The sequence below is a fragment of the Pseudonocardia sp. NPDC049154 genome (genome assembly GCF_040648315.1).
GTDB lineage: Bacteria > Actinomycetota > Actinomycetes > Mycobacteriales > Pseudonocardiaceae > Pseudonocardia.
The window spans coordinates 1-53691 of sequence record NZ_JBEZDN010000047.1; the positions used below are offsets into that span (position 1 = coordinate 1).

45 protein-coding genes and 4 pseudogenes are annotated in these 53691 nt (G+C 75.5%); 26 read left to right on the forward strand and 23 right to left on the reverse strand.

The genetic code is table 11. The features are described from left to right. Positions 1–263: 263 nt before the first annotated feature. Positions 264–1547 (reverse strand): annotated as a pseudogene (locus tag AB0B41_RS21885) (arginine deiminase). On the opposite strand from AB0B41_RS21885, the gene AB0B41_RS21890 reads away from it, so the two are divergent. The 3 genes from AB0B41_RS21890 to rocD all read left to right on the forward strand — a co-directional run bounded on the left by AB0B41_RS21890 (position 1537) and on the right by rocD (position 4222). Further along, positions 1537–2019, forward strand: coding sequence for an Lrp/AsnC family transcriptional regulator (locus AB0B41_RS21890; protein ID WP_358206091.1), 483 nt, complete (start codon positions 1537–1539; stop codon positions 2017–2019). The pseudogene AB0B41_RS21885 and the gene AB0B41_RS21890 overlap by 11 nt on opposite strands. A 137-nt stretch (positions 2020–2156) precedes the next feature. Then, positions 2157–2993, forward strand: a complete 837-nt coding sequence (gene ddaH, locus AB0B41_RS21895; RefSeq protein ID WP_358206094.1) for a dimethylargininase — start codon at positions 2157–2159, stop codon at positions 2991–2993. Between the two features lie 53 nt (positions 2994–3046). Beyond that, positions 3047–4222, forward strand: coding sequence for an ornithine--oxo-acid transaminase (rocD, locus tag AB0B41_RS21900; protein WP_358206181.1), 1176 nt, complete (start codon positions 3047–3049; stop codon positions 4220–4222). Here the strand turns inward: rocD and AB0B41_RS21905 are convergent. Then, a complete protein-coding gene (locus AB0B41_RS21905) occupies positions 4209–5324 on the reverse strand; it encodes a DNRLRE domain-containing protein (protein ID WP_358206096.1) in 1116 nt (371 codons plus the stop codon). The genes rocD and AB0B41_RS21905 overlap by 14 nt on opposite strands. Positions 5325–5459: 135 nt before the next feature. Continuing rightward, the gene (locus tag AB0B41_RS21910) at positions 5460–6155 is read right to left on the reverse strand and encodes a TetR/AcrR family transcriptional regulator (RefSeq protein WP_358206098.1); all 696 of its coding nucleotides are present in this window, start codon (positions 6153–6155) and stop codon (positions 5460–5462) included. A gap of 546 nt (positions 6156–6701) precedes the next feature. Between AB0B41_RS21910 and shbA the strand changes: the two are divergent. The 6 genes and pseudogenes from shbA to AB0B41_RS21940 form a co-directional block, all read left to right on the forward strand. Beyond that, a pseudogene (shbA, locus tag AB0B41_RS21915) lies at positions 6702–7226 on the forward strand (RNA polymerase sigma factor ShbA); the annotation flags it as partial. Between the two features lie 199 nt (positions 7227–7425). After that, entirely contained in the window at positions 7426–7827 is a 402-nt protein-coding gene (locus AB0B41_RS21920; RefSeq protein WP_358206100.1) for a DUF948 domain-containing protein, read from the forward strand. Next, the gene (locus AB0B41_RS21925; RefSeq protein WP_358206103.1) at positions 7824–8132 is read left to right on the forward strand and encodes a hypothetical protein; all 309 of its coding nucleotides are present in this window, start codon (positions 7824–7826) and stop codon (positions 8130–8132) included. The genes AB0B41_RS21920 and AB0B41_RS21925 overlap by 4 nt, the downstream gene beginning before the upstream one ends. A gap of 57 nt (positions 8133–8189) precedes the next feature. Beyond that, the gene (gene alaS, locus AB0B41_RS21930) at positions 8190–10850 is read left to right on the forward strand and encodes an alanine--tRNA ligase (protein ID WP_358206105.1); all 2661 of its coding nucleotides are present in this window, start codon (positions 8190–8192) and stop codon (positions 10848–10850) included. Positions 10851–10920: 70 nt separating this feature from the next. Next, complete coding sequence (gene ruvX / locus AB0B41_RS21935; RefSeq protein ID WP_358206106.1) at positions 10921–11334, forward strand: Holliday junction resolvase RuvX; 414 nt, start codon at positions 10921–10923, stop codon at positions 11332–11334. Between the two features lie 118 nt (positions 11335–11452). Further along, positions 11453–12652, forward strand: coding sequence for an endolytic transglycosylase MltG (locus AB0B41_RS21940; RefSeq protein WP_358206108.1), 1200 nt, complete (start codon positions 11453–11455; stop codon positions 12650–12652). Positions 12653–12659: 7 nt separating this feature from the next. Here the strand turns inward: AB0B41_RS21940 and AB0B41_RS21945 are convergent, their stop codons facing one another. Continuing rightward, positions 12660–13526, reverse strand: a complete 867-nt coding sequence (locus tag AB0B41_RS21945) for a fused MFS/spermidine synthase (RefSeq protein ID WP_358206110.1) — start codon at positions 13524–13526, stop codon at positions 12660–12662. Between the two features lie 199 nt (positions 13527–13725). Here AB0B41_RS21945 and AB0B41_RS21950 point away from each other — a divergent pair, with 199 nt between their 5' ends. The 5 genes from AB0B41_RS21950 (at position 13726) to aroQ (ending at position 18207) form a co-directional block, all read left to right on the forward strand. Beyond that, positions 13726–14589: a prepilin peptidase gene (locus tag AB0B41_RS21950; RefSeq protein ID WP_358206112.1), complete on the forward strand. Its 864-nt coding sequence runs from the start codon at positions 13726–13728 to the stop codon at positions 14587–14589. A 12-nt stretch (positions 14590–14601) separates the two neighbouring features. Next, positions 14602–15789: a chorismate synthase gene (gene aroC / locus AB0B41_RS21955; protein ID WP_358206115.1), complete on the forward strand. Its 1188-nt coding sequence runs from the start codon at positions 14602–14604 to the stop codon at positions 15787–15789. A 101-nt stretch (positions 15790–15890) separates the two neighbouring features. Next, positions 15891–16520 (forward strand): shikimate kinase, encoded by a 630-nt coding sequence (locus tag AB0B41_RS21960; protein WP_358206117.1) that lies wholly within the window; start codon positions 15891–15893, stop codon positions 16518–16520. Positions 16521–16597: 77 nt separating this feature from the next. Continuing rightward, the gene (aroB, locus tag AB0B41_RS21965; protein WP_358206119.1) at positions 16598–17782 is read left to right on the forward strand and encodes a 3-dehydroquinate synthase; all 1185 of its coding nucleotides are present in this window, start codon (positions 16598–16600) and stop codon (positions 17780–17782) included. Beyond that, positions 17779–18207, forward strand: coding sequence for a type II 3-dehydroquinate dehydratase (aroQ, locus tag AB0B41_RS21970; RefSeq protein ID WP_358206121.1), 429 nt, complete (start codon positions 17779–17781; stop codon positions 18205–18207). Before aroB ends, aroQ begins: the two co-directional genes overlap by 4 nt. Here aroQ and AB0B41_RS21975 read toward each other — a convergent pair. Then, positions 18204–18914: an MBL fold metallo-hydrolase gene (locus AB0B41_RS21975; protein ID WP_358206124.1), complete on the reverse strand. Its 711-nt coding sequence runs from the start codon at positions 18912–18914 to the stop codon at positions 18204–18206. The two genes, aroQ and AB0B41_RS21975, sit on opposite strands and share 4 nt — an antisense overlap. 24 nt (positions 18915–18938) lie before the next feature. Here AB0B41_RS21975 and AB0B41_RS21980 point away from each other — a divergent pair, with 24 nt between their 5' ends. The 3 genes from AB0B41_RS21980 to nusB all read left to right on the forward strand — a co-directional run bounded on the left by AB0B41_RS21980 (position 18939) and on the right by nusB (position 21285). Further along, positions 18939–20066 carry an aminopeptidase P family protein gene (locus AB0B41_RS21980; RefSeq protein ID WP_358206126.1) on the forward strand — a complete coding sequence of 376 codons (1128 nt, stop codon included), beginning with the start codon at positions 18939–18941 and terminating at the stop codon, positions 20064–20066. Between the two features lie 234 nt (positions 20067–20300). After that, positions 20301–20864, forward strand: coding sequence for an elongation factor P (gene efp / locus AB0B41_RS21985; protein ID WP_037044386.1), 564 nt, complete (start codon positions 20301–20303; stop codon positions 20862–20864). A 1-nt stretch (position 20865) separates the two neighbouring features. Beyond that, a complete protein-coding gene (gene nusB, locus AB0B41_RS21990) occupies positions 20866–21285 on the forward strand; it encodes a transcription antitermination factor NusB (RefSeq protein ID WP_037044388.1) in 420 nt (139 codons plus the stop codon). Between the two features lie 61 nt (positions 21286–21346). Here nusB and AB0B41_RS21995 read toward each other — a convergent pair whose 3' ends face one another. The 3 genes from AB0B41_RS21995 to AB0B41_RS22005 are packed head-to-tail and all read right to left on the reverse strand — an operon-like array spanning position 21347 to position 25417. Continuing rightward, entirely contained in the window at positions 21347–22072 is a 726-nt protein-coding gene (locus tag AB0B41_RS21995; RefSeq protein ID WP_358206129.1) for an SDR family NAD(P)-dependent oxidoreductase, read from the reverse strand. 16 nt (positions 22073–22088) lie between these two features. Then, positions 22089–23000 (reverse strand): DMT family transporter, encoded by a 912-nt coding sequence (locus tag AB0B41_RS22000; RefSeq protein ID WP_358206131.1) that lies wholly within the window; start codon positions 22998–23000, stop codon positions 22089–22091. Positions 23001–23044: 44 nt separating this feature from the next. Then, complete coding sequence (locus AB0B41_RS22005; protein WP_358206133.1) at positions 23045–25417, reverse strand: WS/DGAT domain-containing protein; 2373 nt, start codon at positions 25415–25417, stop codon at positions 23045–23047. 59 nt (positions 25418–25476) lie between these two features. On the opposite strand from AB0B41_RS22005, the gene AB0B41_RS22010 reads away from it, so the two are divergent. Beyond that, entirely contained in the window at positions 25477–26607 is a 1131-nt protein-coding gene (locus AB0B41_RS22010; protein ID WP_358206136.1) for a glycosyltransferase, read from the forward strand. Positions 26608–26615: 8 nt separating this feature from the next. Here the strand turns inward: AB0B41_RS22010 and AB0B41_RS22015 are convergent, their stop codons facing one another. The 8 genes from AB0B41_RS22015 to hpnC form a co-directional block, all read right to left on the reverse strand. Then, on the reverse strand, positions 26616–27275 hold the full coding sequence (locus AB0B41_RS22015; RefSeq protein ID WP_358206138.1) for a VC0807 family protein: 660 nt from the start codon (positions 27273–27275) through the stop codon (positions 26616–26618). Between the two features lie 178 nt (positions 27276–27453). Then, positions 27454–28458, reverse strand: a complete 1005-nt coding sequence (hpnH, locus tag AB0B41_RS22020) for an adenosyl-hopene transferase HpnH (protein ID WP_358206140.1) — start codon at positions 28456–28458, stop codon at positions 27454–27456. A 4-nt stretch (positions 28459–28462) separates the two neighbouring features. Next, positions 28463–29989, reverse strand: coding sequence for a 4-hydroxy-3-methylbut-2-enyl diphosphate reductase (ispH, locus tag AB0B41_RS22025; RefSeq protein WP_358206142.1), 1527 nt, complete (start codon positions 29987–29989; stop codon positions 28463–28465). After that, positions 29986–31896 carry a squalene--hopene cyclase gene (gene shc, locus AB0B41_RS22030; protein WP_358206145.1) on the reverse strand — a complete coding sequence of 637 codons (1911 nt, stop codon included), beginning with the start codon at positions 31894–31896 and terminating at the stop codon, positions 29986–29988. Before shc ends, ispH begins: the two co-directional genes overlap by 4 nt. 13 nt (positions 31897–31909) lie before the next feature. Further along, positions 31910–32959, reverse strand: a complete 1050-nt coding sequence (locus AB0B41_RS22035; protein WP_358206147.1) for a polyprenyl synthetase family protein — start codon at positions 32957–32959, stop codon at positions 31910–31912. Beyond that, the gene (gene hpnE, locus AB0B41_RS22040) at positions 32956–34356 is read right to left on the reverse strand and encodes a hydroxysqualene dehydroxylase HpnE (protein WP_358206150.1); all 1401 of its coding nucleotides are present in this window, start codon (positions 34354–34356) and stop codon (positions 32956–32958) included. Before hpnE ends, AB0B41_RS22035 begins: the two co-directional genes overlap by 4 nt. Next, complete coding sequence (locus AB0B41_RS22045; RefSeq protein WP_358206152.1) at positions 34353–35393, reverse strand: squalene/phytoene synthase family protein; 1041 nt, start codon at positions 35391–35393, stop codon at positions 34353–34355. Before AB0B41_RS22045 ends, hpnE begins: the two co-directional genes overlap by 4 nt. Next, the gene (gene hpnC, locus AB0B41_RS22050; protein WP_358206154.1) at positions 35390–36400 is read right to left on the reverse strand and encodes a squalene synthase HpnC; all 1011 of its coding nucleotides are present in this window, start codon (positions 36398–36400) and stop codon (positions 35390–35392) included. The genes AB0B41_RS22045 and hpnC overlap by 4 nt, the downstream gene beginning before the upstream one ends. Positions 36401–36532: 132 nt before the next feature. Between hpnC and AB0B41_RS22055 the strand changes: the two genes are divergently transcribed. Together AB0B41_RS22055 and AB0B41_RS22060 are read left to right on the forward strand one after the other, a co-directional pair. Next, positions 36533–37738, forward strand: a complete 1206-nt coding sequence (locus tag AB0B41_RS22055; RefSeq protein ID WP_358206183.1) for a helix-turn-helix domain-containing protein — start codon at positions 36533–36535, stop codon at positions 37736–37738. Between the two features lie 105 nt (positions 37739–37843). Beyond that, the gene (locus AB0B41_RS22060; RefSeq protein WP_358206157.1) at positions 37844–38476 is read left to right on the forward strand and encodes a hypothetical protein; all 633 of its coding nucleotides are present in this window, start codon (positions 37844–37846) and stop codon (positions 38474–38476) included. Between the two features lie 13 nt (positions 38477–38489). On the opposite strand, the gene AB0B41_RS22065 is transcribed toward AB0B41_RS22060, so the two are convergent. Genes AB0B41_RS22065 through galT form a run of 3 tightly spaced genes read right to left on the reverse strand, consistent with a single transcriptional unit; the run spans position 38490 to position 41052 of the window. Then, positions 38490–38858 (reverse strand): YchJ family metal-binding protein, encoded by a 369-nt coding sequence (locus AB0B41_RS22065; RefSeq protein ID WP_358206159.1) that lies wholly within the window; start codon positions 38856–38858, stop codon positions 38490–38492. Further along, positions 38855–39979: a galactokinase gene (galK, locus tag AB0B41_RS22070; RefSeq protein ID WP_358206161.1), complete on the reverse strand. Its 1125-nt coding sequence runs from the start codon at positions 39977–39979 to the stop codon at positions 38855–38857. The genes AB0B41_RS22065 and galK overlap by 4 nt, the downstream gene beginning before the upstream one ends. Next, on the reverse strand, positions 39976–41052 hold the full coding sequence (gene galT / locus AB0B41_RS22075; protein WP_358206186.1) for a galactose-1-phosphate uridylyltransferase: 1077 nt from the start codon (positions 41050–41052) through the stop codon (positions 39976–39978). The genes galK and galT overlap by 4 nt, the downstream gene beginning before the upstream one ends. A gap of 154 nt (positions 41053–41206) precedes the next feature. Between galT and AB0B41_RS22080 the strand changes: the two genes are divergently transcribed. Next, positions 41207–41923: a GNAT family N-acetyltransferase gene (locus tag AB0B41_RS22080; protein WP_358206163.1), complete on the forward strand. Its 717-nt coding sequence runs from the start codon at positions 41207–41209 to the stop codon at positions 41921–41923. Here the strand turns inward: AB0B41_RS22080 and AB0B41_RS22085 are convergent. Next, complete coding sequence (locus tag AB0B41_RS22085; RefSeq protein ID WP_358206165.1) at positions 41907–43130, reverse strand: ROK family transcriptional regulator; 1224 nt, start codon at positions 43128–43130, stop codon at positions 41907–41909. The genes AB0B41_RS22080 and AB0B41_RS22085 overlap by 17 nt on opposite strands. 148 nt (positions 43131–43278) lie before the next feature. Here AB0B41_RS22085 and nhaA point away from each other — a divergent pair, with 148 nt between their 5' ends. From nhaA to AB0B41_RS22100, 3 genes are all read left to right on the forward strand, one after another. Next, entirely contained in the window at positions 43279–44556 is a 1278-nt protein-coding gene (gene nhaA, locus AB0B41_RS22090) for a Na+/H+ antiporter NhaA (protein ID WP_358206167.1), read from the forward strand. 283 nt (positions 44557–44839) lie between these two features. Next, a complete protein-coding gene (locus tag AB0B41_RS22095) occupies positions 44840–46057 on the forward strand; it encodes an MFS transporter (RefSeq protein ID WP_358206169.1) in 1218 nt (405 codons plus the stop codon). A 218-nt stretch (positions 46058–46275) separates the two neighbouring features. Beyond that, complete coding sequence (locus tag AB0B41_RS22100) at positions 46276–49347, forward strand: AAA family ATPase (RefSeq protein ID WP_358206172.1); 3072 nt, start codon at positions 46276–46278, stop codon at positions 49345–49347. A gap of 15 nt (positions 49348–49362) precedes the next feature. Here the strand turns inward: AB0B41_RS22100 and AB0B41_RS22105 are convergent, their stop codons facing one another. Together AB0B41_RS22105 and AB0B41_RS22110 are read right to left on the reverse strand one after the other, a co-directional pair. Continuing rightward, positions 49363–50037, reverse strand: a complete 675-nt coding sequence (locus AB0B41_RS22105) for a sigma-70 family RNA polymerase sigma factor (RefSeq protein WP_358206174.1) — start codon at positions 50035–50037, stop codon at positions 49363–49365. Between the two features lie 202 nt (positions 50038–50239). Continuing rightward, positions 50240–50521, reverse strand: coding sequence for a hypothetical protein (locus AB0B41_RS22110; RefSeq protein WP_358206177.1), 282 nt, complete (start codon positions 50519–50521; stop codon positions 50240–50242). 225 nt (positions 50522–50746) lie between these two features. On the opposite strand from AB0B41_RS22110, the gene AB0B41_RS22115 reads away from it, so the two are divergent. Both AB0B41_RS22115 and AB0B41_RS22120 read left to right on the forward strand, forming a co-directional pair. After that, on the forward strand, positions 50747–52015 hold the full coding sequence (locus AB0B41_RS22115) for a metallophosphoesterase (protein WP_358206179.1): 1269 nt from the start codon (positions 50747–50749) through the stop codon (positions 52013–52015). 3 nt (positions 52016–52018) lie between these two features. Further along, positions 52019–52588 (forward strand): annotated as a pseudogene (locus tag AB0B41_RS22120) (AAA family ATPase); the annotation flags it as partial. Between the two features lie 868 nt (positions 52589–53456). Here the strand turns inward: AB0B41_RS22120 and AB0B41_RS22125 are convergent. Next, a pseudogene (locus tag AB0B41_RS22125) lies at positions 53457–53567 on the reverse strand (IS481 family transposase); the annotation flags it as partial. Positions 53568–53691 lie beyond the last annotated feature (124 nt).

Genomic DNA, 53691 nt, shown 5'->3' on the forward strand with positions numbered 1-53691 from the left:
CGGCGAGCGGCGCGGCCGCCTTCGGCTCCGGCGGCGAGGCCGCCGCCACCCCGGCGCCGGTCAGGGCCGCGGCGGCCGTGAGGACGAGGAGGGCGCGGAGCACGGTCCGGAATCCGGGGAGGCGCACCGCGGTGCGCTGTCCGTCGAGGGCGGCCACGCCGGGTCAACGAGGCCGGCGTTGCCTGCGGAGCGGCCGTCCACCCGCGCGTGCGTCACCCTTTCGACGTAGTTACACGCTGCGTATTCGATCCCCGGGCTGCTGATCACGCGGGGTCGCGCAGGACCGGGCAGCTCATGCACCGGGGCCCGCCGCGCCCGCGGCCGAGCTCGCCGCCGGGGACCTCGAGGACCTCGACGCCCAGGTTCCGCAGGTAGGTGTTGGTGGTGACGTTCCGCTCGTAGGTCACCACCACGCCGGGGGACACGGCGAGCAGGTTGCAGCCGTCGTCCTACTGCTCGCGCTCGGCGGAGTGCACGTCCTGCTCGGCGGTGAGCACGCGGATCGAGTCCAGCCCGAGCGCGGCGGCGACGGCGGCGTGCATGTCCTCCGGCGGGTGGTCGGTCATGACCATCTCCTTGTCGGAGTCGCCCGGCCGGACCGTGTACGAGGGCAGCATCCCGAGCCCTGCGTACTTCACGAACGTCCCGCGGTCGATCATCGTCAGGACGGTGTCGAGGTGCATCAGCGCCCGGCCGTGCGGCATCCGCAGCGCCACGATTCGGTCCACCTCGCCGCCCGCGAACAACGACCGGGCCAGCCGCTCGACGCCCGCCGGCCGGGTCCGCTCGCTCATCCCGACCAGCACCGCGCCGTCGCCCAGGACGAGGATGTCGCCGCCCTCGACGGTCGCGGGCCCGTTGACCGAGCCCGACGACCAGACGTCGAAGCCCGCCCCGGCGAACAACGGGTGCCAGCGGTAGACGGCCTCGTAGTGCACGGTCTCGCGGATCCGGGCCTGCTTGCGCATGCTGTTGATCGCGACGCCGCCGTGAATCCAGGCCGTGGTGTCCCGGGTGTAGAGGTGGTTCGGCAGCGGCTCCAGCACGAAGTCGTCCGGGCCGAGGATGTGGAAGGCGATCGACCGCGGCTCCTCGATCCGCTCCAGCACCTCGCGCTTGGTGATGCCGCCGATCATGTGCTCGGTCAGTGTGTCCACGTCCATGGCGTCGAACAGGTTGCGCAGGGCGTCGACGGCGAGCGGGCCGTACAGCCGGTCGTCGAAGATCCGGTCGAGCGCGTGGGCCTTGGCCTCGGGCAGCTCGAACGTCTCGCGCAGCAGCCGGTCGAACAGGTGGACCTCGACCCCGCGCCCGCGCAGCAGCGCGGCGAAGCCGTCGTGCTCCTCCTGGGCGCGCTGGACCCACAGGACGTCGTCGAACAGCAGCTGGTCCTTGTTGCCCGGGGTCAGCCGCTTGAGCTCGAGGCCGGGCCGGTGCAGCAGGACCTGCCGCAGCGTGCCGACCTCCGAGTCGACCCGGTAGACCCGGTCCGCGGTCCGGCCGGTGCCGGACCCGGCCGGGGAGTCCGTGGGGTGCATGAACGACATCGTGGCCGAAGATGGGTGCGTGCGCTGGGACCCGCTCGACGAGAAGATCGTGACGCTGCTCGTCGCGGACTCGCGCCGGAGCTTCGCGGAGCTGGGCGCGGAGGTCGGGCTGTCGGCGTCCGCGGTGAAACGGCGCGTGGACCGGCTGCGGGCCGACGGGGTGATCACCGCGTTCACCGTGCGCCTCGACCCGGCCGCCCTGGGCTGGACGGTCGAGGGCTACGTCGAGCTCTACTGCCGGCCGTCGACCCCGCCGGCGGCGATCCGCCGCGCCTGTGCCGGGCTGGCCGAGGTCGTCGACGCCAGCACGGTGTCCGGCGACGCCGACGCGCTGGTGCGCATCCTCGCCGCGGACATGCGGCACTTCGAGCAGGTGCTGGAGCAGATCGGGGCCGAGGGGTTCGTCGAGCGGACCAAGTCCGTGCTGGTGCTCTCGCCGCTGATCCGCAGGCCACCGCCGACCATGCACTGAAACGTCGTTGTCGCGGTCGATCGCGCAACGATCGCGCGCGGATGGGCAACGAACGCCGATTGTGGGCGTGACGCACGCCTCTTTACCGTTGCAGGGAGTCCCGAGGACGTGACTCCCGGCGCGTCGAGGGAGGCTCCATGACCAGCGTTCTCACCCGTCCCGACATCATCGCGGACCGCACGCCCACCCGGCGGCACTACGTCATGTGCCCGCCCACGCACTTCGCCGTCGAGTACGCGATCAACCCCTGGATGCGGCCCGGGACGCCGGTCGACCGCGACCTGGCCCTCGCGCAGTGGGACGCCCTGCGCCGCACCTACCTCGAGCTGGGCCACGAGGTGACCGTCGTGGAGCCCGAACCCGGGCTCCCGGACATGGTCTACGCGGCCAACGCCGCCACCGTCGTCGGCGGCCGGGTCTACGGCGCCCGTTTCCGGTACCCGCAGCGCGCCGCCGAGGCCGAGCTCTACCGCAAGGCGCTGGTCGAGGTCGGCGAGTACGTCGAGCCGGCGTTCGTCAACGAGGGCGAGGGGGACTTCCTCGTCGCCGGCGACGTCGTCCTGGCCGGCACCGGGTTCCGCACGGAGCCGCGGGCGCACGCCGAGGCGGCCCGGGTGCTGCGCCGCCCGGTGATCGGCCTGGAGCTGGTGGACCCCCGCTACTACCACCTCGACACCGCGCTCGCCGTGCTGTCCGGGCACGACGTCGCCTACCTACCCGAGGCCTTCTCGCCACGCTCCCGCGGAGTGCTGGCCGGCCGCTACCCCGACGCGGTGCTCGCCTCGCCGGTCGACGCGGCGGTCCTCGGGCTCAACGCCGTGTCGGACGGCCGGCACGTCGTCCTCCCCGCCGCGGCGGCCGGGCTGGCCGCCGCCCTGCGCGACCGCGGGTACGAGCCCGTGGGCGTCGACCTGTCCGAGCTGCTCAAGGGCGGCGGCGGACCCAAGTGCTGCACGTTGGAGGTGCGCGCATGACCCTTCTGGACCAGCCCACCGTGTCCCTCTCGGCGACCGCGCACCACGAGCGGATGCTCGCCGAGCACTCCGCCCACAACTACGCCCCGCTGCCGGTGGTGCTGTCCTCCGGCGAGGGCGCCTGGGTGACGGACGTCGAGGGCCGCCGCTACCTCGACTTCCTCGCCGGCTACTCCGCCCTGAACTTCGGCCACGGCAACCCGGTGCTGCGCGCCGCCGCTCACGCCCAGCTCGACCGGATGACGCTGACCAGCCGGGCCTTCGGCAACGACCAGCTCGGCCCGTTCTGCACCGAGCTCGCCGCGCTGCTGGGCAAGGACATGGTGCTGCCGATGAACACCGGCGCCGAGGCCGTCGAGTCCGGGCTGAAGGTCGCCCGCAAGTGGGGCTACGAGGTCAAGGGCGTGCCGGCCGACCGGGCGCGCGTGGTCGTGGCGGCCGGTGCCTTCCACGGCCGCACGATCTCGATCGTGTCCTTCTCCACCGACCCGGAGGCCCGCGGCGGGTTCGGGCCGTTCACCCCCGGGTTCGACGTCGTCCCGTACGGGGACGCCGATGCCCTGCGCGCCGCGATCACCCCGGAGACCGTGGCCGTGCTGCTGGAGCCGGTGCAGGGCGAGGCCGGGGTGATCGTCCCGCCGGACGGCTACCTGCGTGCGGTGCGGGAGATCTGCACCGACACCGGGGTGCTGTGGATCTCCGACGAGGTGCAGTCCGGCCTCGGCCGGACCGGGCACGTACTCGCGACCCGCGGCCTCGCCGGCGTGCAGGCGGACGTCTACCTGCTGGGCAAGGCGCTCGGCGGCGGCGTGGTGCCGGTGTCGGCCGTGGTGGCGGACGCGGACGTCCTGGGCGTGCTCAAGCCCGGCCAGCACGGCTCGACCTTCGGCGGGAACCCGCTGGCCTGCGCCGTCGGGCGGGCGGTGATCAGGATCCTGCGCGACGACGTGGTGCTCGCCCACACCCGCGCGCTCGGCGAGGTCCTGCAGGCGCGGCTGCGCGCGATGCCGGGCCTGACCGCGGTGCGCGGGGTGGGGCTGTGGGCCGGGATCGACGTCGACCCGGCGCTCGGCACCGGGCGCGAGCTCGGCGAGCGGCTCGCGCGGGCCGGGGTGCTCACCAAGGACACCCACGGCCCGACGCTGCGCCTCTCGCCGCCGCTCGTCGTCGAGGAGCAGGACCTGCACCTGGCCCTCGACGCCCTGGAGGGGGTCCTCAGCCGAGGGTGACGGTGAGGTGGGGGACGGTCGCCGTCTCCGCCGAGGCGAACCGCTTCCAGGACAGCGGGTCCGTCTCGTCGGCCGCCTTCAGCACCACGGTGCCGCTGGTGGCACCGGCGGCCACCCACTCCTTCACCAGCCCGGTCACGTCGACGCTGCTCCAGCCCGGCGCGCAGGCCGGGGCGTTGCCGCGGGTGTCGGTGCTGGTCGCCCGCAGGCGTTCGACCTGTGGCTGGGTCGCCCAGCGGAGCTTCGGCCCGACCGTCGTGCCCGCGGGGAGCGTCCAGACCTCCCAGGCGCGGGGGCGGCAGGACGCCGACCAGGTCTGGTAGAGGTCCAGGGTCGCCGAGCGGACCGTCGCCGCCTTCGCCCCGGCGAGGTCGAAGGTGAGGTAGCTGCGGGCGGCCTCCTTGCCGTCGTAGCTGCCGAGCCGCAGGTCCGGGTCGCCCGAGGTGTCGGTGTTCTTCACGGTCGTCTGCGTGGTCGTGTCGAAGGGGACGGGTGCCTCCGTGGTCACCGGAGCGGCCGCGACCACCCGGCTGACGGCGGACTCGGCCTCGGTGAGCGAGCCGGCCGCGTCGGGCACCGCCTCGGCGTTGCCGGTGAGCTTCAGGTCCGGGGCGGGGCCGGTCGGGGCGCCGTCCTTGCGGACCGAGGCGACGAAGCCGGCGCGGGTCGCCTCGACCTCGAGGTCGTAGCCGGGCCGGACCTGCCGGTAGACGGCCTTCGGGCCGTCGAGCTGCGGGGCGGGCAGCGGGGTCGGCCACACGACGGCCGCCGAGCCGCCCTCCGCGTACCGCACCGACGGGCCCGTCGGGGTCAGCGTGAGGTCGTGGGGTGCCGCGGCGGGCCGGACGACGCCGTCGGGTCCGGTCCGCAGGGTGAGGTCGACCGGCAGCCACTCGGCGCCGCGCTGCACCCGCACCGGGCCGGAGTAGAGGGTGACGGTCCGCGCGCCGTCGGACCGGACGGTGGACTCGGACGTTCCGCTGGTGGTGCTGCCGGCTTCGGTGCCGGGGCCGGCGGGGGCCGCGGCGGCGGGGGCGGCCGCGAGGACGGCGGCCGTGCCGAGGGACAGTGCGAGGGAGAGCAGGGTGGCGGTGCGGGACACCGCGCGACGTTCCATGATCGGTACAGGTACGACCCCGTGTGGGGTACGGCAAGGAACGCGCCCGCAGCGGGGACCGGATACACCCGTTCGGGACCGCTTGTCGTGTGCCGACGCCCGCCCGTCCCGTGGGAGCGTTCAGTGGCCGCTCGCGAACGGCCGCTCGTCCTCCGGGGTGTGGCAGAGCAGCTCCGGCTTGAGTGTCCCGAAGAGCACGGTGAGTAACAATTCGGCCGTCTGCTCCGGCGGCTCGTGGGGCCGGTTCACGGCGCGCATGAGGAGGGTGTTGACGATCAACCCGCTGATCTCCAGGGCCGGCGGGTACGGACGCAGCTCCCCCGAGGCCTGCCCGTCCTGCAGGAGGCCGAGGATCGCGTCCGGGACCGGCGCGAGGGTGCGCGGATCGCCCAGGTCGGCCGGGTCCGGGGGGCCGCCGACCCGGGTCGCGACGTAGTCCTGGACGGCGTACCAGAACGCGGCGGTGAGCCCGCGGTGCCGCCAGGTCGTCCTGGTCAGGGCGTTGACCTGGTCCCTCAGTGCGTCGAGCACCGGCCGTCCGGCCCTACGGTCCTGCTCCGCCTGCTGCACGAGAGTATGGACCAGTGGCCCGTAGACGGCGCCGATGAGTGCGTGTTTGCTCGGGAAGTGGTTGTAGGCGGTCGCCGGGCTCACGCCCGCGGTGGCCGCGATGTCCTCCATACGAGTGCGGTTCCATCCGCGGGTGCCGAAGTTGGCGTCGGCGGCGTCCAGCAGGGCGCGGCGGGTGCGGTCGCGCTTCGTTCGCGCGGCCCGAGCCCGGGCATCGCTCGAACGGCCGCTTCCGCCGGTGGTCACATTGACGGACCGTAGCCGAAACACGCCGAGTTGAGCTTGACTCCATTTCGAGGATCACCCAAGATGGTGACCACGTACTTGAATCTCGAACGGTCTCGTCGGGCAGGGCACGGCCCCGCGATCATCGGCCGGGAGGACGGTACGGGCACCGGCCCGTCGGGGGTCGCCTCGTGCGGCCGGGCGGGTGTCGCACGGTCGCTCCGTCCGGAGCACGCGGCCAGGGTCCGACGGGCACATCGGGCCCCGGCCGCTCACTACCGCGCACGGCGTGGAGGGGCGCTGTCCGGCCCCGGAGGTCGGGCACGCCCTCCTGCGTCGCAGGGGAGGGGAACCCATGCACGCCTTGATCCGTCCTGCCTCGGGAACGGTCCGATGACCGCCGCGGCAGCCTTCGACCCCCCGGATCCGTTCGGCGCCGCGTTCGCCGAGCCGGAGGGGCTCACCGTCGATCCCGGCCCGGCCCCCGTCGAGGTCCAGGGCCCGCAGCTCACCGTCGTCGCGGGGACGAAGGGGCGGCGCGCCCGGTCGGTCCCGGCACCCTCGGTCCTCGAGCAGTACGTGGCCGCCGCCGTCGAGGGCGACCCGCGGGCCCGCGAGCGGCTCCTCGAGGAGATCCGCCCGCTGGTGCTGCGGTACTGCCGCGCCCGGCTCGGCCGCCAGGAGACGGTCATCGGTTCGGCCGAGGACGTGGCGCAGGACGTCTGCGTCGCCGTGCTCGCCGCCCTGCCGACCTACACCGTCAAGGGCCTGTCCTTCCGCGCCTTCGTGTACGGCATCGCCGCGCACAAGGTCACCGACACCTTCCGGGCCATCGGCCGCAACCGCTCCGAGCCGGTCGCGGACGTCCCGGACACCGGCGTGGTGCTCGACGGGCCGGAGCACCTGGCCCTCACCGCCGAGCTCAACCATCGCCTGGGCGGGCTGCTCGGCGTGCTGACCGAGCGGCAGCGCGAGGTCCTCGTCCTCCGGGTGGTCGTCGGCCTCAGCGCCGAGGAGACCGCGCAGACCGTCGGCTCCACCCCCGGCGCCGTCCGCGTCACCCAGCACCGCGCGCTCGCGCGGCTGCGCCAGCTCGTCACCGGCGGCCTGGCCCGTGAGGTCGCCGAGGCGGTGGCGGCCGCCGTCGACGCCGACACGGACGAGGGTGCGGTCGACATCACCGGCTGATCCGGACGTGATCCGGACGTGGGGACCGGCGGCCGGGGGAGTAGCCTGACCGCCGATCTCCACGCTCGTGGCGATCGTTGTTCCAAGATCGCTGGAGGGGTCCGTGTCGGCTGGTCAGATCGCCGCGCTCATCGCGGCGATCGCGTTCGTGGTGCTCGTCGTGCTGCTCGCGATCCCGCTGTTGAAGCTCGGCCGGACGCTCGACGAGGCGACCGTCGCGATCCGCAAGGCCCACGAGGGCAGCGCCCCGCTGCTGGTCGACGCGCACACCACGCTGAACAGCGTGAACACCCAGCTCGAGCGGGTCGACGGGATCACGTCGAACGCCAAGACCGTCACCAGCAACGTGTCGGTGCTGACCTCGCTGTTCACCGCGACACTGGGCGGCCCGCTGGTGCGCGCCGCCGCCTTCTCCTACGGCCTCAACAAGGCCATCAAGGCTCGCCGCGCCGGCAAGGACGCGGGGGCGCACTCCCGTGGCCGCCGCCGGGGGAGGCAGAAGTGAAGCGGCTGTTCTGGATCGGCGTCGGCGCCGCCGCCGGCGCCTACGTGACCCGCCGGCTCACCGAGACCAGGCAGCGGCTCACCCCGCAGGGCATCGGCGCCGACCTGGCCGACGGGCTGCGCGAGCTCGGGGCCGGCCTCGGCGCCTTCGGTGCCGAGGTGCGCGCCGGGATGGCCACCCGCGAGCAGGAGCTCACCGACCTCGTCGAGCGGCGGACGGGCGGACACGTCCCGTCCTACAGTGAGGCCGTGGCCGAGGACGAGCCGGCCCGCCCTCGGGGGCGAGCGCGCGGGGCAGGGGCCTGAGCGGTCCCTGCCGCACCGCGCCGTCGTCCCACCCGTTTTCCGCGAGAGAGACACCCCGTGCAGACCCACGAGATCGTCCGCCGTTTCACCGAGCACTTCGTCAAGGCCGGGCACACCCCGGTGGCCAGCGCGTCGCTGATCCTCGACGACCCCAACCTGCTGTTCGTCAACGCCGGCATGGTGCAGTTCAAGCCGTACTTCCTGGGCGACGTCCCGGCGCCGTACCCGCGCGCCACGTCGATCCAGAAGTGCGTGCGCACCGGCGACATCGACGAGGTCGGCCGCACCACCCGGCACAACACGTTCTTCCAGATGGCCGGGAACTTCAGCTTCGGCGACTACTTCAAGGCCGGGGCGATCGAGCTGGCCTGGACCCTCGTGACCGGGGACCGCGACTCGGGCGGGTTCGGGTTCGACCCCGACCGCATCTGGGTCACCGTCTACCAGGACGACGACGAGGCCATCGCGCTCTGGAAGGAGATCGCCGGGCTGCCCGAGGAGCGGATCCAGCGCCGCGGCGGCAAGGACAACTACTGGGACATGGGCGTGCCCGGTCCCGGCGGCCCCTGCTCGGAGATCTACTACGACCGCGGCCCGGAGTACGGCCGCGAGGGCGGCCCCGAGGCCGACGAGGACCGGTACCTCGAGATCTGGAACCTCGTCTTCATGCAGGACGAACGCGGTGAGCTGAGCCCGAAGCTCGGTCACCCGCCGATCGGCACCCTGCCCAGCAAGAACATCGACACCGGCATGGGCGTCGAGCGGGTCGCGTACCTGCTGCAGGGCGTGGCCAACGTCTACGAGACCGACCTGGTCCGACCGGTGATCGCCCAGGCCGAGGCGCTGTCGGGTCGCAAGTACGGGGCGAACGCCGAGGACGACACCCGGTTCCGGGTCATCGCCGACCACGCCCGTTCCGGCGTGATGATCATCGGCGACGGCGTCACGCCGTCGAACGAGGGCCGTGGCTACGTGCTGCGCCGGCTGCTGCGCCGCATCGTGCGCTCGGCCCGGCTGCTCGGCGTGACCCAGCCGGTGCTGCGCGCCTTCGCCGAGGTGGTGCGGGACGAGATGTCGCCGACCTACCCCGAGCTGATCACGAACTTCGAGCGGATCTCGGCCGTCGTCGAGGCGGAGGAGGAGGCCTTCCTCTCCACGCTCACGGCGGGCTCGCGCATCTTCGACACCGCGGTGGCGGAGACGAAGAAGGCAGGCGGGCTCGTGCTGCCCGGCGACCGCGCCTTCCAGCTGCACGACACCTACGGCTTCCCGATCGACCTCACCCTGGAGATGGCCGCCGAGCAGGGGCTCGAGGTCGACCAGGACCGGTTCACCGCGCTCATGCAGGAGCAGCGCACCCGGGCCAAGGCCGACGCCGCCTCCCGCAAGGTCGGGCACGGCGACGCCTCGGTCTACCGCGCGGTGCTCGACAACCACGGCATCACGGAGTTCCTCGGCTACACCGACCTGGCCGCCGAGGGCACGATCGTCGGGCTGCTGGTCGACGGGCAGCCGGTGCCGGCCGCGTCCGAGGGCTCGGCGGTCGAGGTCGTCCTCGACCGCACGCCGTTCTACGCCGAGGCCGGTGGCCAGCAGGCCGACACGGGTGAGCTGCGGTCGGACTCGTTCACCATCCGGGTGGACGACGTGCAGTCGCCGGTCGCGGGCCTGCGGGTGCACCGCGGCGTCGTCACGAACGGCACGGCCACGGTCGACTCGCCGGTCGTCGCCGAGATCGACGTTGCCCGCCGTGCGTCGATCTCCCGCGCTCACACCGGTACCCACCTGGTGCACGCGGGCGTCCGCGGGGCGCTGGGCACCTCCGCCGCGCAGGCCGGGTCGCTCAACGCCCCGGGCCGGCTGCGGTTCGACTTCACCTCGCCGTCCGGCGCCGTCACGCCGACCCAGCTCGCCGAGGTCGAGGGCGAGATCAACGGGGTCCTGCAGCAGAACCGCGAGGTCGAGGCCTACGAGACGTCGATGGACGAGGCCAAGCGGCTCGGCGCGATGATGCTCTTCGGCGAGAAGTACGGCGACCGCGTCCGCGTGGTCGACATGGGCGACTACTCCCGCGAGCTCTGCGGTGGCACGCACGTCGGCCGGACCGGCGAGATCGGCCTGATCAAGGTGCTGTCCGAGGGCTCGATCGGCTCGGGCATCCGGCGCGTGGAGGCCCTCGTGGGGCTCGACGCGTTCGACCACATGTCCAAGGAGCACCTCCTCGTCAGCCAGCTGGCCGAGCAGCTCAAGGCCAAGCCGGAGGACCTGCCGGAGCGGATCAACGGGCTGGTCGAGCGGCTGCGGGACGCCGAGCGCGACCTGGAGAAGCACCGCGCCGAGGCCGTGCTGGCCTCCGCCGGCACCCTCGCCGAGCAGGCCGAGGACCTGGACGGGGTGTCCGTGGTGGCGGTCGAGGGCCCGGCCGGGCTGGCGGGCAACGACCTGCGCAACCTGGCCTCGGACGTCCGCGGGCGGCTCGGGTCGAAGCCGGGTGTCGTGGCGCTGTTCTCGACCGACGCCGGGAAGGTCGCGTTCGTCGTGGCCACCACGGCCGCGGCCCGGGACAAGGGCCTGGCCGCCGGCACGCTGATCCCGGCGTTCGCGCCGGCCGTCGGCGGGCGGGGCGGCGGCAAGCCGGACCTCGCCCAGGGCGGCGGGACGGACCCGTCGGGCGTCGCGGCCGCCATCCAGAAGCTGCGCGAGGCGGTCCGGGGTTGATCCCCGGTCCGTCCGCACGGTCCGCACGGTGAGGTCCGCACGGTGAGGTCGGCACGGTGAGGTCGGCACGGTGATCGAGCCGCGAGGGCGCCGGCTCGGCGTCGACGTGGGATCGGTGCGCGTCGGGGTCGCCCTGTGCGATCCCGACGGCCTGATCGCAACCCCGCTCGAGACGGTGCCGCGCGAGGGTGCCGCCCGGCGCGTGGCGGAGCTGGTCGAGGAGTACCTGGCCGTCGAGGTCGTGCTCGGGCTGCCCCGCACCCTCGCCGGCCGGGAGGGGCCCGCGGCCGAGGCCGCCCAGGCGTTCCGGGCCGAGCTGGAGGCCGTGCTCGCGGTGCCCGTCGTGCTGCACGACGAGCGGCTCACCACCGTCGTCGCGACCCAGCAGCTGCGGGGACGGGTCAAGGGGCGCAAGCAACGCGCGGTGATCGACCAGGCCGCCGCCGTCGCCATCCTCCAGGGGTACCTGGACACCCGACGGTGACCGTACGGCCCGGTCGGGCGTGCTCCGTGCCGGGCCGATGCGAGGACCCGTTACCCTCCGGAGCTGTGAACGGGACGCGCCGCAGCAGTCGGAACCGCCACCGGGCGGGCTGCGCGGCGTGAACCCACCCACCGGTCCCTTCCTGACCCGCCGCGCGGAGCTCGCGGCGCGGCGGGCGGAGCTGCGTGAGATCGCCCGCAAGCGCCGCCGGCGCGGCCTGTTCGTGCTGCTCGCGGCGCTGGTCCTGCTCGGCGTGGTGTTCGGCGGGGGTGCGTACCTGGTGGGGTCCACGTTCTTCACGGACGACTTCGACGGCGAGGGCCAGGGGGACGCCGTGGTCCGCGTCCTCGACGGCGACTCCACCCGGCAGATCGGCACGATGCTGGCCCGCCGCGGCGTCGTCGCCAGCCCGGAGGCCTTCACCGAGGCCGCGGCCGAGGAGAAGAAGGTCCTCGGGATCCAGCCCGGGTACTACCAGATGCGGCTGCAGATGTCGGGCGAGTCCGCGGTCGCGCTGATGATCGACCCGTCGTCGCGGGTGGGGCGGCTCGAGATCCGCGGCGGTACCCAGCTGGACGACACCCGCTCGCCGGACGGGACCGTCGCCCCCGGCGTGATCAGCCTGATCTCGCAGGCCAGCTGCGGCCGGATCGACGGCCAGCGGCGCTGCGTGAGCCCGGAGGAGCTGCGGCAGGTCATGGCCACCGCCGACCCGGCGTCGCTCGGGGTGCCGCAGTGGGCGGTCGAGGACGTCGCGCGGGCGGAGCCGAACCGGAAGTTCGAGGGCCTGATCGTGCCGGGTCTGTACGACGTCGCGCCCGGCACGTCGGCCGCGGACGTCTGGAAGTCCCTGTTCGCGGTGTCGGTCGCGCAGCTCGAGTCGAGCGGCCTCACCGCCGACGCCAGCCACGACGGGCTCGCCACCTACCAGCTCCTGGTGCTCGCCTCGCTGGCCGAGAAGGAGGCGATCACCCCGGACATGGGCAAGGTCGCCCGGGTGATCACGAACCGGCTCGACATCGACCAGCGGCTCGAGCTGGACTCCACGGTCAACTACCCGCTGGACCTGCAGGCCCTGCGCACCACCGCCGAGGCGCGGGGCACGGCGGGGCCGTACAACTCGTACCAGAACACGGGGCTGCCGCCGACGCCGATCGCGGCGCCGGGCAAGGACGCGATCGCCGCCGCGCTCGACCCCGAGGCGGGTCCGTGGACCTTCTTCGTGCGGTGCCAGAAGGACGGCACGTCCTGCTTCGCGACGTCGCTGGCCGAGCACCAGGCCAACGTCGGCGAGGCGATCCGGAACGGGGCGTTCTAGCCGGGCCTCACTGCCCGAAGAAGCCGGGCGGCGGGACCGGCGAGGGAGTGGTCGACCGGTCGTGCCGCACCGCGGCGCCCTTCGCCAGCGTCGCGACCGCCGGCCCGGCCAGCACCCGCGCGCGGAACGGATCGCCGGCGGCGCGCCGGGTCAGGTCGGCCACCGGCAGCGGCCGGTCGGCGGCGACCAGCACGAGGTTGCCGAAGCGCCGGCCGGACAGCAGGTCCGGCGCGGCGATCACCGCGAGCTCGGGGAACTGCGCGCCCACGGTCGCGATCTGGCCGCGGGCGAAGTCGAGCGTGCCGCCGTCGGCCACGTTCGCCACGTAGACCCCGTCCGGCGCGAGCACCCGCCGCACGTCGGCGACGAACTCGGCGGAGGTCAGGTGCGCGGGGGTGCGGGCGCCGGCGAAGACGTCGAGGACCAGCAGGTCCGCCGAGGCGGCCGGACGGGTGGCGAGGAGCGCGCGGGCGTCGCCGCTGACCACGTCGATGCCGGTGTCGTCGGCGGGCAGGCGGGCGGCGACCAGGTCGATCAGGGCCGCGTCGAGCTCGACGACGAGCTGCGGCGAACCCGGGCGGGTCGCGGCGACGTAGCGGGGGAGAGTCCAGGCGCCACCGCCGAGGTGGATCGCCCGCACGGGGGTCATGGGCGGCGCGATCGTGTCGACCACGTGCCCCATGCGCCGGACGTACTCGAACTCCAGGTGCTCGGGGTCGGCCAGGTCGACGTGGGACTGGGCCGTGCCGTCGACCAGCAGGGTCCAGGCCAGCGGGCGCTCGGGGTCGCCGACCAGCTCGGCCCGGCCGTGGTCGATCTCCGCCCGGACGACGGCGGGTGCGAGGGGCGGGTCGGGACGAGCGGGGTCGGGCACCCCACGATCCTTCCCCGCGCGCTCCGGCGCTGCACCGGCCGGTCGGGTGCCGAGCGGGGTGACGCGCACTACCAGGTGGGTGCGACAGGACGGGTCCGTCGTGGCTCGGTCGCGGCGGTTCGTCCACGGATCGGCAGGCCTGTGCACAGCTTCTCGCTCGGTCCGCCGCCGGTCGGAGGATCGGGCGAGCATCGGCGGCATGACGAGCGGAGTGACGACGACGGTCCTGTCGACGGCCGCGAGCGGGATCACCCCGGACGGTCTCCTGCCCGGTGGGACCGTCGTCGGGTGGGCGCTCCTGGGCTTCGGGCTCGGGATGCTGGCCGGGGCCGCCGGCCGAATGCTGCTGGCGCGGATGCGCCGCGGTACGCGGGTGCCGCCGCCCTGGCTGGAGGTGGCGGTCGGGGTGCCCTGGGCGGGCGTCGTCGGTGCGGCGGGAGCCGGGGTGCTGCCGTGGGCGTGGCTGCCGCTGCTCCTCGGCGCCGGGTGGCTCGCGGTGGTGGCGAGTGTGGTCGACGTGCGGCACCACCGCCTGCCCGACGCGCTCACCCTCCCGGCGCTGCCCGCCGCCCTGCTCCTCGCCGTGCCGGTGGGGCTCGCGGCCGTCGGACGCGCCGCGGCGGGCGCCGCCCTCCTCGCCGGCGCGTACCTGCTGGTCCACGCGGTGTCGCCCCGGTCGCTCGGCCTGGGCGACGTCAAGCTCGCGGCACCCGTCGGTGCCCTGTCCGCCGCCGCGTCGTGGCCGGCGCTGCTCCTCGGCTGTGCGCTCACGGCCGTCGTCAGCGTGGGCATGGCCGGATGCGTGGTGGCTCGGTCGGCCCGTCGCGCTCGTGGCGCCGGCGTCCTGCTCGACGGGCCGGGCGCGGGCTCGCCGGGCGTGGCGGCACGGCTCCGGTCCGACGGTGCGGCGGGCGCGACGTGGCGGAGGGGCCGGTCGATGCCGGGGCCTCCCGCGGAGCTGCCGCTCGGCCCGCCGATGCTCGGCTCGGCGTGGCTGGTGGTGTTCGTGGCGGCGCTGGTGGGCGGCACGAGCGGTGCCGTCGGGCCGATGGGCGGGGGGTGAGAGAATCGCGGCGTGCTGCGTTGGATCACCGCCGGGGAGTCGCACGGTCCCGCGCTGGTCGCCGTGCTGGAGGGCATGGTCGCCGGTGTCGAGATCACGACCAAGGAGCTGCAGGCCGAGCTCGGCCGCCGCAAGCTGGGCCACGGGCGCAGCCCGCGGATGGCGTTCGAGGCGGACGAGCTCGAGGTGATCGGCGGCCTCCGGCACGGCGTGACCCAGGGCGGCCCGGTGGCCGTCCGGATCGGCAACACCGAGTGGCCCAAGTGGGAGACGGTCATGGCGGCCGATCCCGTCGACCCGGAGCTCATCGCGAACCGGGCCCGCAACGCCCCGCTCACCCGGCCGCGGCCCGGGCACGCCGACCTCGCCGGCATGACGAAGTACGGCTTCGAGGAGGCCCGCCCCGTCCTCGAGCGCGCCAGCGCCCGCGAGACCGCCGCGAAGGTCGTGCTCGGAACGGTCGCCAAGGCCTTCCTCAAGCAGGCGTTCGGGGTCGACGTCGTGTCCCACGTCGTCGCCATCGGCGCCGTCGACGCCCCCGAGGACGACCCGGTGCCCGGGCCCGGCGACCTCGACCGCGTCGACGCCAGCCCGGTCCGCGCCCTCTCCGAGGCCACGGCCGAGCGGATGATGGCCGAGATCGACGCCGCGCACGAGGACGGCGACACCCTGGGCGGGGTCATCGAGGTGCTCGCCTACGGCATGCCGGTCGGCGTCGGCTCCTACGTCCAGTCGGACCGCCGGCTCGACGCCAAGCTCGCCGCCGCGCTGATGGGCATCCAGGCGATGAAGGGCGTGGAGATCGGCGACGGCTTCCGCACCGCGCACCGCCGCGGCTCCGCCGCGCACGACGAGATGATCCCGGGCGACCCGGTGAAGCGGCTGTCCAACCGCGCGGGCGGCATCGAGGGCGGCATGACCAACGGTGAGCCCGTCCGCGTGCGGGTGGCCATGAAGCCGATCTCGACGGTGCCGCGGGCGCTGCGCACGATCGACACCACCACCGGCGAGGAGGCGACCGCGATCCACCAGCGGTCCGACGCCTGCGCCGTCCCGCGTGCCGGCGTGGTCGCGGAGTCGATGGTGGCGCTGGTGCTGGCCGAGGCGGCGCTGGAGAAGTTCGGCGGCGACTCGCTGGCCGAGACCCGGCGTAACGCGGCGTCCTACCGGGAGGACGTGGCGCGCCGCTTCGCGCACTGAGCGCGGACCAAGCGGGGCTCCGAGCGGGCACCGACCACGGGGCGATGCCGCGCCTGCGGGCGGTCGGTGAACGCCGGGCGAACGGCGGATACGATCGCGCCGTGAGCGACGCGACGAGGCCGGTGCTGGTGCTGGTGGGTCCTCCCGGGGCGGGCAAGAGCACCGTGGGGCGGGTCCTCGGGCGCCGGCTGGCGGTGCCGTTCACGGACGTCGACACCGAGATCGAGGCGCGGGTCGGCACCACGATCGCGGAGATGTTCACCTCGCAGGGCGAGGAGGCCTTCCGTGCTGTGGAGCGCGAGGTCGTGGCCGAGCTGCTGGGCACGGACTGCGGTGTGCTCGCCCTCGGCGGGGGCTCGGTGCTGGCCGGGTCGACGCGCGCGCTCCTGGCCGCGCACCGGGTGGTCTATCTCAAGGTCGGGCTGGCCGACGGCATCCGCCGCACCGGCATGTCCACCGCGCGGCCGCTCCTGGCGGGTGTGAACCCGCGGGCGACCTTCCGCGCCCTGCTCGAGGCACGCGTCCCGTTGTACCAGGAGGTCGCCACGGTCGAGATCGACACCGTCAAGCGCAGCGCGAACCAGGTCGCGGCCGCGGTGCTCACGGCCCTGGACCTCGACGCCTCCGCGAGCCCCGCCCCGGCCTCGGGCCCGGGCGACCCCGACGATCAGATCACCCCGTCCGACGACGCCCCGCTCCCGGACCCCGTCTTCGGTCGCCCCGGCTCCTGACCGGTCACGGTCTCGGCGGGCGGACCGGGCGCGACGGGCCCGCAGGTCGCGGGAGCGGGGGCGGTTAGGGTCGTCCCATGACCCAGCCCGGCCCCTCGGAGACGAGCCCGCCCGCGGCGCCGTCCGCGGCGCCGTCCGCGGCGACAGCTGCGGCGACACCTGCGACGTCTGCGGCACAGGCGGACCCGCCCACCACGATCCGCGTCGCCGCGGAGCGCCCGTACGACGTGATCGTCGGGCGCGGGGTACGGGCCGGGCTGCCCGGGGTCGTGCGGGAGCTGGGGTCGCGGACCGCGCTGCTGGTGCACCAGCCCGCGCTGGCGGAGGCGGCGGAGGTGGTCCGGCAGGAGCTGGAGGACGCCGGCGTCGACGCCCACCGCGTCGAGGTGCCCGACGCCGAGGAGGGCAAGGCGCTCGCCGTCGCCGGCTTCTGCTGGGAGGTCTGCGGGCAGATCGGGCTCACGCGGCAGGACGTCGTGATCGGGTTCGGCGGGGGAGCGGCCACCGACCTGGCCGGCTTCGTGGCCGCGACCTGGATGCGCGGGGTGAAGGTCGTCCACGTGCCGACCACCCTGCTCGCGATGGTCGACGCGGCCGTCGGCGGCAAGACGGGCATCAACACCGCGGCCGGGAAGAACCTCGTCGGCGCCTTCTACGAGCCCTCCGCCGTGCTCGTGGACCTGGCGACGCTGGAGACGCTGCCCGAGCCGGAGCTGGTCGCGGGCATGGCGGAGGTGATCAAGGCCGGCTTCATCGCGGACCCGGTGATCCTCGACCTCGTCGAGCGGGACCCGAAGGCCGCGCTCGACCCGGCCGGCGAGGTGCTGCCGGAGCTGGTGCGGCGGTCGATCCAGGTGAAGGCCGACGTCGTGGGCGCGGACCTGCGCGAGTCCCACCTGCGGGAGATCCTCAACTACGGCCACACGCTGGGCCACGCCATCGAGCGCCGCGAGGACTACACCTGGCGGCACGGGGCGGCGGTGAGCGTCGGGCTGGTGTTCGCCGCCGAGCTCGCCCGCGCCGCCGGACGCCTCGACGACGCCACCACCGACCGGCACCGCGCGATCCTCACCTCGATCGGCCTGCCCACGACGTACGAGGCCGGCGTGCTGCCGGAGCTGGTCGAGACCATGAAGGGCGACAAGAAGTCCCGGGCCGGGATGCTGCGGTTCGTGGTGCTCGACGGCCTCGCGAAGCCCGGCCGGCTCGAGGGCCCCGCGCCGGAGCTGCTCGAGCAGGCCTATGCGACGGTGGGCGCATGACGCGCGTGCTGGTCCTCAACGGCCCCAACCTCAACCGGCTCGGCCTGCGCGAGCCGGGCATCTACGGCCACACGACCTACGCCGACCTGGTCGCGCTGTGCGAGAAGACCGGCACCGAGCTGGGGCTGGAGGTCGAGGTCCGGCAGACCAACACCGAGGGCGAGCTGATCGGCTGGCTGCACGAGGCCGCCGACGCCGGCACCCCGGTCGTCCTCAACCCCGCCGCGTGGACGCACACCAGCGTGGCGGTGCGGGACGCCTGCGCGATGCTCACCGGCGGCCTGATCGAGGTGCACATCAGCAACGTGCACACGCGCGAGGAGTTCCGGCACCACAGCTACATCAGCCCCGTCGCCACCGGCACCATCGTGGGCCTCGGCGTGCAGGGCTACGTGCTGGCCCTGCGCTACCTGGCGAGCCTCTAACCGAAGGCCAGCACGAACTCCTCCGCGGAGCGCGGGCGGAAGACGACGTTGGAGCGCCGGACGTCGAGCAGCGGGGAGTGCGGCTCCTCCGAGTAGCGGTGCCCCGGGTAGACGATCGGGTTGCCCGCGAGGGAGCCGAGGCGCTGCACGCTGCGGTACATCGCCTCGACGTCGCCGCCCGGGAAGTCCGTGCGGCCGCAGCCCTGCAGGAACAGGGTGTCGCCGGCGACGAGCCGCCCGTCGACCAGGAAGCACTGGCTGCCGGGTGTGTGGCCGGGGGTGTGCAGCAGCCGGATCGGGATGTCGCCGACCTGCACCACGTCGTCGTTCTCGTGGAGGGTCAGGTCGGCGACGGAGAGCCCGGTGACCTTGGTGACCCACTCGGCCTCGGGCTTCTGCACGTGCACCGGGACCGGCGTGCGGGCGAGCAGCCCGGTGAGCCCGTCGAGGTCGAAGCCCATCATCGTGCCGCCGACGTGGTCGGGGTGGTGGTGCGTGGCGAGCACGCCGGTGAGCCGCATGCCGTCGGCCTCGAGCACGTCGAGCAGGTCGTCCGGGGCGTAGGCCGGGTCGACGACGACTGCCTCGCGGGACTCCTCGTCGCCGATGAGGTAGGCGAAGTTGACCATCTGGGTGGCGACCCGGTCGCCGACCGCGAAGTCCTGTCCGGACAGCAGCTGCCTGAAGTACAGCCCCGACCCACTCATGCGTCCAAGCCTAGGCTGGGACCCATGACCGGTGCCGCCCCGACCAGCACCCGAAGCCCCCGCCCGCAGGCCGCGCGCCGCGAGGCCCTGCGCGCGCGGGTGCGCGCCGCAGGGCTCGACGGGCTGCTGGTCACCGACCTCGTCAACGTCCGATACCTGACCGGGTTCACCGGCTCCAACGGCGCCCTGCTGCTCGCCGCGACGGACGACGCCGGCAGCCGGTTCGGCACGGACGGCCGCTACAGGACCCAGGCCGCCGCCGAGGTGCCGGACGTGCCGCCGCTGATCGAGCGGGCGACTGCGTTGGCCCTGGCCGCACGGGCGTCGGCGCTCGGCATCGGGCGGCTGGGCTTCGAGTCCGACGCCGTGACCGTCGACGCGCACGCCGCCCTCTCCGCCGCCGCGGAGGGTGCGACGCTCGAGCGGGCGCCCGGACTCGTCGCGCAGCTGCGGGTGATCAAGGACGACACCGAGATCGAGGCGATCCGGCGGGCCTGCGCCATCGCCGACACGGCGCTCGCCGACCTGCTCGACGCGGGCGGGGTCCGGGCTGGCCGGACCGAGCGGGAGATCGCCCTGGACCTGGAGTTCCGGATGCGCGCGCTCGGGGCGGACGGGCCGTCGTTCGCGTCGATCGTCGCCGCGGGCCCGAACTCCGCGATCCCGCACCACAGCCCGACCGACACGGCGCTGCGCCCCGGCGACCTCCTCAAGCTGGACTTCGGTGCGCTGGTCGGCGGCTACCACTCGGACATGACCCGCACGCTGGTGCTCGGCCGGGCCGCGGACTGGCAGCGCGAGCTGTACGCCCTGGTCCACGGGGCGCAGGCGGCCGGCTGCGCGGCGGTGGAGGCCGGGATGCCCGCCGCGGACGTCGACGCCGCCTCCCGCGAGCCGATCACCACCGCGGGCCGGGGTCCGGAGTTCCTGCACGGGCTGGGCCACGGCGTCGGGCTGCAGATCCACGAGGCCCCGGCGCTGTCCGCCGCGTCGAAGGACGTGCTGGAGGCGGGCATGGCGGTCACCGTGGAGCCCGGGGTCTATCTCGCCGGGCGGGGCGGGGTCCGCATCGAGGACACCCTGGTCGTGCCGGGGGCGGGGCCGGCCGAGACCCTCACCGGGTTCACGAAGGAGCTCGTCGAGGTCGCCTGACGGGGGCCGTCCGCCGGGGCCGCGCTCGTGCTCCGGCACGCGGCGGTATCCTCGACGGCGGTTCGGCGGGGTCTGTCCCGGGCGGGAGTCCGGGCGCCGCCGCCGAGAGCGACATCCGCCGCGTGCGGTCGTACCGGTTCGTCATCCGTCGTCACGGTCGGCACGCGCGCGCCCCGCCGAGCACGACCCTGCAGAACCACCCTGCAGTACCGACGAACCAGGAGAGACCCGCACGTGGCCACCACGAACGACCTGAAGAACGGCTTGGTGCTCAACCTGGAGGGCCAGCTGTGGTCGGTCCAGGCGTTCCAGCACGTCAAGCCCGGCAAGGGCGGCGCCTTCGTGCGCACCACGCTGAAGAACGTGATGACCGGCAAGGTCGTCGACAAGACGTTCAACGCCGGCACCAAGGTCGAGACCGCGACCGTCGACCGCCGCGACATGACCTACCTGTACCGGGACGGTGCGGACTTCGTCTTCATGGACGGCGACACCTACGACCAGCTCCCCATCCCGGAGAACGTGGTCGGCGACGCCGCGAACTACCTGCTCGAGAACCAGGTCGCGCAGATCAGCTTCCACGAGGACGCGCCGCTGTTCGTCGAGCTGCCCACCTCGGTCGAGCTGGTCATCTCGCACACCGACCCGGGCCTGCAGGGCGACCGTTCCACCGGCGGCACCAAGCCGGCCACCCTGGAGACCGGCGCCGAGATCCAGGTCCCGCTGTTCCTCGAGACCGGCACCAAGGTGAAGGTCGACACCCGCGACGGCCGGTACCTCGGCCGCGTCAGCAGCTGACGTGCGGGCCAGGACCAAGGCCCGCAAGCGCGCCCTCGACATCCTCTTCGAGTCCGAGGCACGCGGCGCCGACCCCCTCGAGGTGCTGACCCAGCGCCGCGAGACCGACGACGCCCCGCCCGTGTCGGACTACGCCGCGCTGCTGGTGCGCGGCGTGGTGGAGAACCGGGAGCGGATCGACCAGCTCCTCGCCGAGCACGCCGAGGGCTGGACGGTCGCCCGGATGCCCGCCGTCGACCGCACGCTGCTCCGGATCGGCGTCTACGAGCTGCTCTGGGTGGACGAGATCGACGACCCGGTGGCGATCACCGAGGCCGTCGAGCTCGCCCGGACCCTGTCGACGGACGACTCGCCGCGCTTCCTCAACGGCGTGCTCGGCCGGATCGCGGACATCGCCGAGCACCTGCGCGCCACCCTCTGACCAGGACGAACGGCCCTTCCGCTCACTCGGTGTGAGTGAGAGTGCCGTTCGTTCGTGGTCCTCAGCCGAAGCGGCGCGAGGCCCGGGCGAACAGGGCCGGCGCGGCGCCGTGCACCTTGGCGCCCAGCGCCAGCCACCGCGGTGTGACGACCTCGACGGACCCCCGCCGGATCCCGCGGACGATCTCCTCGGCCACCCGGTCCGCGCGGATCGGCCGCGGGAAGCGCCGGTCGTACTCCCGGCCCCGCCGCCCGAAGTAGGGTGTGTCCACCGCGCCGGGCAGCACCGTCGTGACGCCGACCTCGGGCGCCTCGATCCGCACCGCGTCGGCGAAGCCCCGGAGCCCCGCCTTCGTGGCGGAGTACACGGCCTCGCCGGCCACCCCGAGGGCCGCGATGGAGGCGACGAACACCAGGTGTCCGCGCTCCTCCCGCAGGCCGGGCAGCAGCGCCCGGGTCAGCTGGATCGGCGCCCGCAGGTTCAGGTCGAGCAGCTCGTCGACCCGGGCGGGCGAGAGCTCCTCGAGCGGCCCGGCCGCCCCGACCCCCGCGCAGTGGACGACGAGTGCGGGCCGGGCGGGCAACGCGTCGAGCAGGGTGTCGACGCCCGCGGCGAGGTCGGCGACCACCGCCTTCGCCCCGGTTCGCTCCGCCACCTGCTGCAGCCGCTCCGGGTCCCGCCCGGTCAGCACCAGCCGCGCACCGTCGCCCGCCAGCCGCTGCGCGACCGCCGCCCCGATGCCCGACGACGCCCCGGTCACCAGCGCCACCCGCTCCGCCACCCTCATCCGCGCCTCCCGCGCCTCATCCCGGTGCGACGTCCGGCCCGGCCCTCCCGGCCGCCGCGTGCTGGGCGTCGAGCTCGTGGAGCAGGTGACTGCCGCGCAGGGTGATGAAGGCGATGCCGGCGATCACCACGACCGCGGCGACGCACTGCCCCGCGAGGAGCGTCGGCGTGGCGTCGAGCCGCTCGCCCAGCCACCACACCCCGATCAGCACCGCGACCACCGGGTCGACGCTGGTGATCACGGCGACGGCCGGCGACACCATCCGCCCCTGCTGGAACGTGTTCTGGCTCAGCAGGAACCCGATCGGCCCGACCACGCACACCGCGTAGAGCGTGACGTGCTGGAACGGCTCCAGCAGCCCGACGCGCAGCTGCCCCGTGACGACCTTCATCAGCCCGGCCGTGACGCCGTACATGATCCCGGTCGCGAGGGCGAGTGCGAGCACCCGGGTGGGGTGCCGCACCAGCGACGAGTACACGATCGACCCGACCACCGCGGCGGCCAGCGCGATGGCGAGCGGCAGCCCGCCCCAGACGTCGACGTGCTCCTGGTCCGACGGCACCGGCCGCGCGAGCAGCAGGAACGCGGCGATCCCGGCGGAGCACAGCAGCGCGCCCAACAGGATCAGCGGGTCCGGCCGGCGGCGGGACATCAAAGAGGAGAACGCCGCCGCGAACACCACGCCGGTGACGAGCAGCGGCTGGACGACCGCGATCGCCCCGTACGCCAGCGCGATCAGCTGCAGCACCAGCGCGACGATCGTGGCCACCAACCCCAGCAGCCACATCGGCCGGCGGAGCAGTGTGGTGATCAGCCGCGGACTCAGCGTCGGCGCGGTCTCCACCTCGTGCGTGGCGCGTTGCTGGGCCGCGGTGGCGAGCCCGAACCCGGCGGCCCCGAGCACGGCGGCGGGGACCGCGATCAGCATGTCGCCGTCCATACCCACCCCCCGGTGCGTCCGGACCCTCCCGATCAGTACGGGCGTCCGGGTAGCTGCATACTCCCCAACGACCGCCTCAGGCCAGCGGGTATTCCCTCGATCACGGGAAGTATCGCGGGGTCCGCGGTGATCCCCACGCACGTGTGGCGGCCCCAGTGCAGCGCCCCGACCGCGAGACCGACGCCGTCGGCCAGCGGCAGCACCGGCTGGACCGTCGTGATCAGGCCGCCGCGCAGGTGCAGCGGCCGGCGGGCACCCGGCATGACCGAGGCCAGCAGGTGGAAGAACCGCCGGCCGTACACGAGCCGGACCAGCGGTGCCTGCACCCGGCCCGGCAGCAGTCCGAGCGCCGCCAGCACCGCCGCCGCGCCCTCCGGCTGCCCGGCCGACGAGCCCTCGGTCAGCGCCGCCTCCACCCGGGCGATCCGGTCGGCCGGGGTCATCGGCCCGGTCGGCAGGTCCACCGACACCGCCGCCGTCCGGTTCCCGCCGGCCCGGCTGCCGACGCCGGCACGGGTGCGGGTCGTCATCGGCACCATGGTGCGGATCCGCGGCGGGGCGTCGAACTCCTCGTGCAGCGTCTGCGCGAGGGCGGCCAGGACCAGCACCGTGGTGCCGACGCCGTGGGCGCGGGCCGCGCGGCGGACGGCGGACCCGTCGAGGTCGACCGCGATCCGCCGCGGCCCGGGGCCCGACCGCCCGACCAGCGGGGACCGACCGGCCGGCCCCGCGGTGGCGAGGCTCGCGACGCCCCGGACGACGATGAGCGCGTGCCGGAGCCGCGCGGCCCGCCCGCCCTCGGCGGCCGCCGCCATACGGGCGGCCGGGGTCCCGGCGTTCTCGTCGGTGAGCAGGCGGATGAGCCCGTCGGTGACCGCGAGGCCGTCGCCGAGGGCGTGGTGCACCCGCGCCAGCACGGCGGCCTCGCCGGTATCGGCGCAGGCGGCCTGCAGCTCCCAGCCCAGGCCCGGGTCGAGCGCGTCGGCGAAGAACGCCGTGACGGCCGCGTCCCAGCTCGGGTGGTCGCCCTCCGGCCCGATCCGCCACACCTCCCGGCGAACGTGGGCCACCGGGTCCGGGGCGGGATCGTGCCGCCAGCGCAGCGGCCGGCCCGGGCGCGGCGGGGCGAGCACCCGGGTGAGCAGGTCGAGGTCCGACGCCCGCGCGCGGACCAGGCCGTCGAGGTGTGCCACCCAGCCCTCGGCCGGGGCCCCCTCGACCGTGATCCGGGCCCCGACCTGCTGCGGCACCTCCGGGGTGGCGGCGTGCACGAACAGGGCGTCCTGCGGGCGCAGCCGCTCCTCGACGGGCGGGGCGCCGAGGCCGGCGAGCGCCGCGACGTCCCGGTCCAGGTCCTGGGCCTCGAGCCGGCGCCGCAGGTCCTTGACGACGACCGCCCGCGCGCCGGGGTCGCGCAGCTCGGCGACCGCCTCCGCCACGCCCGCCCGCCCGCGGCAGATCCGGGCGAGGCCCGCGGCGGCCAGCACCTCGGCGTTGGCCCGGCCGTGCCCGGGGATCGGGTCGGCGAGCAGCAGCGGGCGGGCGCAGGCCAGCGCCTCGAGCGCGGTGGCGCCCCCGCCGTTGGTGATCACCAGGTCGGAGTCGCGGGTGGCGGTCGCGGGATCGTCGATCCAGTCGACGACGGTCAGCCGCGCCCCGTCCGGGTGGGCGCCGGCCAGCCGCTCCAGTCGGCGGCGCAGCGCAGGAAGCCGGCCGGTGGTGACGAGGACCGTGGCACCGGCGTCGAGCGCGCCTGCGCAGGCCGCGGCGACGTCGCCGAAGCCCAGCGAGCCGCAGGACACGAGGACCCGGGGCCGCTCCCGGGGCGCCTCCTCGGGCGGGGTGAAGGCGGAGACCACGGGCAGCGCCGCCACCCGGACCGGGGCGCCGCGCGCGGCCCTGCGCAGCAGCGCGGCACCCTCCTCCGTGCTGACCAGGTGCAGGTCGAGCGCCGGGGAGGCCCACAGCGGGTGCGGGGCGGGGTCGTTGACCAGGGCCACGGCGGGGACCGCCAGTCGGCCGCGGTGGCGCAGCCACGCCAGCCCGGTGATGCCCTCCGGGAAGGTGGCGACGACCAGGTCGGGCCGGTGCTCCCGGAGCGCCGGCTCCAGGCCGCGGCCGCTCCACCGCCCGATCACGGCGCGGGTGCCGGCCCGGAAGACGGGCACGTGCCAGAGCAGCCGGAAGTACAGCTCGTACAGCCAGGGCAGGTACCGGATGCAGCCGGCGTAGACCGCGCGGAACACCGGCCCGGTGTGCGGGCCCATGCCGTCGAGGGTCTCGGTCCAGGCCACCTCGACGCCCGGCCACAGCCGCCGGGCGTGTTCCTCGACGGCGCGGGCCGCCGCGTGGTGGCCCGCGCCCATACTGCCGGTGACCAGCAGCAACCGTTGCGGATCGGTCATGTCGTCCTTGCCGTGCGGGGAGTGGTTCGGGGAACCGGAACGGGGGTACGGTGTCCTGTATGGACGGTGGAGCGCCGCGCCGGGTGCTGGTGCTGTCGGCCCCGGTGGGGGAGGGCCACGTGGCGGCCGCCCGCGCGCTGGCCGCGCGGATGCGGCAGCTCTGGCCCGCCGCCGAGGTGCACGAGGTGGAGAGCGCGAGCGGCGGACGCCGCGGCGGTGTGCGGGACGCGGTGCTGCGCCGCTCCTACGCCGCCACCATGCGCTGGGCACCCGGCCTGTACGGCCTGGGCTACGACCTGCTCGTGCGCCATCCGCGGTTCGCCGCGCTGTGCAAGCAGGTCGCGGCCGCGCGTCTGGGCCGGTCCCTGGCCCCGCTGCTGCGCGAGGAGCAGCCGGACCTGGTGGTCTCCACCTACCCGATGATCAGCGGCGGGCTGGCGTGGCTGCGCCGGCGCGGACAGCTGCCCGCGCGCAGCGTGGCGGTGGTCACGGACGTCGCCGTGCACCCGTTCTGGGTGTGGGCGGACGTCGACGAGACCTGGACGCTGCTGCCGGCCAGCCGCGCACAGGCCGCGGGCCTGGTCCCGGAGGCCGAGGTACGGGTGGCGCCGGCCGCCGTCGACCGGCGCTTCCACCCCGGCGACCGGGCGGCGACCCGGCGGGCGCTGGGGCTGCCGGAGGCGGCCTTCGTGGTCCTCGTGACCGGCGGCTCGCTGGCCTTCGGCGGCATGGAGGGCGTGGTCGACGCCGTGCTGGCGGGCGGGGCGGGGGAGGGCCCACCGGTCGAGGCCGTGGTGCTGTGCGGGCGCAACGAGCGGTTGCGGGCGCGGCTGGCGGCGCGGGGCAGGCCCGGCCTGAGCGCACTGGGCTGGACGGACCGGGTGCCCGAGCTGATCACCGCGGCGGACCTGGTGCTCACCACCGCAGGCGGGATGATCGCGAGCGAGTCGCTCGCCGTGGGCACCCCCGTGCTGTTCGCGAACCCCGTACCCGGGCACGGCCGCGCCGGGGCCCGGATGACGGAGGAGGCGGGGCTGGCACTGGTCTGCGCCCGACCCGCCGACGTCACCGCGGCCGTCCGGCGGCTGCGCGCCGAACCCGAGGGGCGCGAGGAGCTGAGCCGGCGGGCCCGGGAGTTCTCCCGGCGCACGCTCGACGCGGAACTCGAGGAGCTGGCCCGCCGCGTCTGAGGACGGGGTCAGCCCACGCGGAGCTTCGGTTGCGGCACGCCGATCCGCAGCCCGATGCCCTCGCCGGCCAGCGAACGCTGGAACCACCAGAGCGAGAGCCCGATGCCCACCGCGACCAGCGAGTACGAGCCGGCCGTGGACACCATGAGGAAGTTGCCGACGGTCTGGGTGGCCAGCACGGCGAGCGTGGTCACGCCGTTGACGAGGAAGACCGCCGCCCAGAGCAGCGAGACCTTCTTGAAGAAGCTCTTCATCCGCGGGTGCTGGGTGAGCGCGTCGGGGAAGGCGCAGAAGTCGTCCGCCAGCTTGGCCAGCAGCGGCCGCTCCAGCCCGATCGTGACGAGCAGCAGCCCGGCGAACACGAAGTTCTGCACGGTGGGCTGCAGGAAGTAGAGGAACGCGGACCCGGTCCACAGCCCGACCACGGTCCGGGCGACGAGCAGGACGGTGGTCAGCCAGAGGATCGCGGGGATCTTCCGCCGCGTGACGACCCGCCGGCCGATCGCCAGGGCCGACCAGGAGAGCGCCCCGATGATCCCGGCGTCGAACCCCGCGTGCGTGAACAGGATCCAGAACAGCGCGAGGGGGATGAGCGTGGACTCCAGGAGCGGGCGTCCGGCGTGGCGCAGCAGGGATCCGATCGGGGGGAGATGGATCAGAGTCGTCATCCGGTGCTCCGGCATACAGGTCCTTCTCGGCTCGGGGTACCAGTCCGCCCGCGCTGTCAAGCGCGTTTGCGGGAGTGTAGCGGGCCGGGTCACGGGGAGATAACGGGCCGGTCGCCCGTTGTGACCTCCCCGTGAGCCCGCGTCCCTCCACCGTTCCGACCTGCTCCTTCGAGACCGCTCAGGCCCCCGCGGCCGTACGGATGGTGTCCCGCAGCGACCCGAGGGTGGCGAACACCGCCGACGGCTCGTAGCCGCAGTGCGCCATGCAGTTGGCGCAGCGCTCGTCCTTCCCGCGCCCGTAGGCCTCCCAGTCGGTGTCGTCGATGAGCTCCCGGTAGGTCTTCACGTACCCGTCGTCGAGCAGGTAGCAGGGCTTCTGCCAGCCGAGCAGCGAGTACGACGGGATGGCCCACGCCGTGCAGTCGAGGTCGCGGCGCCCCTCGAGGAAGTCCAGGAAGACCGACGAGTGGTTGAGCCGCCACTTCCGGCGGCGGCCGCCGTCGAAGGCCTTCTTGAACAGCTCGCGCGTCTGCTGGACGCCCAGGAAGTGCTCCTGGTCCGGGGCCTTCTCGTAGGCGTACCCCGGCGAGATCTGCATGTTGTCGACCTTGAGCTCGTCGTTGAGGTAGTCGAGCACGTCGATGACGTCCTGCGGCGTGTCGGTGTCGAAGAACGTGGTGTTCGTGTTGACCCGGAACCCGGCCTCCTGCGCCATCCTGATCGCGGCGACGGCCTGGTCGAACACGCCCTCCTTGGCCACCGACTCGTCGTGCCGCTCGCGCAGCCCGTCGATGTGCACCATCCAGGCGAAGTTCTTGTGCGGGGTGAAGCGGTGCAGGTGCTTGGGCAGCAGCACCGCGTTCGTGCACAGGAAGACGATCTTGCCGAGGTCCAGCAGCCGCCGGACGATGACGTCGATCTCCTTGTGCATCAACGGTTCGCCGCCGGCGATGGAGACCATCGGGGCGCCGCTCTCCAGGACGGCGTTCACGGCCTGCTCGACCGGCATGCGCTGCTTCAGCAGGTGCGCGGGCTGCTGGATCTTCCCGCAGCCGTTGCACTTGAGGTTGCAGGCGAACAGCGGTTCGAGCTCGACCAGGATCGGGAACTTCTCGGTCCCCTTGATCTTCTGCTTCAGCAGGTACGAACCGAGACGGATCGACTGGCGCAGTGGCATGGCCATCTGGTCAGCTCACCTCCTTGGGAAGGGTGAAGACGACGTCCTCGGTCCCGGTGGTGGTCGTCGTGACGGCGACCGGGCCGAGGCCGGAGAGACAGGACACGACCTCGTCGACGAGCTCCGGGGGCGCCGACGCCCCCGCGCTGACCCCGACCCGCCGGGCTCCGCGGAGCCAGGTCAGGTCGATCCCGCCCACGTCGTCGACGAGGTGGGCCGGGGTGCCCGCGCGGGCGGCCACCTCGGCCAGCCGGCGGGAGTTCGACGAGTTCTCCGAGCCGACGACGAGCACGAGGTCGGTCCCGGCGGCCACCGCGCGGATCGCGCGCTGGCGGTTCGTGGTGGCGTAGCAGATGTCGTCGCGGCGGGGGGTCGAGATGGCCGGGAACCGGCCGCGCAGCACCGCGGCGATCCGTTCGGCCTCGTCCACCGCGAGGGTGGTCTGCATCGCGTAGGCGACCCGGCCCGGGTCGGGCGCGGTCACCGTGTGGGCCATGGCCTCGTCCTCGACGACGACGATGTCGGCGGGCGCCTCGCCGACGGTGCCCTCGACCTCCTCGTGGTCGGAGTGGCCGATGAGGAAGACCGTCTCGCCGCGGCCGGTGTGCCGCTTGACCTCGGCGTGCACCTTGGCGACGAGCGGGCAGGTGGCGTCGATGACGGCGAGGTCGCGGGCCTCGGCCTGGGCGCGGACCGCGGGGGAGACCCCGTGCGCGGCGAGCACGCAGGTCGCGCCGCGGGGAACCTCCTCGACCTCCTGGACGAACACCGCGCCGCGCTCGGTCAGCCGGCGCACGACGTGGGCGTTGTGCACGATCTGCCGGCGCACGTAGACCGGCGCGCCGTAGCGGTCGAGCGCCCGGTCGACGATGTCGATCGCCCGCTCCACCCCGGCGCAGAAGCTGCGCGGCTCGGCGAGCACCACCTCCCGTGCGGCGGCCGCCGCGAACCACGCCCGCAGGGCGGGCGCGGCCCGGCGCAGGACGCGCAGCGCGGTGAGGCCGCGGACCGGGGTGCCCGGCCGCACCAGCGGCGCCTCCGGGGTGTCGACGATCGCCCGGACCACCGCGAACGGCCCGCCCGCCGCTGCCTCGGCGAGCCACCCGGACTCCATGTCGACGGCGAGGGCTCCCTCCCGGCCGAGGCCCGCGCGCCGTGCCCCCTCGACCACCGTCGGGGAGGACACGATCGGCCCCAGGTGCACCCGCAGGCCGAGCCGGCGCAGCGCGGCGGCGAGCGGCGCGGCGGTCGGGACGGGCACCGGCGCCCGGAAGTCGGTGAACCGGATCTCGTCGGCGACGACGAGGTCGCCGGCCCGCACCGCGGCGTCGAGTGCCCCGGCCACGCCCGTGACCAGCACGGGACGCGGACCGCCGGAGGCGATCCACGCGGCGGACGCCTGTGCCCGGGCCGGACCCATGCCCGTCCGGACGACGGTCGCGTCGCCGACCACGCCGCGCAGGGCGGCGCGTTCCACGCCCAGCGGGGCGCAGACGACCGGCGGTCCCAGTGCCCGGTGGTCCCGGAGCGTGCTCATGCACCCACCTCCTCGCACCAGCGCCCGAGGGCGGAGACGGGGAACGTCATGCGGTACAGCCGGTAGCGGATGTAGAAGGCGCCGGGGAACCCGGTGCCCGTGTACATCTCCTCCTCCCAGCTGCCGTCGGCGAGCTGGGTGCGCGCGAGGAAGGCGACGGCCCGCCGGGCCGCCCGCGACCGCGCCTCCCCGGCCGCGACCAGCGCGAGCAGCCCCCACGCCGTCTGCGACGCCGTGGACTCGCCGCGGCCGATCCAGCTCGGGTCGGAGTAGGAGCGGATGTCCTCGCCCCAGCCGCCGTCGGCGTTCTGGTGGCGCTCCAGCCAGGCGACCGCGCGCCGGACCGCCGGGTCGGACGCGGGGATCCCGGCCGCGACCAGCGCCGGTACGACACCGCCGGTGCCGTAGACGTGGTTGGCGCCCCACCGGCCGAACCACGAGCCGTCGGACTCCTGGTGGTCGAGCAGCCAGCGCACGCCGCGCCGGCAGGCCTCGCCGTCCGCCAGGCCCTCGTGGGCGAGCATCTCGACCACGTGCGCGGTGACGTCGGCGGACGGCGGGTCGATCACCGCGCCGAAGTCGCAGAACGGCAGCTTGGTGACGAGCTCGCGGGTGTTGTCGGCGTCGAAGGCGCCCCAGCCGCCGTCGGAGGACTGCATCCCGACGGTCCACACGACGCCGCGGTCGACGGCCGCCCGCAGGCGCGCCGGGTCGGGGTGGGCCACCCGCCGCAGGGCCAGCACGACCTCGGCGGTGTCGTCCGTGTCGGGGTAGCCGTCGTTGTCGAACTCGAAGGCCCAGCCGCCGACGGGGAGGTCGGGGCGGCGGACCGCCCAGTCGCCGCGGACCCCCTGGACCTCCTCGTCGAGCAGCCAGGTCGCGGCCCGGAGCACGTCCGGGTCGTCGGCGGGGACGCCGGCGTCGAGCAGGGCCGTGACCGCCAGGCAGGTGTCCCAGACCGGGGACTGGCAGGCCTCGAGCATGCGGATCGTGCCGTCCGGGGTCTCCCGGCGGACGAGGAACCGCTCGAAGCCCTCGATCCCGGCCTTCATCGCCGGGTGGTCGAGCGGGTAGCCGAGCAGGTGCAGGGCGATCAGCGAGTACACCCACGGGGGCTGGATCCCGCCCCAGCCGCCGTCGGCCTCCTGGCGGGCCAGGATCCACTCGGCACCGCGGCGCATCGCGAGCCGGCGCAGCGGGGTGAGCGGGCGCTTCGCGTAGGCGTGCAGGCCGACGTCGAGCCGCTGGAAGACCCCGGCCCAGGTCCAGGGCGCGTCGAACGCCTCGGGGGCCGCCCCCGACCGCAGCTCGTCGACGCCGAAGGGCAGCGGCCGCACGGGCCGCAGCGTCGCGACGATCGTCAGCGGCACCACCGTCTGCCGGGCCCAGCAGGACCAGTCGTAGACGTTCAGCGGGAACCACCTCGGCAGGAAGACCAGCTCCGGCGGCATGTTCGGCAGGTCGTCCCACGACCACAGCCCGAACAGCGCCAGCCAGATCCGGGTGAACACCCGGGAGCGCTCGATCCCGCCTTCGGCCAGGCAGAACTTCTCCGCCGCGCGCATGTGCGGCTCGGCCGGGTCGTCCCCGGCCAGCCGCAGCGCGACCCAGGCCTCGATCGTCGTGGAGAGGTCGCCCGGCCCATCCGCGAAGGTGGCCCAGGTGCCGTCCTCCCGCTGCTGCGAGCGGATCCAGCGGGCGGCCTCCTCCGTCTCCCGCGCGGTGCGGATGCCGAGGAACTCCCGCATGAGCAGGTCCTCGGCGTCCATGGTCACGTTGGTCTCGAGGTCGCCCTGCCACCAGCCGCGCTCGTGCTGGATCGACCTCAGGAAGCCGACGGCCGCGTCGAGCGTCCGCCGCGCGTCACCGGCCTCGGTGGTGGTGGTCTCCGGTGCGGTGAGGGTCACCAGTTCTCCCTGGTCAGAAGCTACGGGTCGTGAGGTGGCGGCCGAGCGCGACGAGCTCGGCGCGGGGGTCGCCGTCGAGCCCGGCACCGGTGAGGGCCCGTTCGGCGAGGTCCATCTGCCGCCGCGCCTCGGCGGCGGCCCAGTCGCGCCCGCCACCCCGTTCGACGAGGTCGGCGGCCGCACGCAGTTCCTCCTCGGTCTGCTCGCCCGAGCGCGCGAGCCACGCGGCCAGCTCCCGCCCGGCCGCCCCGCCGCGCTGCACCGCGAAGGTCACGGGAAGGGACTTCTTGCGCGAGCGCAGGTCCGAGAGCACGGGCTTGCCGGTGACCGCCGGGTCGCCCCAGATCCCCAGCAGGTCGTCGACGAGCTGGAAGGCCAGCCCGATCGCCGCGCCGTAGTCCCGCAGGCCGGCGACCGTGGCCGCCGGGGCCCCGGCCAGCACCGCGCCGATCGCCGCGCTGGTGGCCAGCAGCGAGCCGGTCTTGCCCGCCGCCATCGAGAGGCACTCGTCGACGCCGACGTCCGTGCGCTCCTCGAAGGCGACGTCCTCGGCCTGCCCGCGGATCAGCTCCCGGGTGGTGGTGGCGATCAGCCGGGCCGCCACGGCCGCGTGCGGCGACGGGTCCTCGAGCAGCACCTCGGTGGCCAGCGCCAGCAGGGCGTCGCCGCAGAGGATGGCGGAGGCCGCGCCCCAGCGGGCCCAGACGGTCGGGCGGTGCCGGCGCTCGGTGTCGCCGTCCATGAGGTCGTCGTGGAGCAGGGAGAAGTTGTGCACCAGCTCCACGGCCACGGCCCCGGCGATCCCGGTCTCGGCGGGCGCGCCGGCGGCCCGGGCGGAGAGCAGCGCCAGCGCGGGCCGCACGGCCTTGCCGCCGCCGCGGCCCGGCGAGCCGTCCAGCTCCACCCAGCCCAGGTGGTACTCGGCCTGCTCGCGGCTGGCGGTGTCGAGCCGGGCGACGGCGGCCTTCAGCGCGGGGGTGACGGCGTCCCGGCAGCCCGCCAGCAGGGCCGGCACGTCCGGTCCGGCCGCGGCGGTGTCGGTGGTCCCGAGGACGGCGGTCATGCGGCCGCCTCTGCCGGGACGGCAGCCCGGTCGGCGAGGAGGGCCTCGGCGGCGGCCTCGCCGCTGCGCACCGCGCCCTCCATGGTCGCGGGCCAGCCGGTGTCGGTCCACGCGCCGGCCACGTAGAGCCCGGGCAGGGCGGTGCGGGGGCCGGGACGCAGCGCCGCCTGGCCGGGGGCGCCGCGGAAGGTCGCGTGCGGCTCCCGGGTCACGAACGAGTCGAGGACCACCGCGTCCCGGGCCGCCGGCAGCAGGGCCTCCAGCGCCGGGAGGAACCGCTCGCGCAGCGCGGCCGCGGGCAGCCCCACCAGGTCGTCGGCCGCCGAGAGCGACACGGCGAGGTACTGGGCACCCGGCCCGTACACGGCGGCGGCGCCGGACTGGCCGGTCCGGTCGAAGACCCACTGCACGGGGGTGTCGACGCCGGCCGCGAAGTCGTCCGCGAGAACCCGGCGGTCGTAGACGACGTGCACGTTGACGATGGGGGTGCTGCCCAGCCGGTCGGCCCAGCCCCCGGGCAGCGGCAGCGCCCCCGCGGGCAGCAGCCGCTCCGCCGGGCCCGGCGGCACGGCGCACACGATCCGGTCGGTCACGAGCTCCTCCTCTCCGTCGTTGGTTGCCAGCGGGACCCGCCACCGGCCTCCCGGCCGGGTCCCGTCCTGCACGAGCGCCCGCGCCTTCGCGGACCTCCTCACCTCCACACCGGTCGCCGCGAGGGCGCGGCGGGCGGCGTCGTCGTGGATCGCGCCGAGCGGCGCGGTGGCCCAGCCGATGTCGCCGGCGGCGGCGTCGGTGAGCAGGCCGAGCTGGAAGACCGTGGCGGCGAGCGCGAGCGAGGCGTCGCCGGCACGGGCGTTGAGGGTGGCGATGCCGACCAGGTCCCACAGCGCGTCGACGGCCCGGCGGCCCTGCCCGTGGGCGGCCAGCCAGTCGCCGAAGGACCGGGCGTCCGTGGCGGGGTCCGCGCGGTCGACCGCGCCGAGCGCCAGGGCCGCCCGGACCAGCCGGAACCGGTCGGCGACTGGCAGGTGCCGGTAGCGCAGCAGGGCACCTCCCAGGTGCAGCGGGGCGGGCAGCCTGGACAGCGCCGTGCGGCGCAGCCGGGCCGGGGCGGCCCCGGGTGCCAGTACCGGGATGTCCAGCCGCTCCTGGATCATGATCAGGTCCGCGGCGCCGATCCGCGCGACGAAGTCCCGGTAGGCGGTGCAGCAGCGGAGGAAGACGTGCTGGCCGGTGTCGACCGCGAGCTCGCCCCGGGTGAACGAGCCGGCCACCCCGCCGAGCCGGGCGCGCGACTCGAGCAGCGTGACGGCGAGCCCCGCCTCGGCGCACCGGAGCGCGGCGGCGACGCCGGCGAGCCCCCCGCCGACGACCGCGACCCGCGCCCCGCCGGTCACGCCGTCCGCCCCGCCAGGGCGCGGAGCGCCACGCCGATCTTCTGCGCCCCGGACAGCGACCGCCGTTGCGCGTACACGGAGCGCGGATCGGCGGCGATGTCCTCCAGCAGGCGCCGGTAGATGCCCGCCATCGCCCCGGCGCAGGCGGCGCTGCGCCGGTCGAGGAGCGGGAGCAGTCTCAGTCCCTCGGCGTACCAGCCGCGCGCCCGGTCCGCGGCGAAGCGGATGTAGGCCGCGAGGGCGCCGTCCGGGTCGTCGAGTACGCCTGCGTCGTCGAGGCGGAGCTCGGCGCCGAACCGCGCGAGCTCCCCGGTCGGCAGGTAGACCCGGCCGTTGCGGAGGTCCTCGCGGATGTCGCGGAGGATGTTGGTCTGCTGCAGGGCGATGCCGAGCCGGTCCGCGTACTCCGCGGCGTGCTCGTCGGGGCGGGAGCCGAAGATGCCCAGGCAGAGCCGGCCCACCGAGCCCGCGACCTGCCGGCAGTAGACCGTCATGTCGTCGAACGTCGCGTGCGGGCGAGCGGCCTCGCCGAGCTGCTCCGCGGCGTGGTCCATCCGGGCGTCGGCCTCCACACCGTCGATCAGCTCCTCGAAGGCGCCGAGCGGGACGGGGTAGCGGCGGGCGGCGTCCGCGACGCCCACCAGCACCGGGTCGAACGGGTCGGGGGTCTGCTCCCGCATGGCTCGGACGGAGGCCCTGACCTCGGCGAGCGCGGTGGCCTTCTCCTCGAACGAGACGACCGTGGCGCCACCGGGCGGGTCGAAGTCGCCGTCGCCGATGTCGTCGATGCGGCGGGCGAGGGCGTAGACGGCCGAGAGTGCGGCCCGCTTCGGGGCCGGCAGGAGGCGGATCCCGTAGGAGAAGTTGCGGGCCTCGCGGCGGGTGATCTCCTCGCAGGCGGCGTAGGCGGCGGGGAGGTCGGCGGTGTAGTCGGTGTCGGTGAGGGTGTCGTGGTCGGCGGCGGTGCCGTCGCCGGTGGCGGGGGAGCGGTCGGTCGTGGCGGCGGTGGTGGCGGTCGGCCGGGAGGGGTCGGTCATCGGCAGCTCCGGGGGGTCGGGCGCGGGAGATCCGGTCGGGGCCGGGTCCGGCGCGGGCGGCCTGGTGGTCGGGACTGCAGGAGTACCGCGGGCAGGTGCCGCAGGACATCTCTTTTCCTGCTGCGCGCGGCCTCGGCGGCGCGACCGAGGACCTCGCCGTCGACCCGGTGCAGGGCGTCGGCCGCCGCCCGGCCGCCGGCGACGTAGCCCGCCACCGCGAGCCGCGCCCACCCCTGCAGGGCGCCGACGACCGGTGAGCCGGCGTCGAGGAGTTGCTCGGCCCGCTGGGTCTCGTACCGGACGAGCGCGCGGAGCTCCCGGGTGGCGACGGCGCGGTCGAGGTCGGCCTCCGCGACGCCGAACGCCGCGCGGTCCTCGGCAGGCAGGTAGATCCGGCCCCGGCCGCGGTCCTCCCGGACGTCCTGCAGGTGCTCGAGCAGCTGCAGCGCGGTGCAGACGGCGTCGGAGGCGTGCTCGATCTCGGCGTCCGCGGGCACCTCGAAGATCGCCAGGACGAGCCGCCCGATGGGGTCCGCCGACAAAGCGCAGTAGCCGAGGAGCGCGTCCCAGGTGTCGTAGGTCGGCCGCTGCTGGTCCCGGACGTTGGCGTCGAGGAGCCGGTCGAACGGCTCCGCCGGCAGGTCCGGCGCGATGTCGGCCAGCCGGCGCAGCACCGGCCGCGGGGGCGTGGGCGCGTGCAGGTCGGCGCGGAAGGCCTCGAGCGCGGCGATCCGCTCGGCGGGGGTGCCGGCGCCCTCGTCGCCGAGGTCGTCGATCGTCCGGACGACGTCGTACACCGCCCGCAACCTGCGGCGATACCGTGCGGGCAGGACCCGCACGGCGACGGGGAAGTTCTCGGCGGCCTCGGCCTCGCGCAGCCGGGCGGCCCCGGCGGGATCGGCCGGGATCGCCGGGGACGGTCCGGGCGCGGCCCGCCGGCCGCCCTCCGCCCCGCCGGCGCGCCCGCCCGCCGACGCCCCCACGGGCGTTCCGTTCCCCCGTCCCACGCCGCTGATCGTGTCGCAGGAAGGGGGTGCGACTCTCCTCAACCCGTGTTAATTCTTGCGGTCCAGAATTGTCACGGACGTACAAAACTGGTGCGCCCTTCGCCCCTCCGGGCGTACAACCTCGGTGTGGAGATGCCGCGCGCCGGAACGGACGAGCTCGTCGACGCCCTGCTCGCGCGCGTCCCGGCCGTGCTGGAGGAGGTCGGCGCGGCATTGTTGACCGATTGGCCGGATTACGCCCGGTTCGTCGACGCGAATCGCACGGAGGTGGCGGCGGCGGCGCACCACGCGCTGTACCGGCTGGTCGCGGTCAGCAGCGAGATCTCGGCCGATCCGGAGGTCACGGGGGAGTACCCGTCCGGGTTCGGCGAGCAGGAGCTGTTCGAGGAGATCGGCCGCACACAGTGGCGGGAGGGCCGGGACGTCTCCACGTTGCTGTCGGCCTTCCAGCTCGGGGCGCGGGTGTTCTGGCGGCACGTCGCGCTGGTGGCGGTGGAGCTGCACCTGGAGCCGGCGGTGCTGGCCGGGCTGGCCGAGGGCGTGTTCGCGTTCGTCGACCGGCTGTCGTCGTCGGCGGCGCACGGCTTCGTGCTCGAGCAGTCCGAGGCCGCCGTCGCCCGCGAGCGGCTGCGCGAGGAGCTGGTGGAGCTGCTGCTCTCCGACCGCGCCACAGAGGGTGCCGTGCAGGCCGCGGCCGCCCGGGCCGGCTGGCAGGTGCCGCAGGAGGTCGCCGTGGTGCTGGTGCAGGACGACAGCCTGCTCGGCCACGGCATGCTGTCCCGGTTCGACCCCGCGTCGCTGATGATCAACCGGGCGCGGCTGTCCGGGGCGATCGTGCCGGACCCGGCGCAGAGCGGCCGGCGGCAGCGGCTGACGAGGATGCTGCGCGGCACCCGCGCGGTCGTCGGGCCCACCGTGTCGCCGGACCGGCTGCCGGCCAGCCTGCACATCGCCGAGGTGGCGGCTCGGCTGCAGCGGACCGGGGTGCTGCCCGAGGACCCCGTCTTCGCCGAGGAGCACCTCGACGCGATCATCGTGCACCGCGACTCGCGGCTGCTGGAGGTGCTGCGCGCCCAGGTGCTCCGCCCGCTCGAGGCCTCGGCACCGGCCTCGCGGGAGCGGCTGTGCGAGACGCTCTCGGCCTACCTGCGCCACCTGGGCGACCGCCAGGCCATGGCCGCCGAGCTGCACGTCCACCCGCAGACGGTCCGCTACCGCCTGGCGCGGCTGCACGAGCTCTTCGGGTCCCAGCTCGACGATCCGGAGAACCGCGCGCGGCTCCTCCTGGCGCTCGCCTGGGGTGCCCCGCGGCCGCCGGAGGCCGAGGACCTTCGCTGAACGGTCGGTGACGGCCCGCTTCCCCGTGGTGACGGATCCCACGGTCAAGTGGGTCTCACTCGCGTTGCCGGGATCCGCCGCCGGGAGCACGGTGGAGGTACCGACGTGGAGAGGAACCCGAACGTGCAACCCCACCGGCCAGGGAATCCGGATCACTCGGACCGCCCGCACCCGTACTCCGCGGTCGGGACCGACCGGATCCCCCGGCGGGCGACGGACCGCGTCGAGTCCGCGGCGTCGTGGATCCTCGGCGTGCTCGGGCTGGTCCTCGTCGCGGTCGCGGTGCTGACCGGGATGCAGCTGCACGGCAACGGGCTGGAGCAGGCCCGGGCCGACGCGGTGAACCGGGTCTCCGTCGAGGCCACCCTGCTCGAGCCCGTCGACGGGGCGATCGGCGTCGACGCCGCCGCGAGCACCACGCAGGTCACCGCCCCCGCCTCCTGGACCGCGCCGGACGGCAGCGCGCGCACCGGCACCGTGCCGGTCCTGGGCTCCCAGCCGGCCGGGTCCACCGTGCCGGTGTGGGTGGACCGCAGCAGCGGCGCGATCGCCCCGCCGCCGGTCGACGCGCTGCAGGCCGGGGTCACGGGCGTCGTCGGCGGGCTGCTCGTGCTCCTGGTCGGCGTGCTGGTGCTGCTCGGCCTGCGCGCGGTCGTCCGTGCCCGGTGCGCCGCCCGCAACCACGCCGCCTGGGCCCGCGAGTGGGCCCGCTACGAGCCGCTCTGGTCCGGGCGCTGACCCGTCGCTCCCGCTACTCCGCGGTGAGGTAGAGCCAGGCGCCGTCCTCGCGGACGAACCGGCTGCGCTCGGCCTGCACCCCCGGCCGGCCGCCGACCCGGTGGTGGGCCCGGAACTCGACGATCCCGTCGGTGTCGAGCGGGCCGCCCGCCACCCGGTCCACGATCTCCAGGTGCGTCCACCGCACGGCCGGGTCGAGGTCCAGCCGGCGTGGCCGGGTCGACCGGTGCCAGGTCCGCCGCAGGTACGCCTCGTCGCCCACGGCGAAGGCCGCGAACCGGCTGCGCATCAGCTGCTCGGCGGTCGCCGCCCGCTCGCCGGCGTGCAGACGTCCGCAGCAGGCCCCGTAGGGCTCGCCCGAACCGCACGGACACGGCGTCATGCGCGCCCCGCACCGTCGGCGGCCACGGCGTCGAAGACCACCGGCGGCTCCCAGCCGCGCTCCGCGTACGCGGCCGTGACCGCCCTCGTGACCCCGTCGCCCGCCTCGGCGTCGACCAGCGCGATCACGCAGCCGCCGAACCCGCCGCCCGTCATCCGGGCCCCGTGCGCGCCGGCCTCCTCGGCTACGGCGGCGGCCACGTCGACGTGCGGGACCGTGATCTCGAAGTCGTCCCGCATCGACGTGTGAGAGGCCGACAGCAGCGGCCCGATCGCGCGCGGGTCCTTCCCCGCCCGCAGCCGCTCGACCACCTCGAGCACGCGCTCGTCCTCGGTCACCACGTGCCGGGCCCGCCGGCGCAGGCGCTCGTCGCCGAGGGTTTCCACGCCCGCGGCGGTCGCGTCCCGCAGCGCCGGCACCCCGAGGAGCTCGGCCGCCTTCGCGCAGTCGGCGCGGCGGGCGCCGTACTGGCCGTCGACGAGCCGGTGGGGCGCCCGGGTGTCGATCACCAGCAGCCGCAGTCGGTGCGTGGCCAGCGCGAACGGGATCAGCTCGACGTGGTCGAACCGCGTGTCGAGGAAGACGAGCCGGTCCGCGACGCCGTGCATCGCGGCCATCTGGTCCATCCCGCCGGTGGGCGCACCCACGAACTCGTTCTCCGCCCGCCGGGCCAGGTGCGCCACCTCGGTGAGGTCGAGGCCGGTGCCGGTCAGCTCGGCGAGCGCCACCGCGACCGCGCACTCCAGTGACGCCGAGGACGACAGCCCCGCCCCCACCGGCACGTCGCCCTGCACGAACAGGTCGAGGTCGGCGACGGGCAGCCGGGCCTGGCGGAAGGCCCACACCACCCCGGCCACGTAGGCGGCCCACCCGGTGACCTCGCCCGGCGCGACCGTCTCCGCCGCGAACGTCACGAGCTCCGCCTCGCGGGACGAGCGGACCGTCGTGGCGCCCCGGGCGAGCTCGGCGGCGACGAGGGTCCGCCGGTCCAGGGCCAGGGGCAGCACGAAGCCGTCGTTGTAGTCGGTGTGCTCGCCGATCAGGTTCACCCGGCCCGGCGCCGCCCACACCCCGGCCGGGTCGTGGCCGTAGACCTCGGCGAACCGGGTGGCGACGCTCATGCCCCCGCCCCGCCGGTCACCGGGCCGTCCTTCCCCGGGCCGTCCTTCCCCGTGCCGTCCTGACCCGGGCCCAGCTCGCGCAGCCGCGCGGCGACGTCCTCGGGGGTGGTGTCGTTGATGAACACGCCCATGCCGGACTCGGAGCCGGCCAGGAACTTGAGCTTGTTCGGCGCCCGCAGGATCGAGAACAGCTCGAGGTGCAGCCAGGCGAGGTCGCGGTCCGTGCGCACCGGGGCCTGGTGCCACGCCGCGATGTAAGGGAGGGGCCGGCCGTGGAAGAGCTCCAGCCGGCCCAGCACGTCGAGCCAGATCGTGGCGAGGTCGGCGCGCTCGGCGTCCGTGAGGTCCGGCAGGTCCGGGGCGCCGCGGTGCGGGTAGAGGTGCACCTCGACCGGCCAGCGTGCGGCCTTCGGCACGAATGCGGTCCAGTGCCGGGTCTCCGTGACCACCCGGTCGCCCTCGGTCCGCTCCCGCTCGAGGATGTCGGCGTAGAGGTTGCCCCGCGTCCGCGCCCGGTACCGCCGGGCCGACTCCAGCTGCTGCCGGGTCCGCGGCGTGACGAACGGGTAGCCGTAGATCTGCCCGTGCGGGTGGGCGAGGGTCACCCCGATCTCCTCGCCGCGGTTCTCGAACGGGAACACCTGCTCGACGTCCGGGCGGGCGGAGAGCTCGGCGGTGCGGTCGGCGAGGGTGTCGATCACGAGCCGGACGCGGTCCGGCGGCAGGGCGCCGAAGCGGCCGTCGTGGTCGCTGGTGAAGCAGACCACCTCGGCCCGGCCGACCCCGCCGGAGAACGACGGGAAGCGGTTCTCGAACACCACGGTCTCGTAGTCCGGGGTGGGCACCTCGGTGACGCGGCCCGGGATCGTCGGGCACAGCGGGCACTGGTCCGCCCCGCCGGAGGGCTGAAACGTGCGCGTCTGCCGGTGACTGGCGATCGCCACCCACTCGTCGAGCAGCTCGTCGTAGCGGATCTGCGACACGGTGTGGACCTCGGGCAGGCCGCGCTCGTCCGTGCCGGGCACCCGGCCGGGCTCGGTGTCGTACCAGAGGATCTCCCGGCCGTCGGACAGCCGGCCGCGGGTGCGATGGACGGTCGTGCCGCCGACGACGGCGGGTGTCGGTGCCTGCGTCACGGAGATGCTCCAACCTGGTCGTGCCGGTCCGAAATGTGGCGAGCGCAGCCGTCGGAACGCTATACCCGGCGGGCGGGGCAGGATGGATCTCGTGGCTCTCCCGTCCCCCGATGACACGACCGGACCTCTCGCCAATCCCGTCCTCGCCGCCCTCACCGGGCCGCACCGCGGGTTCGCCGACCTCCGCGGCCGCGCGGCGCGTTACCAGCCGGACGTCACCCCGTTCGCCGGGCTGCCGCTGGACCCCACCCCGGAGGACTGGGCGGACCTCGCCGCGGTGAGCGGCCCCGGCGGGTCCGCGGTGCTGGCCGGGCCGCGCCGCGAGGCGCCCGTGGGGTGGGAGACCGGCATGGACCTGCCCGGCGTGCAGATGACCGGCGAGGCGCTGGAGGTCGCCGGGGATCCGGAGGCCGTGCGCCTCGGGCCCGCCGACGTGGCCGAGATGCTGGACCTGGTCGCCCGGACGAAGCCCGGGCCGTTCCTGCCGCGGACGATCCAGCTCGGCACCTACCTCGGCATCCGGCGCGACGGCGCGCTGGTCGCGATGGCGGGGGAGCGCATGCGGGTGCCGGGCGGCACCGAGATCTCCGCGGTGTGCACCGATCCCGCCGCGCGCGGGCAGGGGCTGGCCGCCCGGTTGGTCCGGGCGGTGGGCGCGGTGATCCGCGGGCGCGGCGAGCTGCCGTTCCTGCACGCCGCCGCGACCAACACCACGGCCATCCGGCTCTACGAGCACCTCGGCTTCACGGTCTCGCGCGAGCTGGAGTTCATCGGCTACCGCGCCCCGGCGGTCAGTCCGGCGGGGTGAGGTCGTGCTGGGCCAGGACGTCGTCGACCGCCGAGGGGGACAGCACCTGGTCCAGCACGAGGATCGCGCAGCCGGTGACGCCGCTGCGCCCGGCCAGCGCGCCCGGCTCCACCCGCAGCGTCTGCGTGGCGGTGGCCACCGAACGCTTGAACACCGATTCCCGGATGCCCGCGACCAGCGGCTCGTAGGCGCCGACCAGGTCACCGCCCACGGTGATCACGGCCGGGTTGAGCAGGTTGACGGCCGAGGCCAGCACCTCGCCGATCCGCCGCCCGGCGGTGCGGACCAGGCGGACGGCCTCGGCGTCCCCGCTGCGCACCAGGTCGACGACCCCGGACACGGTGTCGACGGTGCGCCCGCGCGCGGTGAGGTCGCGGATCAGCGCGCTGCCGCTCGCCAGGATCTCCAGGCAGTCGACGTTGCCGCAGTGGCACGGCGTGCCCGGCCCGTCGGAGACCTGGGTGTGGCCGATCTCGCCGGCCGAGCCCCGGGCGCCCCGCTGCAGCGTCCCGCCGCTCACCACCGCGGCGCCGATCCCCGTGGAGACCTTCACCACCAGCAGGTCGTCGATGCCGGGGTGCGCGTGCTGCTCGGCGATGGCCATGACGTTCACGTCGTTGTCCACCCGCACCGGCACCGGGAAGCGGTCGGAGAGCAGCGGCGGCAGCTTGACCTCGGCCCAGCCCGGCAGCACCGGGACGCCGATGCTGCAGCCGGCGACGGAGTCGACGGTGCCGGGGATGGACAGCCCGATGCCGCGCACCTGGGCCGGGTCGCTGCCGGTCTCCCCGATGAGCCGGGCGAGCCGGTCGCCGACCGCCTCCAGCACGGCCTCGGGCCCGCTGCGCACCCGCATCCGCACCGAGTCCTGGGCCAGCACGGTCCCGGCGAGGTCGCAGACGGCGAGCGAGGTGCGGCTGACGCCGACGGACGCGGCCAGCACCGTGCCCCCGGCGGTGTGGAAGGCGAGCCGGGCGGCGGGCCGGCCCCCGGTCGCCGCGCCCCCCTGCACCTCCGTGACCAGGCCCTCCTTGAGGAGCCGGTCCACCCGGGCGGCCACGGCGGTCCGGGACAGCCCGGTCGCCCGGCCGATCTCGGTCCGGGTGGCGACGGCACCCTGCCGGATGAGCGCGAAGATCTCACCTGCGGTGGCCGGGGCGGACGTGGGCCTGCGGCCACGGGCGGACCCGATGCCGGCACCGGTCATGACGGGCCTCCTCACCTGCGTCGATACCGAAGATGCCACATTTTCGCTTTTCGCGTGCACAAGGCGTGCCGTAGGGTGGCCCGCGGTGTGCCGGGAAGTCTGGTCGGCGTCCGTCCCGCCGTGCCCGCCCACCGAGAGGCCAACCGTCGTGAGCCGTCCCGCCCGCCTGTTCGACCGCGGCACCTGGCCCGAGGCCCGCCGGATCGGCGACCTGCTCCGCACCGAGACCGTGGGCGGGCTGTTGCTCGTCGGGGCGGCCGCCGTCGCGCTGATCTGGGCGAACTCGCCATGGCAGGGGACCTACTCGGCGCTCGGGGCGATCACCGTCGGCCCGGCCGCGCTCCACCTGGACCTCACGCTCGCGGCCTGGGCGTCGGACGGGCTGTTGGCGATCTTCTTCTTCGTGGCAGGGCTGGAGCTCAAGCGCGAGTTCGTGGCCGGTGACCTGCGTGATCCGCGGCGGGCGTCGCTGCCGGTGGCCGCGGCCGTCGGCGGCATGATCGTGCCGGCCGTGATCTTCACCGCGCTGAACCTGGGTGCGGGCACGGCCGTCGGCTGGGCCATCCCCACCGCCACCGACATCGCGTTCGCCCTGGCCGTGCTCGCGGTGATCTCCACGCACCTGCCGTCCGCCCTGCGCACCTTCCTGCTCACCCTCGCCGTGGTCGACGACCTGCTGGCCATCACGATCATCGCGATCTTCTACACGGACGACCTGCACCCGGTGCCGCTGCTGCTGGCGCTGGTCCCGCTCGCGCTGTTCACGGTGCTCGTGCAGCGGCGGGTGCGGTCCTGGTGGCTGCTGCTCCCGCTCGCCGCCCTCACCTGGGGGCTGGTGCACGCCTCCGGGGTGCACGCCACGGTCGCGGGCGTGCTGCTCGGGTTCGCCGTTCCGGTGGTGCGGCGCGCCGCGGGACCAGGGCCGGGCCTGGCCGAGCACTTCGAGCACCGGTTCCGGCCGCTGTCGGCGGGCGTCGCCGTGCCGATCTTCGCGTTCTTCGCGGCCGGGGTCTCCGTGGTCGACGCCGGCGTCGGCGCGTTCCTGCACCCCGTCACCCTCGGGGCGGCCCTGGGCCTGTTCGTGGGCAAGGCGGTGGGCGTGCTCGGCGCGACCTGGGCGGTCCAGCGGTTCACCCGGGCACGACTCGCCGAGGGTCTGAGCTGGTGGGACGTGCTCGGCCTCGCGGTGCTCGGCGGGATCGGGTTCACGGTGTCGCTGCTGATCGGCGAGCTGGCCTTCGGCCCGGGCTCGGCCATCGACGGCGAGGTCAAGATCGGCGTGCTCACCGGCTCGCTGCTCTCCGCCCTGGTGGCGAGCGTGATCCTGCGCATCCGCAACGCCCGCTACCGGCGGATGGAGGCGGAGGAGGCGGTGGACTCCGACGCCGACGGGATCCCGGACGTCTACCAGCGGCGGGACGACTGACCGGCTCCAGCGCGGCCACGGCGCGGCCACAGCGCGGCCACAGCGCGGCTACAGCGCCGAGAGCAGCGCCAGCAGCGTCCGCCCGGCGGGGACACCGTGACGCTCGGCCAGCCGCACCACCGCGCCCCCGCACACCGGCCCCGGTGAACAGGGCCGCGGCCGACCGGCCGGCGCCGTCGTCGGGCAGGACGAGCTCGGTCGTGCGTCTCGTCCACGGGCCCACGGGAGTTCCCTCGCTCACGACCGCGTGACCTCCTGGTTTCGCACTGCAAGGATGAAACCAGTGACCGCCACGGACGAAACTCACGCCAGCGCCCGCACCGCAGCACCGCCCCCGACCGTCGCCCCCGTCCTGCTCGTCTCCGCGATCCTGCTGCTCGCGCTGAACCTGCGCGGCCCGATCGTCGCCGTCTCGCCGGTCACCGAGGCGATCCGCGCGGACCTGGGGATCGACGCCGGCACGGCGGGCCTGCTCACCAGCCTCCCGGTCCTGTGCTTCGGGCTGGCCACCCCGCTCGCGTCGGCGCTGCTGGCGCGCACCGGGCTCGGCCGCGGCGTGCTGGTCGCGCTGGGCGTGCTGCTCGCCGGGACCGTCGTGCGCTCCCTCGACGGGCTGCCGGCCGCGGTCGCCGGGACGCTGCTGATCGGCGCGGCGATCACCGTGGGCAACGTGGCGGTGCCGGTGGTCATCGGGCGGGACCTGCCGCGGCAGGCGGGTGCCGTGCTCGGCATGTACACGGCCGCGCTCAACATCGGCTCGATGATCACCCTCTCGCTGACCGTGCCGATCGCGGGCGCCACGGACTGGCGGTTCGCCCTGGCGTCCTGGGGCGTGCTGGTGCTGGTCGCGGCCGGTGTGTGGTGGTGGGCGACCCGGTCGCTGGGCGCGGGCACGCCGGCCGACGCGGCGGCCGCGGAAGCGCCCGTTGCCGGACCCGTGTGGTGGCGCCGGCCGGTGGTCTGGGGCCTCACGATCGCGTTCGCCGGGCAGGCCTTCGCCTACTACGGCGTGACGGCGTGGCTGCCGCTGCTGCTCGGCGACGAGCTCGGCATGAGCGACTCCGCGGCGGGCGTGAGCTCCTCGGTCTTCCAGATCGCGGCGATCGTGGGCGCCTTCGGCGTCCCCGTGCTGCTGCGGCTGTGCCCCTCGCCGCGGATCGTCGTGGCCGTGGTCTGCGCGGCGTGGGCGGCGCTGCCGCTCGGCCTGCTGCTCGCCCCGGAGAGCTGGGCGGTGTGGTGCGCGCTGGGCGGGGCCGCGCAGGGCGGCGGGATCACCGTGATCTTCTCCCTCGTGGTGCGGCGCGCGCGGGACCTCACCGAGAACCGCCGCATGTCCGCGCTGGTGCAGGGCGGCGGCTACACCGTCGCCGCGACCGGGCCGTCGGTCGTGGGCGCGGTGCACGAGGCGACGGGCACCTGGTCCGGGCCGCTCCTCGTGGTCCTCGCGGCGGTGCTCGTGCTGTTCACGGCGGGTGTGGCGGCCTCCGGCCGCACCGCCTGAACCTTTTCCGGCCGGGCGTATCCGGCGGCGGTCCACCGCGCTCTTTCCGTGACGTGGGGGAGGGTGCCGCCGGGCCGGGGCCGAGGGGGTGGCGCAGGAGCGGGCCGGGGGTCCCGTGTCTGCGACCGCCCCGGCCCGTCGGGTTCCCACGACCCGGCCGCGCCACGGGCGGGTCTACCTGCTGGACCAGGAGGCCCGGGCTGAATACCGTACGCAGAGTGACCGCCCCGGCCCGTCCGCCCCTGATCGGACGTACCGCCGAGCTGCGGTCCCTTGCCGAGCTGTTCGAGGCGGCCCGCGCGGGCACGCCGGGGGTCGCACTCGTCTGCGGCGAGGCGGGCGTCGGCAAGTCGCGGCTGGTCGCCGAGCTGGTGGCCCGGGCCGAACGGTCCGGGGCCGTCGTGCTCGCCGGCGCCGCCGTCGACGTGGGGGAGAGCCCGCCGCTGCTGCCCCTCACCCTGGCCGTCCGGGCGCTCGCCCGCGAGCCCGCCGGGCGCGCAATCGTCGAGCCGTGGCGGGGCGAGCTGGAGGCCCTCGGGCTCCTGCCGCCGTCGCCGGGCGGGACCGGGCAGGCCGCCCCGCATCACCTCGACACGGCCGGCCGGGTGCTGCTCGGGCTCGCCGCCGACCGGCCCGTGCTGCTGGTCGTCGAGGACGTCCAGTGGGCCGACCGCGCCACCCGGGACCTGCTGTCCTACCTCACGGCGATCATGCTCGACGCCCGGCTGCTCGTCGTCGTCACGCATCGCGAGGGCGGCGGCTCGCCCGGTCTCGACGAGCTCGGCCTCGGCGGGCTGCGTCGGCACCCGCGCGTGCGCGGGATCTCCCTCGGGCCCCTCGACCGGACGGCGATCGCGGAGCTGGTCGCGCGCGAGCCGCTGCCCGCCACGGACGTCGAGGACCCGGTCGAGCTGGTGTGGCAACGCTCGCGGGGCAACGCGTTCATCGCCGAGGAGACGGTCCGCGCGCTGCGCGACCGCGATCCCATGGCGGTCTCGGGCACCCTGCGCGATCTCGTGCTCGGCCGCGTGCGGGCGCTCCCGGAGGACGCCCGCACCGTCGTCCGGGCACTGTCGGTCGCCGAGGGCGCGGTGTCGCACGAGCTCGCGCAGCTGGTCACCGGGCTGCCGCCGGACCGGCTGCTCACCGCCGTCCGGCACGTCGTCGAGGAGGGCTCGGTCGTGCTCGACGGGCCCGGCGCCGAGGGCGGCGACGACGGGTACCGGCTGCGGCACGGGCTGGCCGTCGACGTCGTGTCCGCGGACCTGCTGCCCGCCGAGCGCCGGGACCTGCACCGCCGGTACGCCGCGGCGCTCGCCGAGCTGACCGCCGGCGGCGACCGGTCGGCCGTCGCCGCGCTGCTCGCCCACCACTGGGACCGGGCCGGCGACGACGTACGGGCCCTCAGCGCCGCCGCCGACGCGGCGAGCGCGGCCGAGCGCGTGCACGGCTACGCCGACGCCTACCGGCACTGGCGCCGGGTCGCCGATCTCGTGGCGGGACGGTCGGTGCCGGCGCGGCCCGCGCCCCAACCCGTCGTCGCCGTGGGTCTGGACCGGCCCGTGAGCCTGGAGCGGGCGGCCGAGGCCGCGCACCTGGCCGGCGAGCACGACGCCGCCGTGAACGTGCTGCAGGAGCGGATCGGGCTCACCGACCCCGCCGACCCGCGCCGGGCCACGCTCGTCGCGCGGCTCGGGGACTACCTGCTCGCGGCGGGCCGCGGGGTCGAGGCCGAGGGCGCGTACCGGGAGGCGCTGCGGCTGGGCGGGGAGGCGCACGTCGCGCTGCTCGCCGGGCACGCGGAGGCGCTGCAGGCCGCGGGCCGGTTCGCCGACGCCCGCGACGAGGCCACCCGGGCGCTCGCGGCGGCCCGGCGGGCGGGCTCGCCGGACGAGCAGGCGCGCGTGCTGGTCACGCTCGGCTTCAGCCTCGCGTACCTGGAGGACACCCAGGCCGGCGCGGCCGCGCTCGCCGAGGGGCTGCGGGTGGCCGAGGCGAGCGGGTCCCCGACGGTGCTCGGCAGTGCCTACCACCGGCGGGCCGAGCTCCTCTCCGGACCGCTCAACGCCCTGTCCGAGGGCATCGACCTCGCCCTGGCCGGGGCCGAGCGGCTCACCGAGCTGGGCCTCGGCCGCACGCACGGCGTCCGGCTGCTCGCGCTCGCCGCCAACGGGCAGTTCCGCTGCGGGCGGTGGGACGAGGCCGTCGAGGTGATCGACCAGGCCTTCCGTGCCCGGCCGTCCGGCAGCGAGGCGCTGGACATCCGCCTCTCCCGCGGCCGGATGCGCGTCGGGCGCGGCGACCTGAGCGGGGCCGCCGAGGACCTCGACGCGGTGGCGATGCTGGCCCACGACACCGTCGGCGCCCGCTACCGCGTCCCGCTGCTCACGCTGCGGGCCGGGCTGGACATGTTCCTCGGCCGGCCCGAACGCGCCGTGGAGCACACCGTCGCCGGGCTCGACGTCGTCGGGAAGGGGCACGACGACGTCTGGCTCGAGGCCCCCCTCATCTGGCACGGGCTGCGGGCCCACGCCGAGACCGTGCGGCTGGACCGGCCCCCGCCCGCCGACGACGTGGTGGACCGGCTCCGCGAGTCGGGGACCGGGCTGCACGACCGGGCCCGGCGGGCGGTGCCGATGGTCGCGGGGCTGGTCGGGGTGTTCGCGCAGATGTGCGACGCCGAGGTGACCCGCGCCGACGGCGACTCCGATCCCGAGCTGTGGGGCGAGGTGGCCGCGCAGTGGCGGCGCCGGGACCAGCCCTACAACGTGGCCTACGGGCAGCTGCGCCGCGCGGAGGCGCTGCTCGCCCGGCGCACCCGCAGCAGAGCCGCCGCCGAGGCGCTGGTCGAGGCCCACGACATCGCCGCGGACCTGCGGGCCGTGCCGTTCCTCGAGGAGGTCCGCGACCTCGGCAGGCGGGCGCGGATCCGGCTCCCGGACCTGCCCCCGGTGCCCGAACCGGCCGGGTTCCCCGCGCCGGACGCGGGGGCCGAGCCGGTGCCGGAGGACGTGGAGGTGGCGCGGCCGGCCCGGCCGCGGGTCCCGCCCGCCCGGCCGCCGACCCGCCGGGACGTGCTCGGGTCGCTGACCCCGCGCGAGACGGAGGTGCTGGCCGAGATCGCGGCCGGGCACACCAACCGGGAGATCGCGCAACGGCTGTTCATCAGCGAGAAGACGGTGGGCATCCACGTCACGCACCTGCTGGCCAAGCTCGGGGTCCGCAGCCGGGTGCAGGCCGGGGCGGTCTACCTGCGCGCCGCCACCAGCGAGACCCACCCCGGCTCCTGAGCCGGGGGGTCCCGCTCAGCCCGCGGCGGTGCCGGCGGTCGGGGCGAGCCCCCGCACGACCGGGTGCGCGGCGCCCAGGCCGCGCTCCACCGCGAGCCGGCGGAGCTGGTCGAGCGCCCGGGCCCGGGTGGGGCCGATGGAGCCCGTGGGGATGCCGGTGACCCGGCTGATCCGCTCGTAGCTCCAGGTGTCCTCGCCGAACAGCGCGGCGATGAGCAGCCGGCGTCGGCGGGGCAGGTCCGCGACCAGGGCCCGCAGCTCGCGGGCGATGTCGGCGTCGACCGCGCGCTGCTCGGGCCCGGGCGTCGCCTCCGCGACGGCGACCCCGGCGTCCTCCACCGGGACGCCGGCGTGCGCGGCCCGGTCGAGGATCCGCAGGCACTCGCGGCCGGCGACGGTCGAGAGCCAGCCCGGGAGCCGCTCGACGTCGTTGATGCGGTCGGCGTTCTGGGCGAGCCGCAGCCAGGTGGCGGCGACGGCGTCGTCGGCGTCGGCGGGCTGCAGCCGGAAGCCGCGGACCCGGGAGCGGACGAGCCGCTCGTACCGGGTCACGACCTCGCGCCAGGCGGCCTGGTCGCCGGCGGCGAGCCGGCCGAGCAGGTCGGTGTCGGCGGACCCGGCGGCCGCGGGGCCGGGCGCGGTGAGAACGGGCGCGCCGGTGCCGGACGGGGGTGGGACGGGCGTGCGCATGGATGCCTCCGAGGGGGTCCTGCGCGGCCGGGGCACCGGCTCGCTGATGACCCCTCAGAGACTTCCGCCCGGAGGGCGTCCCGCGCGTCTGGACAACCCCCTAGGAGGGTCGCGGTGACCCCCCTATTTCCGCGGGGGACCACCCCCACCTCCCGTGGGTGCGGCGGGCGTCGACCGGGGGGAGGACCCCCGCCGCGGGAGGTCAGCGCGAGGTGCGCACGTCCCTCGGCTCCGTCCGGCGGGCCGCGTGCTGCGCGGCGGCCGGGGAGTGCCCCCGCCGGGACGGGTCCCACTCACCGGTGTCCGGCGGCTCGGCGGCCGACCGCTCCCGGGCGGGTTCGCCGCACGCGTCGGCGTGCAGGGCGGAGTGGACCCACGCGATGCTGCCGTCGGGCAGCACCCGGTCGACGTGGGCCAGAGTGGTGTAGCGCTCGCGAGCGATGTCGATCGGCGCGTAGCACCGCTCGCACAGATGGACCTGCAACTCGCCTCCCACGGCTCGGGGCAAGGGCCCCGGATCGGCGCTGAGACGAGGCTGGTTCGGACGCTGAATCGCCCGATTTTGGCACGCGAAACCCATGATCTCCCAGGTCGCACGGGGTGGCGTCGCGCACGTCCCGGGATTGTCGGAGGGCGGTTGTACGCTCGCCGCAGTCGAATCGCACGCGTGTAGTTCGTGTGCCGGCCCGCCCGTCTGGAGGTTCTGGGAGTGCGCCTGGTCCACGCCGCCGACCTGCACCTCGACAGCCCGTTGCTGGGGCTCTCCCGGCTCGGGGACTCCGACCTGGCGGACACGCTGCGCCGGGCCACCCGCCGGGCCTGCGAGAACCTCGTCGACCTCACCGTGGCCGAGCGGGCCGACGCGCTGCTCCTCGCGGGGGACGTCTACGACGGGAACTGGCGGGACTACGCCACCGGCGCCTTCTTCGTCCGGCAGATGTCCCGGCTGCACGACGAGGGGATCCCCGTCTTCCTCATCAACGGCAACCACGACGCGGAGAGCGAGATCACGCGGTCGCTGCGCCTGCCGCCGAACGTGCACCGCCTGGCCACCGACCGTCCCGAGACCGTGGTGCTCGACGACGTGGGGCTGGCCGTGCACGGCCAGGGCTTCGCCACCCGCGCGGTGCTGGAGAACCTGGTGCCGGCCTACCCCGACCGGATCCCGGGCCTGGTCAACGTGGGGCTGCTGCACACGTCCGTGCTGGGTGCGGAGGGGCACGACTCCTACGCGCCCTGCACCCCCGAGGACCTCGCGCGGTGCCGCTACGAGTACTTCGCCCTCGGGCACGTGCACGACCGCCGCGTGGTCAACGACGGGGAGCACGTCGCCGCGTTCAGCGGGAACCTGCAGGGCCGGCACCCCCGCGAGCCCGGGGCGAAGGGCGCGACCGTCGTCGAGGTCGGGCCCGGCGCGCGGGCCGAGCTGCGGCACGAGGTCTGCGACGTCGCCCGCTGGACCCACGTCCGGCTCGACGCGAGCGCCTGTGCCGACGCGGACGAGGTGCTGGAGGCGCTCGACGCCGAGCTGCGCGCGGTCGGCCTCGCCGCGGGCTCCCGGCCGGTCGCGGCCCGTGTGACCCTCGACGGGCCCACCCCGGCGGCGCCCGCCCTGCTCGACGCGGAGTGGCTGCGCGCGGAGATCGACGTGGTGGCGGAGAAGTCCGGGGCCGTCGTCGAGATGGTGCGCAACCGCACACGTAGCCCCCGGGCGGAGGACGCGCCCACGGAGGCCGTGGCCGCCGTCGACGAGGAGCTCGCGGGCGCGGTCGCCGTGGCGGCGTCGCGGCTGGTGGCGGAGCCGGAGCGGGCCGGCGAGCTCGTCGCCGTCCTCGAGCGCGAGGCCGGGCGTCGGCTGCGCGGGGCCGGGCTGGACCTGCGGGACCCGGCCGGGCTGGCCGAGCTGGCCCGGCGGGCGGAGGAGGAGCTGCGGGCGCGGCTCGCCGGCTCGGACGCCGCGCGCGGATCGGCGGCCTGAGGGGTGCGGATCACCGGGCTCACCCTCGAGCGCTACGGCACCCACGAGGGCCGCGTGCTGGCGCTCGGCCGCGGGCTGACGCTGGTCACGGGGCCCAACGAGGCGGGCAAGTCGACGCTGCTCGACGCCGTGTCCGACCTGCTCTGGGGCTTCCCGCGCCCGGTCCGGCACGCCTACGCCGCCTCGCCGGCCCGGCTCGCCGTCGCGGCCGAGATCGCGCTGCCGGACGGGGAGCTGGCCGTCCGCCGCACCACCCGCGGGCTGTTCGGGCCGGGGGACGAGCTGCTCGAGGCGCCCTGGGGCCCCGGTGGCGCGCAGTCCCGCCGCACCTGGCAACAGAGCTTCGGGCTCGGGCACGAGGCGCTGCGCGAGGGCGGCGCCCGGCTCTGCGAGGGCGGCGGGGAGCTGGCCGAGCTGGTGTTCACCGCGCGCAGCGGGCGGGACGTGCGAGCGATCCTCGCGGAGCTCGACGAGGAGGCGGACCGGCTCTACAAGGAGCACCGCAACGCGCAGAAGGTCGAGCTGCGGCGCGCGCTGTCCGCCTACGAGCACGCCGACGCCGCGGCGGCGGAACAGATGTCCCGGGCGGGTGACGTGGCCGCCCTGGCCGAGGAGATCGGCCGCCTGGAGCGCCGGGCCACGGCGCTGGCCCGGGACCGGGAGAGCGCGGCGCGGGCGGGCGCCGAGGCGCAGCAGCGGGTGCGGGCGTACCCGGCGGCGCGGGACGTCGCGCGGCTGCGGGCGGACCTGGCGGCGCTCGCGGCCTCCGGGGTCGTGCTCGACGCCACCCGGCTCGCCGAGTTCGACACCGCCCGGGAGGCCCGGGACCGGGCCGAGGAGACGCTCGCCGAGCTCGAGGATCGGCTGCGCGCGCTGCGGGCCGAGCGGGGCGAGATCCGGGTCGACGAGGCCGTCACGGCCGACGCCGAGCAGATCCACCGGCTCGCGGGCGAGCGGCAGGCCCGGCAGGCCGAGGCCGAGCGGCTGGGCACGCTGCGGGCCGAGGCGGCGGACCGCTCACGCCGGGCCGAGGAGCTGCTCGAGCGGATCGAACCGGGCGTCGGGCCGCGGGCGGTGCGCCGCCGGCTCGAGGCGCTCACGGTCCCCGCGGACCGCGCCGCCGACCTCGACGCGCTGGCGGCCGAGGTCGAGCGGGTGGCCGCGGCCGCGGACCGGGCCGCCGAGCAGCACCGCGAGGCGCGCCGCACCGCGCGGGAGGCCGCCGACGGCGCGGCCGGCCCCGACTCGTCCGCCGTGGCGAGGGTGGCCGAGGCGCGCCGCTCGGTGCTGGCCGAGGGCTCCGCCTGCGCCCTGCGCCGGGCGGCGCTGCGGGAGGCCGCCGACGCCGCGCTCCGCGCCCGCACCGCCCTCGAAGGCACCGGCCTGGGCGCGGCCCTGTCCGGCTCGGTCCCGTCCGGCTCGGTCCTGTCCGGCTCGGTCCTGTCCGGCTCGGCACCGTCCGGCTCGGCACCGTCCGGCTCGGTCCCGTCCGGCTCGGCACCGTCCGGCTCGGCACCGTCCGGCTCGGCACCGCCCTCGGCCGGGACGACCGGCTTTGCGGCGGTCGTCGACCCTCCGACCGGCCGGACAGCCGGCCCGGACACAAGGAAGGTGCACCAGTGAGCGATATCTAGACTCGGGGAGGCCGGATCCCCGCCGGCCCGCACGCTCGCCGG

What these genes read in the sequence shown, in the direction of transcription:
- AB0B41_RS21890 (WP_358206091.1), top strand. Translation starts at nt 1,537, where the DNA reads ATGAACGACATCGTGGCCGAAGATGGGTGCGTGCGCTGGGACCCGCTC.
- ddaH (WP_358206094.1), top strand. Translation starts at nt 2,157, where the DNA reads ATGACCAGCGTTCTCACCCGTCCCGACATCATCGCGGACCGCACGCCC.
- rocD (WP_358206181.1), top strand. Translation starts at nt 3,047, where the DNA reads ATGCTCGCCGAGCACTCCGCCCACAACTACGCCCCGCTGCCGGTGGTG.
- AB0B41_RS21950 (WP_358206112.1), top strand. Translation starts at nt 13,726, where the DNA reads ATGACGAGCGGAGTGACGACGACGGTCCTGTCGACGGCCGCGAGCGGG.
- aroB (WP_358206119.1), top strand. Translation starts at nt 16,598, where the DNA reads ATGACCCAGCCCGGCCCCTCGGAGACGAGCCCGCCCGCGGCGCCGTCC.
- aroQ (WP_358206121.1), top strand. Translation starts at nt 17,779, where the DNA reads ATGACGCGCGTGCTGGTCCTCAACGGCCCCAACCTCAACCGGCTCGGC.
- AB0B41_RS21975 (WP_358206124.1), bottom strand. Translation starts at nt 18,914, where the DNA reads ATGAGTGGGTCGGGGCTGTACTTCAGGCAGCTGCTGTCCGGACAGGAC.
- AB0B41_RS21980 (WP_358206126.1), top strand. Translation starts at nt 18,939, where the DNA reads ATGACCGGTGCCGCCCCGACCAGCACCCGAAGCCCCCGCCCGCAGGCC.
- AB0B41_RS21995 (WP_358206129.1), bottom strand. Translation starts at nt 22,072, where the DNA reads ATGAGGGTGGCGGAGCGGGTGGCGCTGGTGACCGGGGCGTCGTCGGGC.
- AB0B41_RS22000 (WP_358206131.1), bottom strand. Translation starts at nt 23,000, where the DNA reads ATGCTGATCGCGGTCCCCGCCGCCGTGCTCGGGGCCGCCGGGTTCGGG.
- AB0B41_RS22005 (WP_358206133.1), bottom strand. Translation starts at nt 25,417, where the DNA reads ATGACCGATCCGCAACGGTTGCTGCTGGTCACCGGCAGTATGGGCGCG.
- AB0B41_RS22010 (WP_358206136.1), top strand. Translation starts at nt 25,477, where the DNA reads ATGGACGGTGGAGCGCCGCGCCGGGTGCTGGTGCTGTCGGCCCCGGTG.
- AB0B41_RS22015 (WP_358206138.1), bottom strand. Translation starts at nt 27,275, where the DNA reads ATGACGACTCTGATCCATCTCCCCCCGATCGGATCCCTGCTGCGCCAC.
- hpnH (WP_358206140.1), bottom strand. Translation starts at nt 28,458, where the DNA reads ATGGCCATGCCACTGCGCCAGTCGATCCGTCTCGGTTCGTACCTGCTG.
- ispH (WP_358206142.1), bottom strand. Translation starts at nt 29,989, where the DNA reads ATGAGCACGCTCCGGGACCACCGGGCACTGGGACCGCCGGTCGTCTGC.
- AB0B41_RS22035 (WP_358206147.1), bottom strand. Translation starts at nt 32,959, where the DNA reads ATGACCGCCGTCCTCGGGACCACCGACACCGCCGCGGCCGGACCGGAC.
- AB0B41_RS22045 (WP_358206152.1), bottom strand. Translation starts at nt 35,393, where the DNA reads ATGACCGACCCCTCCCGGCCGACCGCCACCACCGCCGCCACGACCGAC.
- AB0B41_RS22055 (WP_358206183.1), top strand. Translation starts at nt 36,533, where the DNA reads ATGCCGCGCGCCGGAACGGACGAGCTCGTCGACGCCCTGCTCGCGCGC.
- AB0B41_RS22065 (WP_358206159.1), bottom strand. Translation starts at nt 38,858, where the DNA reads ATGACGCCGTGTCCGTGCGGTTCGGGCGAGCCCTACGGGGCCTGCTGC.
- galK (WP_358206161.1), bottom strand. Translation starts at nt 39,979, where the DNA reads ATGAGCGTCGCCACCCGGTTCGCCGAGGTCTACGGCCACGACCCGGCC.
- AB0B41_RS22085 (WP_358206165.1), bottom strand. Translation starts at nt 43,130, where the DNA reads ATGACCGGTGCCGGCATCGGGTCCGCCCGTGGCCGCAGGCCCACGTCC.
- AB0B41_RS22105 (WP_358206174.1), bottom strand. Translation starts at nt 50,037, where the DNA reads ATGCGCACGCCCGTCCCACCCCCGTCCGGCACCGGCGCGCCCGTTCTC.